Source organism: Gracilibacillus boraciitolerans JCM 21714 (assembly GCF_000521485.1).
In the GTDB taxonomy this organism is placed as follows: domain Bacteria; phylum Bacillota; class Bacilli; order Bacillales; family Amphibacillaceae; genus Gracilibacillus; species Gracilibacillus boraciitolerans.
Genome location: NZ_BAVS01000003.1, coordinates 1 through 57671, shown reverse-complemented (window position 1 = coordinate 57671; position 57671 = coordinate 1). Strand labels below are relative to the sequence as shown.

At 36.8% G+C, this 57671-nt stretch carries 44 protein-coding genes, 18 pseudogenes and 1 riboswitch (1 of these 63 running past the window's edge); of the genes and pseudogenes, 24 read left to right on the top strand and 38 right to left on the bottom strand.

Annotated elements, in window-relative coordinates:
• From JCM21714_RS23695 to JCM21714_RS04135, 12 genes and pseudogenes are all read right to left on the bottom strand, one after another.
• On the bottom strand, positions 1–223 hold the 5' portion of the coding sequence (locus JCM21714_RS23695) for a hypothetical protein (RefSeq protein WP_369403453.1). Its footprint begins 155 nt before the window's first position; only the first 223 of its 378 coding nucleotides appear in the window; it begins with the start codon at positions 221–223; the stop codon falls past the left edge of the window.
• A 60-nt stretch (positions 224–283) separates the two neighbouring features.
• Positions 284–1008, bottom strand: a pseudogene (locus JCM21714_RS04175) (amino acid ABC transporter ATP-binding protein).
• Positions 1005–1663, bottom strand: a pseudogene (locus JCM21714_RS04170) (amino acid ABC transporter permease). Before JCM21714_RS04170 ends, JCM21714_RS04175 begins: the two co-directional pseudogenes overlap by 4 nt.
• 100 nt (positions 1664–1763) lie before the next feature.
• Positions 1764–2575, bottom strand: a pseudogene (locus JCM21714_RS04165) (basic amino acid ABC transporter substrate-binding protein).
• A gap of 188 nt (positions 2576–2763) precedes the next feature.
• The gene (locus JCM21714_RS04160) at positions 2764–3420 is read right to left on the bottom strand and encodes an AEC family transporter (protein WP_369403452.1); all 657 of its coding nucleotides are present in this window, start codon (positions 3418–3420) and stop codon (positions 2764–2766) included.
• Complete coding sequence (locus JCM21714_RS23690) at positions 3371–3673, bottom strand: AEC family transporter (RefSeq protein ID WP_369403451.1); 303 nt, start codon at positions 3671–3673, stop codon at positions 3371–3373. The genes JCM21714_RS04160 and JCM21714_RS23690 overlap by 50 nt, the downstream gene beginning before the upstream one ends.
• Positions 3674–3695: 22 nt before the next feature.
• On the bottom strand, positions 3696–4850 hold the full coding sequence (locus JCM21714_RS04155) for an MFS transporter (protein ID WP_035722073.1): 1155 nt from the start codon (positions 4848–4850) through the stop codon (positions 3696–3698).
• 301 nt (positions 4851–5151) lie between these two features.
• Positions 5152–5522, bottom strand: a pseudogene (locus tag JCM21714_RS19055) (CAP domain-containing protein); the annotation flags it as partial.
• Between the two features lie 142 nt (positions 5523–5664).
• Positions 5665–5877 carry a hypothetical protein gene (locus JCM21714_RS04145; protein ID WP_035722070.1) on the bottom strand — a complete coding sequence of 71 codons (213 nt, stop codon included), beginning with the start codon at positions 5875–5877 and terminating at the stop codon, positions 5665–5667.
• A 61-nt stretch (positions 5878–5938) separates the two neighbouring features.
• Positions 5939–6181, bottom strand: coding sequence for a hypothetical protein (locus tag JCM21714_RS18040; protein ID WP_235182600.1), 243 nt, complete (start codon positions 6179–6181; stop codon positions 5939–5941).
• Positions 6182–6216: 35 nt separating this feature from the next.
• On the bottom strand, positions 6217–6927 hold the full coding sequence (locus tag JCM21714_RS04140; RefSeq protein ID WP_052000378.1) for a Gfo/Idh/MocA family protein: 711 nt from the start codon (positions 6925–6927) through the stop codon (positions 6217–6219).
• A gap of 25 nt (positions 6928–6952) precedes the next feature.
• Entirely contained in the window at positions 6953–7150 is a 198-nt protein-coding gene (locus JCM21714_RS04135; protein ID WP_200868431.1) for an MATE family efflux transporter, read from the bottom strand.
• A 389-nt stretch (positions 7151–7539) separates the two neighbouring features.
• Here JCM21714_RS04135 and fbpA point away from each other — a divergent pair, with 389 nt between their 5' ends.
• Positions 7540–7764, top strand: a complete 225-nt coding sequence (gene fbpA / locus JCM21714_RS04130; protein ID WP_035722064.1) for a Fur-regulated basic protein FbpA — start codon at positions 7540–7542, stop codon at positions 7762–7764.
• Between the two features lie 25 nt (positions 7765–7789).
• Here the strand turns inward: fbpA and JCM21714_RS04125 are convergent, their stop codons facing one another.
• The 4 genes and pseudogenes from JCM21714_RS04125 to JCM21714_RS04110 all read right to left on the bottom strand — a co-directional run bounded on the left by JCM21714_RS04125 (position 7790) and on the right by JCM21714_RS04110 (position 11394).
• The gene (locus JCM21714_RS04125; protein WP_035722062.1) at positions 7790–8116 is read right to left on the bottom strand and encodes a MerR family transcriptional regulator; all 327 of its coding nucleotides are present in this window, start codon (positions 8114–8116) and stop codon (positions 7790–7792) included.
• A gap of 218 nt (positions 8117–8334) precedes the next feature.
• Positions 8335–9501, bottom strand: coding sequence for a family 43 glycosylhydrolase (locus JCM21714_RS04120; protein WP_035722060.1), 1167 nt, complete (start codon positions 9499–9501; stop codon positions 8335–8337).
• A gap of 233 nt (positions 9502–9734) precedes the next feature.
• Positions 9735–10900 (bottom strand): annotated as a pseudogene (locus tag JCM21714_RS04115) (aminotransferase).
• Positions 10897–11394: an Lrp/AsnC family transcriptional regulator gene (locus JCM21714_RS04110; protein WP_035722058.1), complete on the bottom strand. Its 498-nt coding sequence runs from the start codon at positions 11392–11394 to the stop codon at positions 10897–10899. The pseudogene JCM21714_RS04115 and the gene JCM21714_RS04110 overlap by 4 nt, the downstream one beginning before the upstream one ends.
• Positions 11395–11542: 148 nt before the next feature.
• On the opposite strand from JCM21714_RS04110, the gene JCM21714_RS04105 reads away from it, so the two are divergent.
• From JCM21714_RS04105 to JCM21714_RS04095, 3 genes are all read left to right on the top strand, one after another.
• On the top strand, positions 11543–12241 hold the full coding sequence (locus tag JCM21714_RS04105) for a class I SAM-dependent methyltransferase (protein ID WP_035722055.1): 699 nt from the start codon (positions 11543–11545) through the stop codon (positions 12239–12241).
• On the top strand, positions 12241–13086 hold the full coding sequence (locus JCM21714_RS04100) for a DUF2268 domain-containing putative Zn-dependent protease (RefSeq protein ID WP_035722053.1): 846 nt from the start codon (positions 12241–12243) through the stop codon (positions 13084–13086). Before JCM21714_RS04105 ends, JCM21714_RS04100 begins: the two co-directional genes overlap by 1 nt.
• A gap of 99 nt (positions 13087–13185) precedes the next feature.
• The gene (locus JCM21714_RS04095; protein ID WP_035722050.1) at positions 13186–13449 is read left to right on the top strand and encodes a hypothetical protein; all 264 of its coding nucleotides are present in this window, start codon (positions 13186–13188) and stop codon (positions 13447–13449) included.
• A 52-nt stretch (positions 13450–13501) separates the two neighbouring features.
• On the opposite strand, the gene JCM21714_RS04090 is transcribed toward JCM21714_RS04095, so the two are convergent.
• Both JCM21714_RS04090 and JCM21714_RS20870 read right to left on the bottom strand, forming a co-directional pair.
• Positions 13502–14161 (bottom strand): ABC transporter substrate-binding protein, encoded by a 660-nt coding sequence (locus tag JCM21714_RS04090; protein WP_235182599.1) that lies wholly within the window; start codon positions 14159–14161, stop codon positions 13502–13504.
• A 5-nt stretch (positions 14162–14166) separates the two neighbouring features.
• Entirely contained in the window at positions 14167–14478 is a 312-nt protein-coding gene (locus JCM21714_RS20870) for a hypothetical protein (RefSeq protein ID WP_235182598.1), read from the bottom strand.
• Positions 14479–14677: 199 nt separating this feature from the next.
• Here JCM21714_RS20870 and JCM21714_RS24655 point away from each other — a divergent pair.
• Together JCM21714_RS24655 and JCM21714_RS04080 are read left to right on the top strand one after the other, a co-directional pair.
• Positions 14678–15648 (top strand): annotated as a pseudogene (locus JCM21714_RS24655) (FecCD family ABC transporter permease).
• Positions 15645–16652: a FecCD family ABC transporter permease gene (locus tag JCM21714_RS04080; RefSeq protein ID WP_035722047.1), complete on the top strand. Its 1008-nt coding sequence runs from the start codon at positions 15645–15647 to the stop codon at positions 16650–16652. Before JCM21714_RS24655 ends, JCM21714_RS04080 begins: the two are co-directional and overlap by 4 nt.
• Positions 16653–16990: 338 nt before the next feature.
• On the opposite strand, the pseudogene treR reads toward JCM21714_RS04080, so the two are convergent.
• From treR to JCM21714_RS04055, 5 genes and pseudogenes are all read right to left on the bottom strand, one after another.
• A pseudogene (gene treR, locus JCM21714_RS04075) lies at positions 16991–17703 on the bottom strand (trehalose operon repressor).
• Positions 17704–17721: 18 nt separating this feature from the next.
• Positions 17722–19408, bottom strand: a pseudogene (treC, locus tag JCM21714_RS04070) (alpha,alpha-phosphotrehalase).
• A gap of 58 nt (positions 19409–19466) precedes the next feature.
• Positions 19467–20925, bottom strand: a pseudogene (gene treP / locus JCM21714_RS04065) (PTS system trehalose-specific EIIBC component).
• Between the two features lie 187 nt (positions 20926–21112).
• Positions 21113–22104 (bottom strand): annotated as a pseudogene (locus JCM21714_RS04060) (AI-2E family transporter).
• A 236-nt stretch (positions 22105–22340) separates the two neighbouring features.
• Positions 22341–22694 (bottom strand): hypothetical protein, encoded by a 354-nt coding sequence (locus JCM21714_RS04055; RefSeq protein ID WP_035722045.1) that lies wholly within the window; start codon positions 22692–22694, stop codon positions 22341–22343.
• A 140-nt stretch (positions 22695–22834) separates the two neighbouring features.
• Between JCM21714_RS04055 and JCM21714_RS04050 the strand changes: the two are divergent.
• Positions 22835–24122 (top strand): annotated as a pseudogene (locus JCM21714_RS04050) (MFS transporter).
• Positions 24123–24294: 172 nt separating this feature from the next.
• Positions 24295–25656 (top strand): NADP-specific glutamate dehydrogenase, encoded by a 1362-nt coding sequence (gene gdhA / locus JCM21714_RS04045; protein WP_035722043.1) that lies wholly within the window; start codon positions 24295–24297, stop codon positions 25654–25656.
• A gap of 371 nt (positions 25657–26027) precedes the next feature.
• Here the strand turns inward: gdhA and JCM21714_RS04040 are convergent, their stop codons facing one another.
• The gene (locus tag JCM21714_RS04040; protein ID WP_235182597.1) at positions 26028–26975 is read right to left on the bottom strand and encodes an EAL domain-containing protein; all 948 of its coding nucleotides are present in this window, start codon (positions 26973–26975) and stop codon (positions 26028–26030) included.
• 155 nt (positions 26976–27130) lie between these two features.
• Between JCM21714_RS04040 and JCM21714_RS04035 the strand changes: the two genes are divergently transcribed.
• From JCM21714_RS04035 to JCM21714_RS04015, 5 genes and pseudogenes are all read left to right on the top strand, one after another.
• Entirely contained in the window at positions 27131–27928 is a 798-nt protein-coding gene (locus JCM21714_RS04035) for an alpha/beta fold hydrolase (RefSeq protein ID WP_035722041.1), read from the top strand.
• Between the two features lie 12 nt (positions 27929–27940).
• Complete coding sequence (locus JCM21714_RS04030) at positions 27941–28930, top strand: diguanylate cyclase (protein ID WP_035722038.1); 990 nt, start codon at positions 27941–27943, stop codon at positions 28928–28930.
• Between the two features lie 64 nt (positions 28931–28994).
• Positions 28995–30434 (top strand): cryptochrome/photolyase family protein, encoded by a 1440-nt coding sequence (locus tag JCM21714_RS04025; protein WP_035722036.1) that lies wholly within the window; start codon positions 28995–28997, stop codon positions 30432–30434.
• A complete protein-coding gene (locus JCM21714_RS04020) occupies positions 30431–31177 on the top strand; it encodes a TspO/MBR family protein (RefSeq protein ID WP_035722033.1) in 747 nt (248 codons plus the stop codon). The genes JCM21714_RS04025 and JCM21714_RS04020 overlap by 4 nt, the downstream gene beginning before the upstream one ends.
• Positions 31178–31407: 230 nt before the next feature.
• Positions 31408–32061: pseudogene (locus JCM21714_RS04015) on the top strand (aldo/keto reductase); the annotation flags it as partial.
• A gap of 97 nt (positions 32062–32158) precedes the next feature.
• Here the strand turns inward: JCM21714_RS04015 and JCM21714_RS04010 are convergent.
• Positions 32159–32467, bottom strand: coding sequence for a winged helix-turn-helix transcriptional regulator (locus JCM21714_RS04010; RefSeq protein ID WP_035722189.1), 309 nt, complete (start codon positions 32465–32467; stop codon positions 32159–32161).
• 134 nt (positions 32468–32601) lie between these two features.
• Here JCM21714_RS04010 and JCM21714_RS04005 point away from each other — a divergent pair, with 134 nt between their 5' ends.
• The 6 genes and pseudogenes from JCM21714_RS04005 to cysC all read left to right on the top strand — a co-directional run bounded on the left by JCM21714_RS04005 (position 32602) and on the right by cysC (position 39865).
• Positions 32602–33426, top strand: a complete 825-nt coding sequence (locus JCM21714_RS04005; protein ID WP_035722031.1) for an STAS domain-containing protein — start codon at positions 32602–32604, stop codon at positions 33424–33426.
• 82 nt (positions 33427–33508) lie between these two features.
• Positions 33509–33627: riboswitch (SAM riboswitch) on the top strand.
• 83 nt (positions 33628–33710) lie between these two features.
• On the top strand, positions 33711–34433 hold the full coding sequence (locus JCM21714_RS04000; RefSeq protein WP_035722029.1) for a phosphoadenylyl-sulfate reductase: 723 nt from the start codon (positions 33711–33713) through the stop codon (positions 34431–34433).
• A gap of 119 nt (positions 34434–34552) precedes the next feature.
• Positions 34553–36346, top strand: a pseudogene (locus JCM21714_RS03995) (assimilatory sulfite reductase (NADPH) flavoprotein subunit).
• Positions 36347–36363: 17 nt separating this feature from the next.
• Positions 36364–38063: pseudogene (gene cysI, locus JCM21714_RS03990) on the top strand (assimilatory sulfite reductase (NADPH) hemoprotein subunit).
• A 17-nt stretch (positions 38064–38080) separates the two neighbouring features.
• Positions 38081–39269 (top strand): annotated as a pseudogene (gene sat, locus JCM21714_RS03985) (sulfate adenylyltransferase).
• Positions 39266–39865: an adenylyl-sulfate kinase gene (gene cysC, locus JCM21714_RS03980; RefSeq protein ID WP_035722028.1), complete on the top strand. Its 600-nt coding sequence runs from the start codon at positions 39266–39268 to the stop codon at positions 39863–39865. The pseudogene sat and the gene cysC overlap by 4 nt, the downstream one beginning before the upstream one ends.
• A gap of 195 nt (positions 39866–40060) precedes the next feature.
• On the opposite strand, the gene JCM21714_RS03975 is transcribed toward cysC, so the two are convergent.
• From JCM21714_RS03975 to JCM21714_RS03940, 8 genes and pseudogenes are all read right to left on the bottom strand, one after another.
• Positions 40061–41203, bottom strand: coding sequence for a mannitol-1-phosphate 5-dehydrogenase (locus JCM21714_RS03975; protein WP_035722026.1), 1143 nt, complete (start codon positions 41201–41203; stop codon positions 40061–40063).
• Positions 41204–41644: a PTS mannitol transporter subunit IIA gene (locus JCM21714_RS03970; RefSeq protein WP_035722024.1), complete on the bottom strand. Its 441-nt coding sequence runs from the start codon at positions 41642–41644 to the stop codon at positions 41204–41206.
• Positions 41645–41658: 14 nt separating this feature from the next.
• The gene (locus JCM21714_RS03965; RefSeq protein WP_035722023.1) at positions 41659–43785 is read right to left on the bottom strand and encodes a BglG family transcription antiterminator; all 2127 of its coding nucleotides are present in this window, start codon (positions 43783–43785) and stop codon (positions 41659–41661) included.
• 248 nt (positions 43786–44033) lie between these two features.
• Positions 44034–45442: pseudogene (locus JCM21714_RS03960) on the bottom strand (PTS mannitol transporter subunit IIBC).
• Positions 45443–45593: 151 nt separating this feature from the next.
• A complete protein-coding gene (locus JCM21714_RS03955) occupies positions 45594–46001 on the bottom strand; it encodes a YkvA family protein (RefSeq protein WP_035722021.1) in 408 nt (135 codons plus the stop codon).
• 134 nt (positions 46002–46135) lie between these two features.
• Positions 46136–48017: pseudogene (locus JCM21714_RS03950) on the bottom strand (PTS fructose transporter subunit IIABC).
• Positions 48018–48065: 48 nt separating this feature from the next.
• Positions 48066–48982, bottom strand: a pseudogene (gene pfkB / locus JCM21714_RS03945) (1-phosphofructokinase).
• Complete coding sequence (locus tag JCM21714_RS03940) at positions 48979–49740, bottom strand: DeoR/GlpR family DNA-binding transcription regulator (protein WP_035722019.1); 762 nt, start codon at positions 49738–49740, stop codon at positions 48979–48981. The pseudogene pfkB and the gene JCM21714_RS03940 overlap by 4 nt, the downstream one beginning before the upstream one ends.
• 318 nt (positions 49741–50058) lie before the next feature.
• Between JCM21714_RS03940 and JCM21714_RS20865 the strand changes: the two genes are divergently transcribed.
• Together JCM21714_RS20865 and JCM21714_RS20860 are read left to right on the top strand one after the other, a co-directional pair.
• Positions 50059–50445: a hypothetical protein gene (locus JCM21714_RS20865; RefSeq protein WP_235182596.1), complete on the top strand. Its 387-nt coding sequence runs from the start codon at positions 50059–50061 to the stop codon at positions 50443–50445.
• Between the two features lie 24 nt (positions 50446–50469).
• Positions 50470–51303 carry a hypothetical protein gene (locus tag JCM21714_RS20860; RefSeq protein WP_235182595.1) on the top strand — a complete coding sequence of 278 codons (834 nt, stop codon included), beginning with the start codon at positions 50470–50472 and terminating at the stop codon, positions 51301–51303.
• A gap of 43 nt (positions 51304–51346) precedes the next feature.
• On the opposite strand, the gene JCM21714_RS03930 is transcribed toward JCM21714_RS20860, so the two are convergent.
• The 3 genes from JCM21714_RS03930 to JCM21714_RS24975 form a co-directional block, all read right to left on the bottom strand.
• The gene (locus JCM21714_RS03930) at positions 51347–52294 is read right to left on the bottom strand and encodes an extracellular solute-binding protein (protein WP_369403447.1); all 948 of its coding nucleotides are present in this window, start codon (positions 52292–52294) and stop codon (positions 51347–51349) included.
• Positions 52287–52712, bottom strand: a complete 426-nt coding sequence (locus tag JCM21714_RS23670) for a type 2 periplasmic-binding domain-containing protein (protein WP_369403446.1) — start codon at positions 52710–52712, stop codon at positions 52287–52289. The genes JCM21714_RS03930 and JCM21714_RS23670 overlap by 8 nt, the downstream gene beginning before the upstream one ends.
• 229 nt (positions 52713–52941) lie before the next feature.
• Entirely contained in the window at positions 52942–53022 is an 81-nt protein-coding gene (locus JCM21714_RS24975; protein WP_464382146.1) for a hypothetical protein, read from the bottom strand.
• A 38-nt stretch (positions 53023–53060) separates the two neighbouring features.
• Here JCM21714_RS24975 and JCM21714_RS03925 point away from each other — a divergent pair, with 38 nt between their 5' ends.
• Positions 53061–53738 carry a FadR/GntR family transcriptional regulator gene (locus tag JCM21714_RS03925; protein WP_035722016.1) on the top strand — a complete coding sequence of 226 codons (678 nt, stop codon included), beginning with the start codon at positions 53061–53063 and terminating at the stop codon, positions 53736–53738.
• Positions 53739–53761: 23 nt separating this feature from the next.
• Here the strand turns inward: JCM21714_RS03925 and JCM21714_RS03920 are convergent, their stop codons facing one another.
• The gene (locus JCM21714_RS03920; RefSeq protein WP_035722015.1) at positions 53762–54682 is read right to left on the bottom strand and encodes a LysR substrate-binding domain-containing protein; all 921 of its coding nucleotides are present in this window, start codon (positions 54680–54682) and stop codon (positions 53762–53764) included.
• 164 nt (positions 54683–54846) lie between these two features.
• Between JCM21714_RS03920 and JCM21714_RS03915 the strand changes: the two genes are divergently transcribed.
• Complete coding sequence (locus JCM21714_RS03915; RefSeq protein ID WP_035722014.1) at positions 54847–55875, top strand: extracellular solute-binding protein; 1029 nt, start codon at positions 54847–54849, stop codon at positions 55873–55875.
• Between the two features lie 93 nt (positions 55876–55968).
• Here the strand turns inward: JCM21714_RS03915 and JCM21714_RS20855 are convergent, their stop codons facing one another.
• Positions 55969–56163 (bottom strand): hypothetical protein, encoded by a 195-nt coding sequence (locus tag JCM21714_RS20855; RefSeq protein WP_235182594.1) that lies wholly within the window; start codon positions 56161–56163, stop codon positions 55969–55971.
• Positions 56164–56165: 2 nt separating this feature from the next.
• Between JCM21714_RS20855 and JCM21714_RS03910 the strand changes: the two genes are divergently transcribed.
• Positions 56166–57671: ABC transporter permease (locus tag JCM21714_RS03910; RefSeq protein WP_235182593.1), on the top strand; the 1506-nt coding region annotated here is incomplete at its 3' end.

Sequence of the window (57671 nt, the reverse complement as noted above, 5' to 3'; positions counted from 1 at the left end):
CATCACTTAATTGTCGCATCAATGTTTCAGCTATTTCAATATAAGTTTTGGCGTTTTGATAAAAGTCGTTCGGATTTGCTGGTATGGTAATAGACCTGTATTTTTTTTCTTTTTGCAGTATTTCCGTATGGGCCATATGTAAGTCAATGATTTTATCACCTTGCACTGCTCCCATGCGATTTCGTGCAAAGGGAGACTGCAACCGGTAATTTACTAATTTCATAATGCTTCCCTCCTCGTTAAGATTAGTTTACCATATTATACGTTTTCTTGAGGAGAAATTTTATAGCACTTTACTTAAAAATGCCTTTGTTCGTTCGTGTTGTGGATGATCGAATAATTGCTTTGGTTCATTTTCTTCGACGACATAACCATCGTCCATAAAAATTACACGATCACCAACTTCCTTTGCAAAGCCCATTTCATGTGTGACAACAACCATGGTCATTCCCTCTTCTGCTAATTGTTTCATTACCTCTAAGACTTCCCCAACCATTTCGGGGGGGTCCAATGCAGATGTAGCTCATCAAACAACATGACTTTTGGTTCCATTCCTAGTGCTCTTGCAATCGCCACACGTTGCTTTTGACCACCTGATAATGATTCAGGGTATGCATTCGCCTTTTCTAATAATCCAACTTTGTTCAATAAATCTTTTGCCTTTTTTTCAGCATCCGCTTTATTCCATTTTTTCACTGTCACAATTGGCAAAGTGATATTTTCTAATACGGTTTTGTGAGGAAAAAGATTAAACTGTTGAAACACCATACCGACTTCTGCACGTAATTTATTGATATCGACTTTCTTATCAGTCAATTCAACGCCTTCAATGGTTACCGTTCCCTCTGTTACCGGCTCTATAAGATTTAAACAACGAAGAAAAGTAGACTTACCTGACCCTGAAGGTCCGATCACAACGACAACTTCCTTTTGCTTAATATCTACATTTATATCCTTCAAAACTTCTAAATCCCCAAACGATTTTTTCAAATGTTTAACTGATATCATTTTACATCAAGCCTTCTCTCCATATAGTTTAATAAATACGTTAAGCTTAGCGTAAGTATTAAATACACAAGGGCAACCATTAAATATGGTTCCCATACTCGTAAGTATTGTCCCGATGCAGCTCTCCCCCAATAAAGCAGCTCTTGAGCAGCAATCATAGCACCTAATGATGAATCCTTTAACAACACAATAAATTCATTGCCTAATGGAGGGATGGAACGTTTAAATGCTTGTGGCAAAAGTACATGTCGCATGACTTGTATCTTATTCATTCCCAACGAATGTGCTGCTTCCGCTTGACCCTTATCAATCGATTGCAGACCAGCACGGAATATTTCTGCTACATATGCGGAAGAATTCAGTGATAAAGTAACCATTACAGAGATAACCGGAGTCGTTGAGCCAAGAACAGCCGGAAGAACAGCATAATGAAATAAAAATAATTGCACTAATAGTGGTGTTCCTCTCAGGAAATTAATGTACCAGATAAATGGTAAACGGACAAATACTTTAGGAGACATCTTCCCTAATGCAATAAAAAAACCGAGGATACACCCCCCATTAAAACACCAACAACTGACATTAAAATTGTTAGTCCCATACCCTCCATAAAAAATGGAAAGTATTCCACGATGATATCAAAGCGAAAGTCCATATAATTGACTCCTTTCTTACTAATACTTTGCTCTTTTTTGTTCCCTTATTTATTCCTTATGAAACGAAAAGCGTAACGAAGTCGCTACGCTTTGTTCAAATTATTGAGTTAATGCTTCTAAATCAGGTTCTGCTCCAAACCATTCCTGATAAATTTCTGTGTATGTTCCATTTTCAATGACAGTTTGTAATGCTGCATCAATATCTGCCTTTACTTCACTACCTTTAGGAAACATAATTCCATAGAACTCAGATTCAAATGTTTCAGGATCAGTAATCATTTCGACATTAGCTTCAGGATTATTTGCAACATATTCATCAGCTACAACATTATCTGTCACTACTGCATCGACATCTCCAGATTGCAAGGACATTAATGCTAAGGTATTAGAATCATATTTAGAAATATATTCGTGATTTTTTCCTAATATTTTCTCTACTGCTTCTGCACCTGTTGTACCAGCTTGCACCCCTACTTTAAGATCTTTAATATCTTGACCACTGGTAATATTTTCACCTTCGCGAAATACTACTTTGTGAGTGGATTCAAAATATGGCGAGGAAAAATCATACGATTCTTTCCGGTCTTCATTGACAGTAATCCCTGCTATAGCAAGATCAGCCTTTCCATCTTCACAGAGAGTAGCATCGCATCCCAGCCAACATTCTCCAGTTTATAATCATACCCTGCTTCTTCCATTACTGCTGCCAATAAATCAATATCAAAGCCTACTAATTCACCTTTATCTAAATAAGTAAATGGCATGAAGCCTGCTTCTGTTACGACAGACAGGGTCTGTTTTTCATCAGTTCCATTAGTACCCTCCGACTGTTCCTCATTATTACTTGTGCCACATGCTGCTAAGACTACTAACAGGAAAAGAACGATACCTTTAAACGATAGTTTATTCATAAATATTCACTCCAATATATATTTATACAATTCATAAGAAATATAATATATTAAAAAGCCATTCTGATCAATAGTTTTTATCGAATTCTTTAAATTTTAATTATTCTGAATAATTGTATAATGAATACTTTTTACAATCCGATATCTAAAAGAGAGGAATACATTTAATATCTCTCTCTTTTTCACCATCATACTAATAGTATTAATAATATCGGTAAGGTAACGATACTTAAAATTGTTGTGATTAATGTAACGCTTGATACATAGCCAGGTCTTGAACCGAATTGCAAAGCATACATCGTTGTGTTGGCAGCGGTTGGCATTGCTGCAGTAAGAATTAAGATATCTTTCACCATTTCATCAAGTGGTAATGGTAATGTTAAAAAGTAAGCGATAATTGGAGCTAACAGAAGTCGAAAAACTACTGCCAATGACACCCGACCAAATTCTAAATCACTTAATTTAATTTTAGCCAGCTGCATCCCAAGAACAATCATAATGGTGGGAATCGTTGCATCTGACACCATATCAACCGCAGTCATCATTTGTCCGCCTATTTTAATTCCAAGTAAATTAAGAATAATCCCTAATACAGCTCCATAAACAATCGGAACTCTAATGACATCTTTAAGCGGAGAAATACGAACCTGCTGGCCAGATGAACCCCCCCCTTTTGCCGCAAAATAGATACCTATTGTACACATAATTAATGTTTGTAACACCATAAGTATAATGGCATAGTGAAAGCCCTCCTCACCAAATACCAATAATACAAGCGGCGCTCCATAATTACCATTATTCATAAAAACAGAGGCAAGAATAAAAACTACTTTTAGCCGACTCATCCCATTTTCGAAAATAGCCAACAATATATGCAAACAATAAACTAATAATACATAATACTAATAGGAAGCCACCAAGATATACATAATCCATATTTAAATTATTTTGGTAAAAAGTTCGAAATGCTAAAAACGGTGACATTAAGTACAATGTGACCGTCGAAATAGGCTTTATATCTATTCGTAAAAACTTAATTCCTATATAACCAATTGCAAAAATACTAAAGATCGGAATGAGGACTCCGATAAATTCCATTTCCCATCACCTTTTGTCTACATTATGATTTTCCAAATGGAAGCAAATGATATAGTAACATCATAATGGTCCCAAATGTAGTTAATATTCCCATGAATAAATATAAAGATGAACCTCCCAGGCTATCCATAATCACTCCACCAACGAGAGATCCAATAATTCCAGATAAACCAAAAAACGTCGAAAGAAATACTAAGTGTCCTGTTGATTGTAACATTTTTGGAATTATTCGTGTAACGTATTGGAATGCCGTTAAATAAAAGACGCCAAATGTTAAGCCATGTAGAAACTGTAGTGCTATAATTCCCATTGGATCATCAATAATGGCATAGAGATACCATCTAATCGAATAAATGAAAGCAGCACCCACAATAAAAATGAGCGGATGGAACTTTCGAAACCATAGACCGGCCGTGGCAAAAGCAATTGCTTCACTCGCTACTCCTGCAAACCATGCAAAGCCGATTAAATCCTCTGATCCTCCAAGAGAGGTGATATAAATCCCAATAAAACTATCATTTGCACGATGGGAAATCGTAATAAATGTGATCAAAACCAGGAAAATAATAAACGGTTTTTTCTTAACAAGTAAGTTAATATCTTTAAATTGAATTGGAGGTGCCTCCACCTTCACATCTATTAATCGGGTACTGACAATAAAAGCAGCGCCAGCTAATAATAGATATGGCCAGACCATATATACAATGCCGAAGTGCGATAAGAACGCACCTATTATCAAGGATGATGTTGCAAACCCTATGGATCCCCAAGTCCTGATCGAACCAAAAGATATTCCTAACTGATCTGCCCGCCTTTGAGATAAACTGTCTCCCAATGCCCCAATAGGTGCCGCAAAGAAGAAGAAGGTAGCTCCAAAAGTGAGCAGTAACGGTAACGTTTCCATTTGCAAAAAAACCGAACTACTAATAATCAAGGCTATTAAACATAACATTAGTATCTTTTTAACCGTTTGATACTTATCACTCATATATCCCCCCCAAAACGGTTGCGATAACATAGCAACGAATGGCCCTATTGCCAGCACCCAACCTATTTCTGTTCCAGTGAGCCCTTTAAATTGTAAGTACAAGGGTAAGAAACTTACAATGATGGTATTTGCTCCATGGAAGCAAAATAAGAGCATTTTTAATGGTACAGTTGATTCTCCACGCTTCACTTAAACGGCTCCCTTCTCTAGTTGTACTAATAAGTTATCATTATAAAACTTATTATACCGAAAAGAAAGCTGTTTGTTTAGTTAACGTTATCGAATCAAGCATAGGATTGTACCCCCCCCTTCACTGGAAAAGTATTGTTGGTGACAGGAATTATTGCTGGCTTCACGGGAAGCCAAAATTCTTTTGAAATGTTATCTCTCTAAAGATTAATTATAGGAACTTTTTTAAAAATAACCTGTGCTTTCCAGGATAAATCAAAAAGGGGGGGTTAACCTGTTAACTGGTTAATCCCTTTCCTGATTATTTCTTTATAAATAACTGTGTCCAGTAATTTCCGTCTGAGCTGTACCCAACACCTATATGGGTAACTTCGGCATCAAGCATATTTCTGCGATGGCCTTCACTATTCAGCCAGCCCTGCACAACCGAATCTGGTGTCTGTTGTCCGGCAGCGATATTTTCAGATGCCTTAGTATAGTCCATTCCAAACTGCTTTAACATATCAAATGGAGAACCATAGGTCGGAGATGTATGGGAAAAATAATTTTTTTCTGCCATATCATCCGATTTTATCTGAGCCACATCTGCTAACTCGTTATCTAGCTTAAAGCCTTTGCACCATTCTCACTTCGTGCCTCGTTTGTCAGTTCAATCACTTTTTGTCTAAAGTCATCTAAAGCTTCTCCATCAAAAGATGGTGTCTGTTTATTTTGCTCAGAACTTTCTTGATTTTGTTGCTCTTGCTGTCGTTGATTCGGCTGTTCTGTTTGTTGATCGGCCTGCTCATTGCGGTCACGAAAACCAAACCACTGATTAGGGGGTAGCATCTTCAAAAATGTTTTGTTCACGGCCCGGGTTTACCGGTACTTGTAATCTTTCTTCCCTAACCACTGGATCTTCACTGTTATTCTCGTCGTTAAAGCTTACATTTTCAGGTTGTAGATTTTCGTCCTTTGGTTCTAACGATGATTGATTACAGCCTATTAACAAACCAAATATAACGAATAAAATAAGATATTTGTACATTTGTATCACCTCTAGGATTGTATTGTTCCTGTAGGCTTACTATGTACGAAACGATCTGATCTTATTCGGAAATTTCATTCATATCGACTAATCTTTTTTCGGAAATAGATTTCTCGGCAGCTAATGCTACTTTAAACGAATGCCAGGCCTCTTCATAATCTGATAAAATTTTTGAGCGATCGCCTGTTTCAACCGCATGAAAAAAGGCCTCTGCTTCTTTTTTATAAGGATTATGCTTTGCTAAAAATCGTTCCACTTTATTTGGAGTTTTCATTTCCAATTGTCCGGGCTGCCATTCCGTCATCCCCTTTTCCGTATACACTTTTATACCAACTTCACCTATTCCCCCCCCGGCAGAACAGCTGTATTACTCACTTGAACCAGTAATCCACTTTCTAACGTCAACATAAACAAACCAACATCTGCTACTGTTACAGAGGAATCTTTTTTTGATGTAATGGCATTTACTTCTTGCGCATAGACAGATTTCACTTCCCCAAACAGATATCGGATTAAATCTATAATATGGGTAGTCTGCTCGTTAAACTGCCCGCCAGACTGCTTTTGATTTCTCCACCAATACACCCCCCCAGGCATGGATCCCATCCATTTCCCTAATACTATCCCTGTTTCCTGATTCTTTAAATGATCTTTAAATATATCGATAATGTCTGCATATCGAAAATGATAGCCCACAGAGGTTAGATGATTCGTTTCTTTTACCTTATGCTTAATATGGCGGACCTTAGCTTCTTCTATCCCTAAAGGTTTCTCGACAAGAAATGGAATGTTGTGCTCAATTAATAGCTCTTCATAATTCTCGTGACCCATCGGCGGTACACAAATATAAACAGCATCTAATTGTTCGTTAGCTATCATGTTCTCTAAGCTGCTATAACCAGAGGTGCCTGGATAACCTTGTGCAAAGGTTTCTGCCTTTTCGTGACTTGAACCAACAAACCCAACTACTTCTATATTTTCCAATTCATTAAGAATATTCACATGATGACAAGTGAATCCACCTGTCCCAATAAAACCAACACGAATCATCTTTCCCCCCCAACTCCCTTATCATTTAATTTTTCAGAAAAAAAGCGTTTTCTCTCCATTTACCATAGCAATAATATAAAAGCGCTATCACACTACTTATCATAAAGCTTACACCAATTCCATAGGCAATGCCATCTTCACCTATTATCTCAGAAAATATATATGCTAACAGATAACGCAAAATCCAAAACGAAATCAAATTCAACGCTAAAACTTGATACATTGCTCCCGAAGCTGAAACGATTGCATTGAACATTGACACTTGTGAATTGGAGATTTGTAAACACCTCACTGAGATTGATTAAATTATATGTAAAGTTTATTGACATACGCCATGACGAATATAAAATATTAGCATATAGTAAAGGCATAATCATTTTTTTATTATATTACCTCTTTGCATTTTCTCTACAGTATATATTAAGCCGTTTATTCTCAGAAAGCATTCCACCCACATTCCTATTATTACAAAGTCAGAACAGTTCAGCCACACTTTAGCTACAAACACATGATTTTGTTTGTATAACATATAACAAAGATGGGAATACTTTTCATGAATAGAAAAAAAGAGACGCATGTTTTGATTTATGATAAAAACAGGAGGCGAATCATATGGCTTTTTTACGGGAAGCAGTCGAAAAGCAGAAGGTTTATTTGATTGAACAGTTGGTGGCAAACGGAATCGTGGACGAAAATGATCAAGACCTCTATAACAAACCTATTAGTGAAATTGTACATGATTATGAAACATTTTGCCTGGAATTTGAAAAGCAAAATCCTCTTAAATTTACACGTTATAATCCGGAAACAAAAGAAGAGAAGCTTGATTTTCATTAGGCTTCTCTTCTTTTATTTAGTGGTGCTATCGTTCCTTCTGAATACCAAATCTTGCATTAATCTCACCACGCAACAGGTGTTGGCGCATTTTCTTTTCCTTTCTTTTCTCGGCCCGAATCATATCTTGTCTTATTTCATAAGTTTGTACGCCCTCTTCACGCTTGTTAGCAATATCGATTAAAAGTTCAACATCGGTAAAAGAATATTTGCGGTTTCCCTTCTGGGATCGTTCAGGAAAAACAAGCTTTCTCTCTTCATAATAGCGAATTTGGCGTTCGGACAAACCGGTTAGTTCACTTACAACACCTATTGTAATAACCTTTCTATCCTTGTATGAAGGACTTTCTGACATATGAGACACCACCTAATATATTTACCGTTGTAATACGACCTTGCTAGAATTATACCTATAAAATTCCATTTTGAACAACCCTTTGTAAGATAATCTAACATAAAAAATAAAATGGGCAGATGGCCTAGCTTCACTCATTTATTTTAAATTATAAAAAGGTCTGTGCAATATAATTTTACAAATTGCACAGACCTTTTTACTAATGATTCTATTCTGATTTAATGTTGCTTAAGCGTAATTTTTGCTTTAGCCTTATGGTTAGTGAAATCTAATTGATAACCTGGTTCTCCAAAGTATGGAAAACCGTCACTCGTCCAGAATAAGCGTTGAATACGTGCGTGTCGATTATGATCATATAAAGGATTTTCCGTATTAAAACCTTTATAAGGACGTGCATGATAAACCAATAATTCATAGCCTTCCTCATCCACACTAAAACTATTATGTCCTGGTCCATATTCATTTGTGTTTTCACTCGATACAAGTACTGGTTCTTTTTCTTTTATCCAAGATTCTGGATCTAATAGGTTACTATCAATATCTGCATGAAGCAACCCTACCGCATAATTTTCATCTGTCGCACTGGCAGAAAATGCGATAAAGATCTTTTTATCATTTTTGATCATCGCAGGGCCTTCGTTTACATCGAAACCAATTACTTCCCAGTCCAACTCTGGTGTTGAAAGAAATACCTGTTTCTTAATGGTCCAGGGATTTTTCATTTCTGCGATATATAAGTTAGATATAGTATCTTCCTCTACTTTTTGAGCCCAGACAAGATAACGTTTCCCATGATGTTCAAAAGTTGTCGCATCCAGTGAAAAACTCTGAAATTCTGTGTTGATCTGACCCTTTTCTTTCCATTCTCCTTCGAGTGGATTTTCCGCATCACATTCTAATACATATGGACGAATAGCCCAAACATCATCTATATCACCTGCGGCCACATAAATATACCATTTACCATCAATATAATGTATTTCAGGTGCCCAGATATGTTCTGACATAATGCCGGATTCATGCTTCCACCAAATCACTCTTTCCTCTGCTTGTGGAAGTTCATCAATTGTTTTGGCTCGTCTTAGCACAACACGGTCATACAATGGATACGAACCAGTAAAGTAATAATAACCATCTGAATGCTTATATAAAAAGGGATCTGCGCGTTGTTCGATAAAAGGCTTTGAATAATCCTTATGCACCACTTCACCCTCTATTTCTATGCTTCCGTTCTTTTCTAACTTTTCTTGGTTTACTTCTTCCCAATTCACATTAAACTTGGCGGTAATATTGTCGTTTAAGTCTACATCTACATGCTTTGGCAAATTTATTGATTTTTCGTTTGTTACTGTCATTTCAACATTATGTATACGCTTTACTTCCATTTGAGACACTCCTTCTATCTTCTATATCCCTATTATATACGAGGTAACTTGTACTTACAACTAGAGTATTATACTATAATAATACCAACTTATTCTAATAACTAAAATCAAAGTAGGAATAGAAATAACTTTTCAGTTAATGTACTTTTTCTTCTTATTATTCATTAATGATCAGTTTTTAGCTTTCCTACGCGTAACAAAAGCCAACAGCTTGTTTAAGCTGTTGGCTTTTGTTATTTACAGTGTTTTTGGACAAATCGGTTCATTCTTTTCATTGCTTCATCTAGTTGCTTAATCGAAGTAGCATAGGAACAGCGAATATATCCTTCTCCGCTTTCACCAAAAACATGCCCAGGTACAACTGCCACTCTTTCTTCTTCAAGTAACATTTGGGCAAACTCTTCAGAGCTATATCCAGTTGCTTTAACAGATGGGAAAACATAGAACGCACCACCAGGTAAATGACATGCTAAGCCCATTTCATTAAGAGCCTTCACTACAAAATTTCGCCGCTGCTTATAACTTGTTCTCATTTCTTTTACACTTTCGTTGCCATTACGTAACGCCTCTATGGCACCATGTTGAGCCATAGTTGGCGCACACATCATGGTATATTGATGAATTTTCGTCATCGCTTTTATAATTTCCACAGGACCTGCTGCATAGCCCAATCGCCATCCTGTCATCGCAAATGACTTAGAAAATCCTGAGATAACAATAGTATGATCCATCATCCATTCACAGCTGCAATGCTCGTTGCCATTTCACCATAGGACAATTCAGCATAAATTTCATCAGACAGCACAATCAGATCATGTTTTTTTACTACTTCCGCTATCGCAGCCAATTCTTTTTCACTTAATACCGTCCCGGTCGGATTGTTTGGACTGCACAGAACAATTGCTTTTGTTTTTGATGTAATCGCTGCTTCCACTTGCTCCGGCATCACTTTAAATTCATTTTCTGGAGTTGCACTCACAGTAACCGGAACACCACCTGCTAAAGACACGGCTGGACTATAGGAGACAAAACAAGGTTCTACAACAATTACTTCATCTCCCTGATCAATAATCGCTCTTAACGCAAGATCAATTGCCTGACTGGCGCCAACAGTAACTAAAATTTGATTTTCAGGATTATATCTTAAAGAAAAAGAATTACTTAAATAATCACTAATTTCTTCTCTTAATACCAACAAACCTGCATTTGCAGTATATGCGGTATAACCCTGCTCCATTGCATGATAACTTGCCTCGATAACATTCCAGGGTGTAACAAAATCCGGTTCTCCTACCCCAAGTGAGATGACATTTTCCATTTTCGATGCTAAATCAAAGAATTTACGAATTCCAGACGGCTTTAATTCTTCTACATGTTTAGCTAAGTAGGAAGTACTCATGGTGTCACCATGATCCGTTTGTCATCGTCGTCCTCTTCATCGAAAATGATGCCATCATGTTTATACTTTTTCAAAATAAAGTGGGTTGTTGTAGAAAGGACTGTATCTAATGTTGATAATTTATCTGAAACAAATCGGCTAACTTCCATCATTGTTTTCCCTTCAACAGAAACACTTAAATCATATGCACCCGACATTAAATATACCGCCTTCACTTCCGGGAAACGATAAATTCGTGATGCAATTTTATCAAAGCCAACTCCTCGGACGGGTGTGACTTTAACATCTATAAGTGCTGCCACTCCTTCATAATCATAGACATTCGACCAATCTACTAAAGTGGAATAGCCAAGGATGGCATGTTCCTTTTCTAATTTTTTTAACATTTCCTCTACCGTATCTGCAGGCAAATCCAACATTTTACTTATTGTATCGGTTTCAATTCGTCCATTTTTCTCTAATAATTTTAATAATTCAATTTCTTTTTCTTCCAATCCATTCACCTTCTTTAGATGTTGTGTATACACTATCTACAACTGTTATTATTTATTCTTACTAGTACTTAATCATACTACAATTTCAACCAAATATAAACCATCACTAACGTAAAAGCTTGAAAGACTAAAAGAAAGGAAGGAAGCTATGAATGCTTATCAACATCTTTTAAACCAGTTACAAATAGCCTATGCCCATCCGGGAGGGAAGGATACCACTGAAATATGGATGGATAAATTAGATCTATCAAAAATGGAGCAGATTCTGGAAGTTGGCTGTGGTGCTGGTCATACCATTCGACAACTCCGCTCTAAAACTCCTGCCACTATTTACGGAATAGACGTCTCCCCCCCAGAAATGATTGCTGTTGCCAAGAAACAAACAGATGATTTACGAGATATCAAGATTAATCAGGCAGATATCAGATCACTACCATATAAGCCTGAGTCATTTGACCTGATCATCGCAGAATCTGTTCTTACATTCACTCCTGTTAACGAAAGCCTTCAAGAAATAACTAGACTATTAAAACCGAATGGGTATCTGGTTTTGCTCGAAATGACTAGAATAGAGATTCTTTTAAGCAAAGATCAACAGCAGATTAAAGACTTTTATCTGTTGCCAAATCTATATTCCTTAACAGAGTGGAAAAATATTTTGCTTGCTCATCAATATAATTATGTAGAATTTCAGCAAGTAGGTAAACAAAGCAATTCAATTCAAATGGAACATCCTATAGATGAAGTAATGCTTGCCACATTATACGAACATTATTATTTAAATGAATTGTATCAGGATCAACTGCTGGCATATTTATTCATTGCAAAAAAGGTGGGGGATGAATAGTGACAATTCATGATACAGAGTCGGGGTTAAAAAAGCTGATAAAACAATTAAATCAAACCACAAAACAAAGTGTTCAAGAAAAATACCAGCTGCATCAGACCTATATTTGCAAACCGCTTGCCCCCCCTTTCTTTCCAGATGTTGAACTTCCAGATATTCAGAATCATCTTTTAAGACACGGACTTTTTTCTCCTCAAACATCACCTGACGTACTCACTGACTGGCTTAAAAATGACTATAATTCAAAAATTGAGAGATTGTATCAGAAATGTAAAGCCACTTGGGATGGGCCGGCTACTAATATCTTTGTATTGCCATCTAATGAAGAGATTCGGGAATTAAAGGAATGGTTTGATAGTAACGCAGGATTAAGCTACCCTAATAAATTATTTTTATTTTTATCTACATCAGCTTCCTCAAAAGAGCTGACAGCATTATTTTTACATGAATATAGTCATACATGCAGGCTGGACAACTTCCCAAAGGAGGAATCCAGCTATACATTATTAGATGCCGTAATATTAGAAGGAATTGCCGAATGGATTGTACGAAAATTACTGGGCAAATCATATGGAAACAAGCGCGTCAAATGGGTACCCGATCAAACATTTCTTAACATGTGGAAAAAATGGGTAGAACCAAATAGTGATATCCCACGTACTCACTTAAAACACGACATGGTGATGTATGGTGGGAGTGGCATATCCAAAAATGCTGGATATCTTATTGGTTATAATCTTATTCATCGTTATATGGCAAAAAATAATCAAGGTTCTAAGGCTTTGTTAAAGTTATCAAACGAAAAAATTCTTGCTTCCATCGACCTCTTTAGCGATAAAAATTAGTGTAAATGTCCGTTACCATATGACCATACCAAAATATCAGGATTGCATATCGTAAAAGTAGTAATGCTATATTGCATTCGTATGGAAAGGAGCCTGTAAATGTCACATTATGATTTTTGTTGCCAACATGTTGGTCGTCCTGTGAAGATCGTCACAAGTAATGGTGAAGTTCATAAAGGTATTATTCGACGTGTCAATCCCTCTAAAGTATTTATAGCTCCATTAGGGCAAAATAGAGGTTTGGGTGGCTATGGATATGGTTACTATGGATATCGTCGAGGTTATCCTTGGGGATTAGGACTTGGCATTGCCTTAGGAGCCATTGCAACTATTGCTTTCCTCCCCCCCTTTTTCTTCTGGTAAAAAAATTTAATACCATCGAAAAAGCTCAGGGAATCCCTGAGCTTTTTCCATATTAATTATTAAATGCTTCGGTAACATCTTCAATCGTTTTTTCGTATGCGATAATTCCCTTATTTGTCCAATTACTTGGATCCGTATAATGATATACGTGATCGTTTTGTACCGCTTTTAAATTTTGGTAAACGGAACTGTTTTCTAAGGCATCCACACCGGTTACCCCTTCTTCAGCTAACAAAAAGAGATGATCCGCTTCAAGTTCCGCTAATTTTTCCAATGAAATAGGATTCCAGTTAGCTTCTGCTGCTCCTAATTCAACCGTTAATGCAGATGGAGTTAATCCTAATTCTTCATATAAAACCTTCGCAGCATGACGATCCTGTTCAAACATAAAATATTGATCACCTGCCACCCAGATAATCGCCACTGTCTCATCACCAACTGTATTTACTAATTGTTCCTTGGCTTCCGTCACCTTGCTGTCATATTCGTTTAAACGAGCTTCCGCTTCATCACTTTTCCCTACAATTTCACCAATGATTTTAATTTGTTGGCGAATATCATTATGGTCCTCTGGTTTGAATACATATGTAGGTGCAATCTCCTCATAATCAGTTAGCTGACCTGTCATTGAATCAACCGTACTTAAAATTAATAAGTCTGGCTGATAGCTTAATACTTGCTCCAGAGGCATGTCCCACTCTATTGTCTCCACACCCTCTAATTGATCTTGTAAATAGGTTTGAACTGATTCTCCGATTGCCCATTGTGCTGCCGGTGTGACACCCAGGCTAATAAAGAGTCTTCCATATATGGTGCAATAATTTTATCCAAATTCGCTGGTATGGTTACATCTCCATTTTGTCCCTCTACTACAATTGGTTCATTTGTTTCTTCTGTTTCTTTTGTTTCCTCTGTTGCCGAATCTTCTTCCGTTGTTTGAGATTCCTCTTGATTCTGGCCACCACAAGCAACTAAAAGTAATAACATTAATAGGAAAAATACTAGTAAATACTGTTGTATACGTTTCATTTCAATCCCCCCCTTTTCTAAATATATCTATTGATTATGATATTCATTTTCAATTAAAAAGTCAATTAGTTTTTGCTATAATTTCTATGCACTAGTATACTTATTGATATCGTAAAACAAAGAAGGGAATCCAAATGGGAGCAATAGACATAAACGAAAAAAACATAAAAGAGGTAGTTTTTTACTGATAATCATTGGAATGATCGTGTTAATTATTTCTATTTTGATGTCGGTTATTTATGGGGCAACTGATATACATATAGTAACGGTTTGGAATAGTATCTTTCAATTCGATCCGGCAAACACAAGCCACCTTGTGATCCGTGATATTCGTTTACCTCGTGGAATTGGTTCTGCTTTTGTTGGTGCGTTTCTGGCAGTTGCTGGTGCGATCATGCAGGGAATGACACGCAATCCACTTGCATCACCATCTATTATGGGAGTAACAAACGGTGCCGCTTTAGGACTTGTTATTATGCTGGCTTTTTATCCACTTGCTTCCTCACTAAATCAAACATTTGCTGCCTTTATTGGAGCCGGTGTTACTGTTATTGTCGTTTTTTGATTGGTAATCTATCAAAAACAGGTTTAACCCCCCCTGTCAAACTGGCATTAGCAGGGGGGGTAGCAATTGGAACCTTTGTGCAATCTATTTCCTCCATTATTGCGCTACACTTCCAATTAGAAAAACAACTAAGCTTCTGGATTGCAGGCGGTTTAGCGAATACTACCTGGCCGGCTGTACAGATTCTCATGCTAACTGGAAGTATTGGTCTTATTATTGCTTTTTTCATCGCTCGATCCTTAACATTACTCAGTTTGGGAGATGATGTGGCAACAGGTCTTGGTCAGAACAATATTATTACAAAATCCGCAGCGATAATTGCTGTTTTTATGTTGACTGGAGCTGCCGTAACTACAGCTGGTGCAGTAGGATTCATTGGATTAATTATTCCACACATTGTACGATTTTTAGTTGGAACAGATTATAAATGGATTATACCTGCTTCCGCTATTTTTGGTGCCGTATTATTAGTTGTCGCTGATATATTAGCACGTATGGTGAATGCCCCCTTTGAAACTCCAGTAGGGGGGGCGATTACATCGATCATCGGGGGGGTACCATTCTTCCTTTATTTAGCAAGAGGCAGAGGAGGTGCGAAGCTATGAGAAAGAAAAAATTTGTACTTATCAGTATAATCTTAATCATTGCTATTATAGTTAGCAGTTTAATCAGTTTAAACTTAGGTGTTATTTCTATTTCCCCATCTGATGTATGGAAAACCATCATTGGAGATGGCACGGATCAACAAGAATTAGTGTTATTCCAATTTAGGTTACCTGGGATTATTTTAGCTTTATTGATTGGAATGGGATTAGCCGTGTCTGGTGCTGTCTTACAATCAATTACCCAAAATGAATTAGCTGAACCCGGGATTATTGGAATTAATGCTGGCGCAGGGTTATCGATTGTTTTATTTATTTACTTTTTTCAACAGAATATAACGGCAGATTCACCAATTTCTATCTTTATTATGCCCGTTTTTGCATTAGCAGGAGCATTTATCGCTGCTCTCCTTATTTACTTATTGTCATGGCGTAATGGCATTAGTCCGATCCGTCTTATTTTAGTCGGAATCGGGGTGAATGCCGGATTTCATGCTGGGTTAATTATTTTTCAACTGAAGATGGATCCCCCCCAGGATTTTCGCCAGGTAACCGTATGGCTAACTGGCGACATCTGGAGTGCTAACTGGACGTTTGTTTATGCCTTATTGCCGTGGATCATCTTGCTCATACCACTCGTAATCTGGAAAGCAAACACACTAAATGTCATGAATCTAACGGATTCTGTTGCTTCAAGTCTTGGAACAAAGGTTGAAAGGGAAAGGCTTTTATTACTTTTATTAGCTGTAGCATTAGCAGGGGGGGCTTCGGTTGCTGCTGGTGGTGGAATTGCATTCTTAGGCTTAATTGCTCCACATATTGCTCGAAGAATTATTGGTCCAATGCATCAATTGATGATTCCTATTTCAGCTCTGATCGGAGCTTTCATCGTTATATCCGCCGACATTGTAGCCGAGAATTTATTCTCGCCAACTACCTTGCCTGTCGGTGTCATAATCGCCTTAATGAGCGCACCATATTTTATATATTTGTTATTAAAGACTTAGTGGACGCCTGCGCTGTATAACATCTACAATGGATGTAAGTGGTAGAATTTCGGCCCTTCTATCTCGATTTATAGTTATTATTCTTTTAGAAAGTTCAAAAAGATACTAATCATAATCGTTGTAGAGCAAATCAAGAGCGTAGGCGTCCACTTTCACTCCTGCGGGATGTTTTTCCACTTTGGCTTGCCAAAGTTAACTGAGAAGAAAAACCCGTGGAAAGGGAAGCGGACAAGCCGGAGCGGCTTGTTAAGCAGTAGAGTCAAATCATAATTACCTCATTAGTTAGTGCGCATAATCTTCCTAATACGTATAAAATTCTTATGACGCAGCCTCATTTTTTAATGATTTCTTCGTGCAAAGTCGACAAAACGAAATTTATCTGGCGATGTCTTGATTCTGTATATTGGAACAGAGTAGCATCATCTAAATAGACATAATTCTTAATTACGACGATGTTATGAAACCTTCTAAATCGAGCAAGTCTCGATCCTCTTCGGTTGGTTCTTCCACAATAATTTCTTTCTTAGCAAAACTAATCACTAAACCTAACTCATTTTCTATATAAGAATATATAGACTGTTCAGCTATATCCCGAGATATAAAGGATATATACTTTTTGGCTAAATAGTCTTTATCCAATATAATATATTTTCCGGCGAATGATCGTGCCCGAATAACCTCCCATACCTGATCAGAATCACTCATTTTTAATTGCTCTTGGATATAATGACTCGGATTAATTAAATGACAAGTATGTACAAATGTTTTCGGTTTTTCCCCCCATTTTATCTGCTAACTCTTTAAAACTAACAAGCCCAGAGACGGGAAAATCAAATTTATTACGATCTATCACCATGGAACCCTTTCCACGGATTTTTTGAATATATCCATTTTGAGCCAATAAATTGAGGGCCTTCCTAATTGTTTCTCTGGAGGTTTCAAATTTATCTGTTAAGTCATGCTCCGATGGTAAGAACTGATTTGGATGAAAGTTTCCTTGCTCGATCTGTTTTACCATTTCCTGATAAATAACTAAATATTTATTTTTCATCGATGTTTTCCCCCCCATTTATTTCTGTATAAAGTAGACAAAGGATTCATATGGACGAAGTGTTACGTTTTGAATAGAAGCTGGGGCTTGTAAATAATTGGATATAATTATTTTTCCATTAACAAGCAGCTTTTCTACATCTTCTGGCAATTCCAACGTCACTTCCTCCGCATAGAAGTTATTGACTACTAACATTCGTTGGCTTTTATTTTCTCGCAAATATGCAAAAATAGCAAGATGATCGGATAATAGCAGCTGATAATCTCCATCTGTAATCACTTGATATTGTTTTCTCAATGCAATTAACTTTTGATAATGATGAAAAATAGAATTTGGATTTTCAATGGCCTGTTCCGCGTTAATCGATCTATAGTTATCAGGAATCTCAATCCATGGAGTAGCATTTGAAAAACCAGCATTTTCTTTGTTGTTCCATTGGACTGGTGTTCTGGAGTTATCTCGAGACTTTTCCTTCAAAATTGCTATAATATCCTCCTCAGCCATACCCTCTCTTTTTTCATCTCATACATATTAAGGGACTCCACATCACGATATTGCTCAATAGTTTCAAATTTGGGATTTGTCATACCAAATTCCTCACCTTGATAGATATATGGTGTTCCTTGCATTAAATGAATGGTTGTTGCTAGCATTTTCGCTGATTCAAGATGATAGTGTTGATCATCACCAAATCGTGAGACAATTCTAGGTTGATCATGATTGCACCAAAAAAGTGCATTCCACCCATTCCCTTTTTGCATACCTGTTTGCCACTTAGATAAAATCTGCTTTAAGGCCAGAAAATCAAATGGGGCTTTCGTCCATTTTTCGCCATTTGGATAATCTACTTTTAAATGATGAAAGTTAAAAGTCATGTCTAATTCCTTACTTTCAGGATTAGAGTATTGAATACAATCTTCCAAAGTAGTGGAAGACATTTCTCCTACCGTCAGTGTTTTACGTCCCCCCCGAAATACTTGTTGATTCATTTCTTGTAAATATTCATGAACACGTGGTCCATCCGTATAAAATTTCCGACCGTCGCCTGGTGAAATACTGCCATCATCGTTCGGAAAATCTTGATCTTTGGAAATTAAGTTGATTACATCCAATCGAAAGCCGTCTACCCCCCCTTATCTAACCAATAGTTCATCATTTGATAAACTGCTTGACGCAAATCCTCATTCTCCCAATTAAGATCTGCTTGTGTTTTATCAAATAAATGCAAATAGTATTGTTTTGTTGATGCATCATATTGCCATGCAGAGCCACCAAATTTTGATTGCCAATTTGTTGGAGGGGTGCTGGAATCACCATCTTTCCAAATATAATAATTTCGATATGAATTAACTTTTGACGCTTGAGCTTCCTTGAACCATTTATGTTCTGTAGAGGTATGGTTAACTACTATATCCATAATGAGTTTTATACCACGTTGATGTACTTCTGTTAGTAATTTTTCAAAGTCTGCCATTATTCCATACTCTGGGTGGATTTTATAATAATCAGAGATATCATAGCCATTATCCTTTTGCGGAGAGGCATAAATGGGAGTGAGCCAAATAACATCAATTCCCAGATTTTTTAAATAATCTAATTTATCGATAATACCTTGGATATCACCGGCACCATTTCCTGTTGTATCATTAAAACTTTTTGGATATATTTGATAAACTACTGATTTCTGCCACCATTTTTCGTCCATGACAAATCAACCTCCTATTAAATCTAAAAAAGAGGAGTTCCCTCCTCTTTTTTGATTTTTATCTTGTTTTTCCTAAGCGTTCATATGCATCTTTCCCCCCCATTTTTGTCCGTGATAAAATCACAGTCAAAATAAAAGGTACAACAATGGCAATGAGCATTGCAACAGTAAACATCAACATATGCGGAACCTGAATAGATAAAATTCCAGGAATACCCCCCAACACCTATCGAGTTTGCCATTACACCTGAACTAACTGAAACAACAGCTGCGATAGCTGAACCAGTCATACCTGCTATAAATGGAAAGAGGTATCTTAAATTTATACCGAACAATGCCGGCTCTGTTACCCCTAAATAACAGGAAATAGCTGCTGGTACAGAAACCTGTTGTTCTTTTTTATCTTTTCGATTTAAATAAATCATCGCTACTACAGCTGAACCTTGCGCAATATTTGACAGCGCAATCATCGGCCATAGATTCGTGCCATCAAATTCACTCATGAGCTGCAAGTCTATTGCATTCGTCATATGATGTAAGCCAGTAATGACAAGTGGGGGGGCATAAGCGAATCCAAATACTGCCGCAAATAACCAGCCAATTCCTGATGTTAAACCATCGTACACAACATTAGAAATCCATGAACCAATTTCCCAGCCGATTGGTCCCAAAACAATATGAGCAACTAAAACGGCAGGAATTAAAGCAAAAAATGGTACAAAAATCATTGAAACTACCTGTGGAATAACTTTACGTAACCATATTTCTAAATAAGCTAACACAAATCCAGCCAAAATTGCCGGAATAACTTGTGCTTGATAGCCAATCATTTCAATTTGAGCAAATCCAAAATCCCACACTGGAATTTCTTCTGCCCCTGCTACACCATACGCATTTAACAATTGTGGGGGGGAAACCAAAGTAATACCTAAAATAATACCCAATACTTGTGTGGTACCCATCTTTCTCGAAATTGACCATGTGATTGCTACGGGCAAGAAATGAAAGATAGCTTCTCCAATTAACCATAAGAAATTATATAATCCTGTCCAAAACTGAGAAGAATCAGCTAATGACTGTAATCCATCAACGTTTGTATCAAAATCAATGTCACCGATAACATTTCGAAAACCTAAAATAAGACCACCAACAACTAAAGCTGGAATAATCGGTGTGAAGATATCAGCTAAGTGTGCAACTAAACGTTGGACAATATTCATATTTTGTTTGGCAGCATCCTTAGCTTCCTCTTTAGAAGTATCTCCTACCCCCCCGGCAATCTTGGTGAATTCATTGTAAAAAGAAGCAACTTCATTTCCGATAATTACTTGAAATTGACCTGCCTGTGTAAAGGTTCCTTTCACAATATCAATATTTTCGATTGCATCCACATCCGCTTTGCTTGGATCTGCTAAAACAAAACGCATTCTAGTAGCACAGTGTGTGACAACGGAAATATTTTCACTGCCACCTACTTTTTCTAACAATTCTTTTGCGGAATCTGTATATTTGCTCAATACGCTTCCTCCTCCGTTTTCCTTGTATATACAAGTGATTACGTTTTCATATTAACTTGTATATACAAGATTGTCAATGAGAAATATTTTAAGATTTGTTTTGAATTAACTAAAGTACCAGAATTGAAGTGTACCCAAACTTAATTTACATGTATTCCACACCTAGTATATTTAATAATTTTTATGACTATTCAATCGTTTCCCGGTATAATTTAATATACCTTACTAAATTTATTGCCAGTACTTTTCCTACTGCATACACAGGGACCACAATTACCATACCAATAAAGCCAGCCAGTGGCATCGCAATGATCAGTAATAATATAATCGTGAGTGGATGGATTTTCAGGCGAGAGCCTAAAACTGTTGGTGCCACTAAACTTCCTTCCAGTTGTTGCACTACAATTAAAATAATTAAGACATAAATCGCCATCACAGGGTCTTGCATTATCGCAACAATCAAAGCTGGAATCACTCCAATAATTGGTCCGAAAAAAGGAACAACCGCAGTCACTATGACAAAGATCCCTAACAGGATGGCGTATGGTAAACCAATAATGACATATCCAATGTACATGAGCACACCATCAACAAATGCCACCGTAACTTGTCCAATAATGTAAGCAGCAATCGTTTTGTCCACATTCGACAGCAGCGATTTTGCTTCCCGTCTCTTCTCCCCTTTTAAAAACTTAGTGGCAAATGGCATAAACTTTTTCCATCCTTTAAAAAGAAGAAAACCAAAATAGGAACAATAATCATAAGAGTCGCAGCTCCAATTACCGTCGTAAAAACCTGGGTGAAGTGCTCTCCCATGCGCTGCGTTAAATTACTAAAATATTGAGTGATTTCATGCTCAATGGAGTTAGTTGATAAGAGACCCATATCTTTTTTCTCCACTTCCATTTTTGCCTTATCGGCCATTTCTTGCAGTTTACTCGGTAAATGGGAGAAGTCCTCTACTTCCTTTCGTATTGTTGATGCCAAAAAATATCCTGCGCCATATATCATTCCTGTTACGGAGATGAAAGTAATTAGAATCGCCATCACGTTAGCTATATGCATTTTTTTAGATATGAGTTCTACAACTGGACGTAATATATAGAACAAAAATCCAGCGATTAAAACTGGATAAAATAATGTTTTAAATATCGTCAGAAAGGGATCAAATAGATGCATTAATTTCATAAAAAAGATTGCAATTAATAATAGAATAAAAGCGGTAATATATTTAAAATAGGAATTCTTCCACCACATACGTTGTTTCACTCCTTTCTTGTATTCATTCACTTATTGTGCCCTTTTTAAACTATACTTTTCACTGAATAGCCAAGTATTTTCCCGTGCAAGTCATTTTAAATAAACTTTCTTTCATATTAAAAAAGCAAGGGCAGCTGCCCTTGCTTTTTTTGTGTTTATTTTTCTAGCATCTTTTTATCCATATGACCGTCATTTTCCATGATGATTTTTAAAGCTTCCTGGTAATCATCTTCGGCAACTTCACATTCTATTGTATAATCTCGCGACTTATTATCACCAGTAACGCCTTTTCCTTCATTATTCTTAGTGAAGGCCGCTACAATACCTCCTCCAGCTCCCATACCCGAAGTATTATTTCCGGAATATGCAAGTGGAGTTAATAATAATGTTCGATCAGATTCTGGCAAGTGGTCTACACGTATATTATTTGCCTTAATTTTATTTAAGTCTGCCTTCGCTGTCTCTGCATCGTTTTCTGATTTAAAGAATGCCTGAATTGCTTTATACATTATCATCATCCTTTTCAATAATATTTTTTACTAATGTTAATGTACCCGTTTCCATCATTATTAAACTTATATTAATTTCTTATATTAATATGGGATTTTTAGCCTTACTAAAGTAAAATAAACAAAAGGACGGTGTTGATATGAAAAAGTTTACTAAAGAAGAAAATAGTTGGATGTTTTATGATTGGGGGAAGCTCTGCATTCTCTGTCATTATTACTACTGCAATTTTCCCCCCCATATATTATAAAGCGCAAGCTACAGAGGCAGGAATTACTGGAGCGAATTCAACGGCTTATTTAGGTTACACCATAGCCATTTTTACATTTATATTAGCAATGATTGGTCCCATATTAGGCACCATTGCAGATTATGAAGGACTCAAAAAGAGATTTTTCATTAGTTTTATGGGACTTGGAATCTTTTCGACGTTTGCTTTAGTATTTGTACCAGAAGGTCAATGGCTCTTATTACTTATTTTCTATACGTTAGCCTCACTCGGGTCCACTGGTGCTAATGTGTTTTATGACGCTTTTTTAGTAGATGTAACAAACGATAAAAAAATGAATAGTGTGTCTGCACGTGGGTTCGGACTTGGTTATATTGGTAGCGCCATCCCCCCCTTTGTTATAAGTATTGCCATTATATTGTTAGCCCAACAAGACATTTTACCCATTAGCAGCATCACTGCAAGTAAAATTGCATTTCTAATAACATGTTCGTGGTGGGTTGCCTTTTCCATTCCTATTTTAAAAAATGTAAAGCAGAAACATTTTATACAAAGAGAACCCCATCCAATCGCACAAAGCTTCAAACGACTTTTTTATACAATAAGACATATTCGGGAATACAAATATCTATCTATTTTCTTACTTGCCTATTTTTTCTACATTGACGGAGTTGGAACAATCATCTCTATGTCTACTGCATATGGAACTGATATAGGATTAAGCGCAACTGTTCTTCTGGTAGTTTTATTGGTTACCCAAGTAGTAGCAGCTCCCTTTGCCATAATTTATGGGAAACTGGCCAATCGCTTCTCTGCAAAATCCATGCTATATGTTGGTATTTTTATTTATATGATCGTTTGTATTTATGGTTATTTTCTGGAATCAGCTTTAGACTTTTGGATTCTTGCAATGCTTGTTGCTTCTTCACAAGGGGGGGGTATTCAGGCCCTAAGCAGATCATACTTTGCAAAACTTATTCCGAAACAAAATGCAAATGAATTTTTTGGATTTTACAACATATTCGGCAAATTCGCATCCATTACTGGTCCGATTTTGTTAGGTGCTACCACACAAATTACCGGCAAGTCAAACCTAGGCATACTAAGCTTACTTCTTTTATTTTTAATCGGAATGATCATACTTTATTTTGTTCCATCTGATAAAAAGATAGAGGGAATAACAAAACCTATCTTAAATTGATATCATTTATATCTCGCATGAGCATTGTTTAGATCAATTTGATATAATAGACTTAATAACAAGGAAATAATTTTTGCAATAGTTAGACAAAATAGAAAATGTCGATCAACTTTGGTGTCACGCTTATGCTTAATTATATAAATAAAAAATGTAAGGAGAGAACAAATAAGATATGACAAATGCAAATCAAGTAGCTCAAAACTACGTAAATGACGTGTTCGAAACTGTCAAAAAACGCAATCCAAACGAAACTGAATTTCATCAAGCTGTAAAAGAAATTTTTGATTCATTAGTTCCTGTATTCGAAAAACAACCTGTTTATATGGAACACAACATTTTGGCAAGAATGGTAGAGCCTGAAAGATTTATTTCCTTCCGTGTACCATGGGTTGATGATGAAGGGAAAGTACAAGTAAACCGTGGTTTCCGTGTTCAATTCAATAGTGCAATCGGACCGTACAAAGGTGGACTGCGTTTCCATCCATCTGTTAATGCAAGCATAATTAAATTCTTAGGATTTGAACAAATCTTCAAAAACTCTTTAACCGGACAACCAATCGGTGGCGGTAAAGGTGGAGCTGACTTTGATCCTAAAGGTAAATCTGATGGTGAAATCATGCGTTTTTGCCAAAGCTTTATGAGCGAACTATCCAAACATATCGGTCCAGATACAGACGTACCTGCTGGTGATATCGGTGTTGGTGCTCGCGAAATTGGCTATCTGTTTGGTCAATATAAGAAAATGCGTGGTGGAAATCAAGCCGGTGTTCTAACAGGAAAAGGATTAAACTTCGGCGGCAGCTTAGCACGTACAGAAGCTACAGGCTTTGGTACTGTATATTTTGTACAAGAAATGCTACAAGCTAAAGGTGACAGCTTCAAAGGAAAAACTGTGGTTGTTTCCGGTTCTGGAAATGTTTCAACATATGCGATTCAAAAAGCTACGGAATTAGGCGCAAAAGTAGTAGCATGTAGTGACTCTAGTGGTTATGTATATGACAAAAATGGTATCAACCTTGATACAGTTAAACGTCTAAAAGAAGTAGAAAGAAAACGTATTAAAGAATATGTAAATGAACATCCTGAAGCAGAGTATACTGCTGGATTTGAAGGCATTTGGACTATTCCTTGTGATATCGCACTTCCGTGTGCAACACAGAATGAATTAAATGAAGATGCTGCAAAAACACTAGTAGAGAATGGTGTGAAAGCAGTTGGTGAAGGTGCAAATATGCCTTCTACACTAGAAGCAATTGATATATTCCAAGAAAACAATGTATTATTTGGCCCAGCAAAGGCTGCTAACGCTGGTGGTGTTGCAGTATCTGCCTTAGAAATGGCTCAAAATAGTGCAAGACTTTCATGGAAGTTTGAAGAAGTGGACGAAAAGCTTCAAGATATAATGACAAATATTTATAAAAACAGTGTAGAAGCAGCGAAAGAATATGGTCATCCTGGAAACTTAGTAGTTGGCGCTAACATTGCTGGTTTCGTTAAAGTAGCCGATGCCATGATCGCTCAAGGAGTCATTTAATATATTTAAAAAGGATCCCAACTTATGGGATCCTTTTTTTATGAGATTATAATAAAAGAAATCTGGTATAAATAATAGGCCACATACTACTACTTGCATTCATTGTAGAATCTTATGTAGCGCAGGCGTCCACTTCGACTCCTGGGGGGATCAGCGTGATCTGAAGATCCACTTTGTAAAGTGGTCTTCTTTGCAAAGTTAGCTGAAGAGCACGCCCCCCCGGAAAGCGAAGTGGGCAAGCCGAAGCGGTTGCTACGCACATACTTCCTTTCAAAATCCATCACTTTGTATCATCCATTAATGTACCATTTCCGGATCTGGTGCGGGCTTTCCAAAAAGGTAGCCTTGAAACAATTGATACCCACGCTCTTTTAGCCACTCAAAATCATCTTCGTTTCGACGCCTTCCGCTAACGGAATAGAACCTAAATCATTAGCAACTTCCAACAGCCGAGAAGCTATTTGTTGTTTTTCATCAGATTTCGACACCCCCCCTCGGACATATTTCATATCTAACTTCATATAACGGGGGGGCGTTAACTCTTTAAGCAAAGATTCTGTGTTAAATCCCTCACCAACATCATCCAATGCATATGAGAAACCCTTGCTTTTATAGTAATTTAATATAGTTTTTAAATGCTCGACATCATCAACTTTATCTGTTTCTACTACCTCAAATACTAACATCTCCTGTTTCAAATTCAGTTGCTGTGCCAGCATTATTGTTGATTTCAAACAATGCTCAGGTGAATAAATGGAAGTTGGAATAAAATTAATAAACGCTTTTACATTCTGAAGGCGAACAGCATGTTTTACAGCGGTCATTCTACATAAACGATCAAGTGCATATAATCTTCCTCTAGTTCGGGCAGCTGAAAAGATCTCATTTGGAAAGATTAACTGGCCATTTTTGCCAATAAAACGAGCTAATAATTCATAAGCATATACCTGTTTATCACTTGATATAATCGGTTGATAATAAGAAATCACCTGTTTATTTTTAATCACATCATCAATCCAATGCGCATTCATTATTTCAACACTTTCAAGTATCGGCTTCCATGTTTGACTTCCGATTCGAAAAAACACTTCATTAACATCCATATGATCTTTACAAAAATCATGTAAATCTCTTAATGCATCTTCTGATACGACTAAAATATTCTCTATTCTTTTTACTTGATAATGAAATGTTAAATAATGATAAACCTGTTCGATCCAAGTCTGTTGGTCATTATTTGTAAATTTTACTTCAATCTCTAACTCACCCATTGCACAATTATGGCAGCGCATCTTCTTAGAATCATCCTCTTCTATCATGTTGTAATTAATATTTTATCACTATAATACCACTTTTTCTATGACAAGAGTCCTACTTAAGTCGAAAATATGACGAACAATATCATTTCAATTCCTTATCCTTTATAGTACTATTGTTTTAATAACATTCGACATAATCAGATAGGAGAGATGAATTGACTTACAAACTAATGAAACGCAACAATATTCGCATAATCGGAAACGATGACCGTGCTATTTTATTCGCACATGGTTTTGCTTCTGATCAAACCACATGGAAATGGATTACTCCAGCTTTCAAAGACAATTACAAAATTATTTTGCTCGATTATGTAGGGTCTGGCCATTCTGATAAAAACGCCTACCACAAACAAAAATACCAAACTTTAGATGGCTATGTAGAAGATATTATAGAAATATGTGATGCATTAGAATGGAAAGATCTTTATTTTGTTGGCCATTCAGTCGGAGGCATGATCGGATTATTACTCTCTATAAAGCGGCCAGATATCGTTCATAAATTAATAATGATTGGTGCTTCACCTCGTTATTTGAATGATGAACCCGATTATATTGGTGGATTTGAACGTAATGAAATCGATGATATACTGGAAATGATGGAGATGAATTTTTCCGGATGGGCAAGCTATTTAGCTCCTGTCGCTCTACCTGTAAGTGAAGGTGCAGATAAAACAAAACTAGTGGAATCACATTTTCAAAGTAATGATCCTAATCTTACTTACGACTTCTTGCAATCAACATTACTTTCAGATTATCGAGATAAACTTTCACAGGTCACTGTGCCAACCGTTATTTTACAATGTTCAAATGATAGTTTTGTCCCAATAGAGGCGGCAAAGTATATGAACCGACACATACCAAAGAGTCAATTACATGTGCTTAGCGCAAAAGGTCATTATCCTCACATCAGTCATCCTGAGGAAACCATTAGAGCACTTGAAAGGCATCTATAGGAGGAATAATTAATGCATAAAAGATTAGACGATGCTGCCTGTGGAATAGTAACAATAGATATACAGGGACATATTGTAACCGTTAATACTACTTTTTCTAATCTTATTGGATATACAAAGGAAGAACTAAAAAATAATCATATAGAATCACTACTTAACAATGCAAATAAATTATTCTTTCATTCGATACTATATCCTGAAATTCGTAATTCTAGATCCATTCAGGAAATATATTTATCCCTAAGACATAAAGATCATTCCATATTGAACGTTATATTTAATGCTAAAATGTTTGAAACAGACTCACAACCAGTTATTGATTGTATTGTGATACCCATTCAAAATCGTATTAAATATGAAAAGGAAATTCGTGAGGTAAATAAGAAGTTAACGCAAGCCTTGCAGGAAAAGACAGAATTACATGATAAATTACAACAAAATCAAATACAATTGGTAGAATTAAATAAACAATTGGAATACCTTGCGTCACGCGATCCGCTTACCAATTTGTATAATCGAAGAGTATTTGTTGAACACTTAGATCAATATGTGACATCATTTTATGATAATCATACTCCATTTTCTCTATGCATAGTAGACATCGATCATTTCAAACAGGTCAATGATAATTGGGGGGGACACAGCGTTGGGGGGGATGAGATCATTCAAAACATAGCAAATTCAATGGTTGCTCATTTCTCCGATGAATTTACAGTCGCCCGATTTGGCGGCGAAGAATTTGTTATTCTAATGCCTGACATAAGAGCAAAAATGGCTATTACTTTTGCAGAACAGTTACAGAAGGTGGTCAAAGAGGCTGATTGGAATACAATTGAATTGACGATCAGCTTAGGCATTGCTACTTTTTCTCATGTGGATAATATCGATTCCATTCTTGCAAAGGCAGACTATGCTTTATATGAATCGAAACGAAATGGCAGAGACCAAGTAACACATGCTGATACATTAGATCGGACGTTCTCTTCGGAATCGCATCATTAAAAAAGACGAGAAGGAAACAAACCGCCAATAACGGGTATACTACTTCTATAATGAGGTGTCATTCATGACTAAAAAAATTATCGTGTGGTTCAAGAGGGACTTTCGATTTATTGATAATCCTGCTCTTTATTATGCAGCACAGGATGGTGTTGTTATACCGGTTTATATACACTTTCCCACTTCTATAAAAGGTAAGCTTACGAATAGTGAAATTTTTCATGATCAGGCTTTATTGTCCTTTCAAAAAACAATTAATCAAAGTGGTGGAAGATTGCTCATACGGGAAGAAGATCCGGCAACTATCTTACCCAAATTAATACAGGAAGCAGGCGCGAATGCCCTCTATTTTAACCTGTCTTATGAGCCTGAACAAGTTCAGCTGGACCAATACATTTATGACAACACCCTAGTTCCGGTACAGCGATTTCATGCTGGCCTGTTAACTGAGCCTGGAACCATTTTAAATAAACAAGGTAAACCGTATAAAGTGTTTACTTCTTTTTGGAAAAGTTTGAGCTCCTTTCCGATTCAAAAGCCATTACCACAACCAAAAGAGATTACCTGGGAACAATCAGAAGTTAATGAGAAAGAACCCATTTTTGAGAATACTACAATAAGTAGCCATTGGAAAGCCGGGGGGGAAAAAGAAGCATTAAACAAGTTGCAACTTTTTTTAGAAAATCAATTAGAAGATTATAAAACCTATCGCGATTACCCAGGAATGGATGCTACATCGAGATTATCCCCTCATCTGGCTCAAGGAGAAATATCACCGAGACTAATATGGCATGAAACACAGGAACAACTTGAATTAACAGGAATGGAAAAAGAATTATCACATACATATGAAGAGAGTGCGGAAGCATTTCTAAAACAATTGGTTTGGCGTGATTTTGCATATCACCAATTAGCGGTGTTTCCTCATATCGTAAATCAACCCCCCCTACAACCTTCTTATCGGAACTTTCCATGGATAGCAAAGGAACAGGAAATCTTCGCAAAATGGAAAGACGGTTTAACCGGTTATCCGATTGTGGATGCCGGTATGCGTGAACTTAATGAAACAGGTTATATGCATAACCGAGTTCGGATGATTACCGCTTCTTTTTTAGTGAAGCATTTATTAATTCATTGGGGTGAAGGACAAGCATGGTTCGAAAAGCAATTAGTCGATCATGATCTCGCCAACAACACTATGGGATGGCAATGGGTAGCAGGTACAGGCTTTGATGCATCGCCATTCTTTCGTATTTTTAATCCGATCAAACAAGCGGAGAAATTTGACCCCCCCGATGGCATCTATATTCGCAAATGGGTACCAGAATTAAAAACACTACCTACTAAATACATTTATCATCCAGCCGAGGCACCTAAAGACATCTTAAATCAAGCAAGTGTTACAATCGGACAAGATTATCCCGCTCCAATAGTAGAGCATAGATTTGCTCGCGAAAGAGCCCTTGAAGCCTTTCAAAACATGAAAAGGGAGGGAAAAGATACGTGAAGAACTTTTGGGTAAACCTGACTGCTTTAGCCTTAGTGATTGTCGTCAACTCTTTAGCAAACATCATTCCTATTAATGGAATGACAACAGGCGAAATTTCCAATCAGTTAGAAGTACTTTTCACACCTGCAGGCTATGTTTTTAGTATTTGGGGCTTAATCTATCTCTTGTTAGCAATTTGGGTGTTTGCTCAATTGCCAAAGGATCGTCAGCATGCACCTGTTTATCGAGCGTGCAGTGAATTATTTTGGTTAAGTTCTGTGTTAAATGTTGCATGGATACTAAGCTGGCATTATCAATTATTTTTCATCAGTAATATGATTATGATTGGTTTATTAGTAACACTTATTACTCTTTATTTGAGAGGCAAAAAAGTTCAAGCTTCGAAATTAGAACTACTTCCTTTTTCAATTTATCTGGGATGGATTAGTGTTGCGACAATTGCCAATATCAGTTATTATCTCGTTTACCTTGGTTTTGGTGAAAAGGAAAGTATAAGTATTTTTTGGACAATTGTTATGATTATCATTGCAACGGGATTAGCCTTGTTATTTTTATGGCGAGAAAAGGATATTTTTTATGTGCTGGTATTTATCTGGGCATTTATCGGAATTGGTATCAAAAATAACGCGGAGTTTAACGAGGTAGCATGGACAGCCTATGCATGCGCCCTGTTCCTTTTTATAGTAGTAACGATATTAACGATCTCCCATCAAAAAAATAGGGAGGATACTGAAGGCTGAAAATAACGGGCCGCAGCGGTATCCTCCCCCCCACTTTCCTTATGTCATTCCGCTGCCACTTTATATCAGGATACAAAATAAGTCGATCCCAGCTTCCCCTTTGCTTTTCTTCCGTTATGATAGCTCCTAACCAAGTTACCACACATAAATAACATTAACCAAAGCAGATGATTCTCTTCTATCTGCCGTATAATAATATAAACGCTTAATAAAAGGAGGAGAGTAGACATATGGAATATCGGAATTTAGGAAAAACTGGTCTTAAAGTAAGTGAAACAAGCTTAGGTAGCTGACTCACATATGGTGGTTATGTGGAGGAGAAAAAGCTGAAGCGTCCATTGATAAGGCATATGATTTAGGAATCAATTTCTTTGATACAGCCAATGTCTACATGCGAGGAGAAGCTGAAAAAGTCGTTGGAAAAGCTTTACGCAAATATTCTAGAAGTTCTTACGTATTAGCTACAAAGGTTTTTGGCAAAATGGGTGATGGTCCAAACGATCAAGGCTTATCACGCAAACAAATTATGGAGCAATGCAATGCCAGCTTACAAAGATTAAACTAGATTACGTTGACATTTATTATTGTCACTGTTTCCACGCAGATACTCCTATCAAGAAACACTCCGTGCCTTAGATGATTTAGTACGTCAAGGAAAAGTGTTATATATTGGTGTAAGCGAATGGACAGCTGAACAAATGACAGAGGCTGTTCGCCTTGCGGATCAAGAATTATTAGATCGAATTGTTGTCAATCAACCGAATGACTGTATGTTACATCGTAATATCGAGAAAGGGATTATTCCAGTTAGTGAAAAGCATGGCATTGGACAAGCCGTAGCGATGGTTCCCCCTATTATCCGTTTCAAAATTACTACTAAGCATATTGAAGTTATGTCGTAGTTTCTTCCTTTTCTTCATCATCTAAGTTCTATTACTTATATGTTTAAAAGTATGTATGTCATACATACTTATGTTTACACTATGAAGGGGGGGTTTTATCTTTATCCAAGTGCATCTCTCCCCATTCAACCATTTGATTTAATAATGGCTGAATCTCCTTTCCATAATCCGTTAAAGAATATTCAACCCAGGGCGGCACAACCGGATACGACTTTTTAGTAATAAGGCCATCTTCCTCTAATTCCCTTAATTGCTTGATGAGCGTTTGATGATTAATCAACGGAATACTTTTCTTTATTTCCCCCCCAAATCTAAGTGTGCCATTATTTAGTTTTAGTAAAATCATGGCCTTCCATTTCCCACACACAACATCTAACGTTATTTTCATAGATTCTAAGTCTTTATCCAATCTTGTCAGCTCCTCCTTAGTATAAATAAATATACTACTTTTATTCTTTTTCAAAACCTATAAACTAGAAGAAAGATTAATTTCTTATAATTTAAGGGGGGGGAATTATTAGAATGCTAGACAATCAATTTATAAAACTTGCTGTCCAAATAATTACAACACACTATTATACCATTTCACAATCGCTTTTACAATCAAATGATCACTCAAACCTATCAGGTTTTATTAATAATTTAATCTTATATATCAGCGATAAATTAGAAAGTAACGATCGAGATATTACCTTTCGTGACATGCGAACAATAGGTGAGAAATGTGGAAATACAGTGATAGATCAGAATTTCTTTATGAATGCCGCGGATTTACTTCCCTTAATTAGTCAGCATATAACAAACTATATGAAGAAAAATTTAGAGACTCACGCATTGACTTCCGCCGAATACACTGTACTAAATGGAAAAATAGATAAAATGATTCTACACTTTAACACAGGATTCATAAATGGTTTTTTTCAAAGAAACGATATGAATACTTGCACACAGCAGCAAGTATTAGAGCAATCTCTGCCTATTATTAAAATTGATCATCAAATTGGTGTATGTCCTTTAATTGGCAAAATCGATGTTCAAAAATCAACTATCTTAATAAATAAAACAGTTCATAGCGTTGTGAATGAGAAAATTAAGTATTTAATTTTGGATTTGACTGGTACAGGACAAGTAGAAGATTTCGGGTTAAAACAATTATTTAAAGCGATCAGAATGATTGAATTAGTAGGAACTACGGTAATTTTCACAGGAATTAACAGCAAATTAGCTACATCCTCTACACTATTAAATGTAAAATTAAACGAAGATCATGTATACCAGACGGTAAGAGATGCTCTTATCTCTATTGATCAAAAGCATCAAGTCCAATCATCCAGTTTTATCAATTAGTAAAGATCCCATTAATTGCAGTTTTCGTATTGACAACTCTCCTTAACTTGTGTACGATAGAATTAATTGAAAATTAATGGAATTCTTATCCAGAGAGGTGGAGGGGGGGCAGGCCCTTAGAAACCTCGGCAACAGGTTTTGAATCGTAAACACTGTGCCAAATCCTGCGGGAAATATCTATAGGAACCCGAAAGATAAGAAGGAATGTCACTAAATTGCTTACCTTCTTATATAAAATGATAAGAAGGCTTTTTCATAATTATTTCTTTTGAAGGGAGAAATATATGCTTACCTATAATAATTATAAAGAAAGCCCATTAAATGAAGAAATTACCGAGTCCTATGATACTACAAAAGGGGGGGCTTTATCCATTATTGAATGGGCTTATCAGCAGTATGATGAATCGTTAGTATATGCCTGCAGTTTTGGAGCAGAAAGTATGGTAATTATTGATTTAATCGCAAAGGTAAAACCAAATGCCACTTTAGTGTTTTTAGACACAGAGCTTCACTTTCAAGAAACATACGACTTGATTGAGGAAGTAAAACAAAGGTATCCATCACTGCATATTATCATGAAAAAACCCGCAATATCAGTTGACGAGCAACGTGAACAATATGGATCTGCCTTATGGAAAAGAAATCCTGATCAATGTTGTTATATTAGAAAAGTAAAACCGCTTGAAGAAGCACTTGGTGGGGGGGCTACCGCATGGATTTCCGGATTGCGAAGAGAACAATCACCAACAAGAGCTAAAACAAATTTTGTAAACAAAGACGATCGATTTCATTCGATCAAAATTTGTCCGTTAATATATTGGACACATGAAGATGTATGGAACTATATCGAGACAAACCAACTACCCTATAATAAATTACACGATGAAAATTATCCAAGTATTGGTTGCATTCCTTGTACATCAAAAGTGTTGGATAATAGTGATGAACGTACAGGAAGATGGTCAGGTTTTAATAAAACAGAATGTGGGCTGCATGTAAATCCATAATCTGATACGAGATAAATCTTTTTTTTATCTCTATAACTAAGTAAATCTATCGGAATAAATAAGATTAATCGTATTCGAAGGAATAGAATGTTGTGACATACCAAAAAGAGGTGAAAGAGTTGACTTTACAAGTGGTGAACAGTCCGTTTGACGAAAAACAGACGGATATATTAAATCAAGTATTACCAACATTAACCGATGCACAAAAAAATTGGCTGGCAGGTTATCTTGCGGCATCACAAACTGCTACACAAAGCGCACCATCAACAGAAGCTTCACCAAAAAAATTAAAAACAAGAACGGCCACGATTTTATATGGATCAGAAACAGGTAACTGCCAGGCAATAGCAGAAAGGATATCGAAGCAAATAGAGGACTTGGATCGTACTGTTACGATTTCCAGTATGGATGATTACAAGCCGAAAAAATTAAAAGAAGCGGAAGACGTATTTATTATTACTGCTACACATGGTGAAGGAGATCCACCAGATAACGCGATTCAATTTCATGAATTTTTACACAGCAGGAAGGCTCCGAAATTAGATCAAGTGCAATTTTCGGTACTTTCATTAGGTGATGAATCCTATGAGCATTTTTGTCAAACTGGAAAAGATTTCGATAAACGGTTAGAAGAGCTCGGTGCAAAGAGAATATATCCAAGGGTCGATTGTGATGTTGATTATGAGGAACTAACGGAAGAATGGACAACTGGAATACTTGATTATTTGAAAAAAGAATCTCGAATAAGCGAAAAGGAAGAAAATATAAAATCAACACCTGCGGAACAATCCATCTATTCCAAAAGCAACCCTTTTACCGCTGAAGTTCTTGATAATATTCTGCTTAGTGGCAAAGGGTCTAATAAGGAAACACGCCATATTGAAATCTCGTTAGATGGTTCTCATTTACAATATGAACCCGGCGATTGCCTGGCGATCTGTCCGAAGAATGATCCTAGCCTGGTACAGGAAATAATGGAGAAGCTTGATTGGAATCCAGAGCAAACGATCCCAATCAATAAACAAGGGGGAAATTCGTTCGATCCAGGAAGCACTCACCTCAATTTTTGAAATTTCCAGACTTACAAAAGGTTTATTGGAAAAAGCAGCTGATCATTTTAACAACGATAGTCTCACAGAATTTATTAAGGATCCAGAAAAGGTAAAGCAATATTTAGATGGTCGCGATTTATTAGACTTACTCACTGATTTTCCACCTGAGAGTTTTGATCCATCGTCAATTATGCACACGTTACGTAAATTACCGGCGAGACAATATTCGATATCAAGCAGCTACAAAGCTAATCCAGACGAAGTTCATTTAACGGTTGCCACAGTAAGATATCACACCTATGGCCGGGATCGATGCGGAGTTTGCACGGGAGAGATTGCTGATAGGGTTAAACCAGGTGACATCGTAAATGTGTACGTGCATAAAAATCCTAATTTCAAATTTCCTTTAGATGATCAGACCCCTGTAATTATGATTGGTCCAGGTACAGGATCGCGCCATTCAGAGGTTATATCGAAGAAAGAGAAGAGTTAGAACTGAAAGGGAAAACATGGCTATTTTTCGGTGACCAGCATTTTCGTTCAGACTTTTTATATCAGGTTGATTGGCAAAATTGGCTGAAGAACGGCTACCTTAACAGAATGGATGTTGCCTTTTCCCGTGACAGTGAACAGAAGGTATATGTGCAACACCGTATGCTTGAAAAAGCACAGGAGCTCTACGAGTGGATCGAAGAAGGAGCACATATTTATGTCTGTGGTGATGAAAAACATATGGCTAAAGATGTCCACGAAACCTTACAGACAATTATTTCTCAACAGGGAGAACTAAGCACAGAAGCAGCAAAAGATTATTTAAATACACTAAAACTAGAAAAGAGATATCAACGAGATGTCTACTAAAGGGGGGCACAATAAGGATGACTGATCACTCCAATAAATTAGATCCAATTGAAAAATTAAAAGAAGATAGTCATTTTTTGCGCGGAACAATAAAAGAAGGTTTAGCAGACCGTATTACTGCCGCAATATCTGATGATGACACGAAACTGCTGAAGTTCCACGGCAGTTACCAACAGGATGACCGTGATATTCGTGATGAAAGACGCAAGCAAAAATTAGAACCAGCCTACCAATTTATGCTAAGGGTAGCTATTCCCGGCGGAGTCGCCACCCCCCCAAACCAGTGGCTAGCAGTAGATGAGCTAGCCCAAAACTATGGAGATAACACGATTAAATTAACAACACGCCAGGCCTTTCAATTACATGGTATTTTAAAATGGAATTTAAAAGAAACGATAAGAACAATTAATGATGAATTGATGACAACGTTAGCAGCCTGTGGCGATGTCAACCGTAATGTCATGTGTAATCCGAACCCATATCAATCCGAGATTCATCAGGAAATCCAGGATTGGGCGCAAAAAATTAGCGACCACCTTTCACCGAAGACAGGAGCTTATCATGAAATCTGGCTAGACCAAGAAAAAATAGCAGATTCAAAACAGGAATCAGAACCTATCTATGGTAAAACATACTTACCGAGGAAGTTTAAGATTGGCATCGCTGCTCCTCCTTCTAATGACGTCGATGTGTTTTCCCAGGATCTAGGACTAATCGCTATCATTGATAATAACGAAGTAAAGGGCTTTAATATTTTAGTTGGAGGCGGCATGGGCACCACTCATGGAGATACCAACACTTACCCACAATTGGGAAGAATCGCTGGATATTGCGATAAAGAAGCTATCATTGATGTCGCAGAAAAAGTAGTTACCATTCAACGTGATTATGGTAACCGTTCCAATCGTAAAAATGCTCGCTTTAAATATACGATTGATCGTTACGGACTGGATTGGTTCAAAGAAGAATTAGCAAACCGTTTGGGCTGGGAGTTAACAGAAGCAAAAGCCTATCATTTTAACCACAATGGTGACAGATATGGCTGGATCAAAGGTAAAACGAGATGGCATCTTACTCTTTTCATCGAAAATGGCAGAGTAAAAGATAAGGAAGACTATAAATTAAGCACCGCCCTGAGAGAAGTTGCCAAAATTCATACTGGTGATTTTCGTTTAACACCTAATCAAAATTTAGTAATCGCCAATGTTACGACACAAAAAAAGAAAAAAATTCAGGAAATTATCGATTCTTATGGAATAATGGAAGGTAGCCATTATTCTGGACTAAGAAGAAATTCGATTGCATGTGTAGCATTCCCAACATGCGGACTAGCAATGGCCGAGTCAGAGCGATATTTGCCCACGCTTATCGATAAAATTGAAGGACTGTTAATAGTGGAAGGTATACAGGATCAGGAGATAGTTATTCGGATGTCAGGCTGTCCAAACGGCTGCTCACGACCGGCATTAGCTGAGATTGCTTCATTGGTAAAGCACCAGGCAAATACAACTTTTATTTAGGCGGAAGCTTTACTGGGGATAGATTAAACCAGCTGTATCGCGAAAATATTGGTGAAGAAGAGATTCTAATATTATTAAAAGATATATTTCATGACTATGCAACGAAGCGATTCGAGAAGGAATACTTCGGAGATTTCGTCGTTCGTCAGGGTTATGTACAAGAAGTTTATGATGGCAGACAGTTTCATCGACAATAGAAAGGGGGGGTTTTACAATGGCAGCAATTAAGGAAAAGGCAACAGAAACAATTCAGGCACATGGCGGTGCTCTCATTAACCGTGAAGTAAAAGGAGAAGAAAGAGAAAGCCTTTTAGCAGAAGCAGAAAAATTACAGTCAATTACCATCGATGCATGGAGCGTCTCAGATCTTGAATTGATAGGGATTGGTGGCTTTAGCCCGCTAACTGGGTTCCTAGGTGAAAAAGATTATCTGGAAGTGGTCGATCATTTACATTTAAGCGATGGAACGGTTTGGAGTATTCCGATTAATCTGGCAGTAACTGAAGAAGAGTCAACTAACTTAACAGTTGGAGAAACGGTTGCCCTTTATGGCGAAGATGGCTTTCTTTATGGCACACTTGATCTCAGGGAAAAATATACGTATGACAAAACCAAAGAGGCAAAAGCAGTATACGGGACAACTGATGATGCACATCCAGGTGTAAAAAAATTATATGGAAAAGGAAATGTCTATCTAGCAGGCCCAATTACCTTACTGAATCGTCCTGATCATAAGCAATTTTCAGAGTTTCACCTTGATCCAGCAGAAACAAGACAACTCTTTCAAGACTTAGGCTGGAAGACAGTAGTTGGATTTCAAACGAGGAATCCTGTCCATCGCGCCCATGAGTACATTCAAAAATGTGCATTAGAATCTGTTGATGGCTTATTGCTAAATCCTTTAGTCGGCGAGACAAAGTCCGATGATATTCCTGCCGATATTCGCATGGAAAGCTATCAGGTTATCTTAGAGCATTATTATCCAAAAAATCGCACAAGACTAGTCATCTATCCTGCTGCAATGCGATATGCTGGTCCTCGCGAAGCAATTTTACATGCCTTGTTCGCAAAAATTATGGCTGTACCCATTTTATTGTCGGTCGGGATCATGCAGGGGGGGTAGGCGACTATTATGGAACGTATGAAGCACAGGAGTTAATCTCAAAATACGAGGATGAATTAGGAATCCAGATCTTTAAGTTTGAGCACGCCTTTTATTGCAATAATGCGAAAATATGGCGACTCAAAAAACATGCCCACATGATCCAGCAGAACATGTCCACTTAAGTGGGACAAAAGTTAGAGAAAAACTTCGGAACGGCGAGTCTTTACCTCGTCAATTCTCAAGACCTGAGGTAGCGGAAGTATTAATTAAAGGCTTGCAAAGGGGATCGAACAAATGACGGAAGCAAACAATATTGTCTGGCATGCTTCTGAGATAACGAAGCAGGATCGCACCAGCCAAAACAAACATCAAAGTCCTGTTCTATGGTTTACTGGTTTATCTGGTTCAGGCAAATCAACCATTACAGTTGCCTTGGAAAAGACCTTATTCGAAAGAGGCATACGTTCTTATCGTCTAGACGGAGATAACATTCGTCATGGCTTAAACAATAATTTAGGATTTAGTCCTGATGACCGCAAAGAAAATATTAGACGGATTGGAGAGGTTGCCAAGTTATTGAATGATGCAGGACTTATTACTTTAACCGCTTTTATTTCTCCTTACCGAGAAGATCGTGATAAAGTTAGACAGCTTTTACCAGAGGGAGATTTTATCGAAGTCTATGTAAAATGCAGCTTAGAAGGCTGTGAAGCCCGTGATCCAAAAGGGCTTTATCAAAAAGCTCGTTCAGGTGAAATTAAAGGCTTCACTGGCATTGATGCACCATATGAAGAACCAGTCGCGCCTGAGTTAGTGATTGATACAGAAAACAATTCAGTCGAAGCTGCCGTATCTGAAGTGTTGACATTTTTAGAAGAACGAAAATATATTTAAAAAGAGTCTGTGACAAAAGTAAAATCCGAACGATATACGAATTCATTGAATTTGTTATCGTTCGGATTTTTTAATTGCATATAAGATAGATTATGCGCAGTAACTGATAAGATAATTATGATATGGTATAACTGCGTAACAAGCCGCTCCAGCTTGTCCGCCTCCCTTTCCACGGGTTTTTCTATTAATCGGCTATTACAGATGTTTTAATACAGTGGTGATGACAGGGTGGTCTGCTGCCAAGCCTGTTATTTCTTCCAATGTTCGCTGATACCCTTTTTCTTTTATCATTTCCTGTAATGTCACCGCTTCTGGATCTTCCCTATTTTCATATTTAAGAGCAGCAGCTATCACCTTTGATAAATTTTCCGGAGCATGTTGGAATTGTTCCACATATTGTCGAGCAGGACCAATCAATCGATCATTTGCTCCCAGCTTTCGAATCGGACCTCTCCCCCCCACTCTCGTTACTTCATCTGATAAATAAGGATTGGTGAAGCGGCCAATAATTTTATTGCGATAATGATCATGCTCTGTTTTATCAAAATGATACAAGGTAATTAATACATCGCCTGTTTCCTTCAATGCACGATTAATAATAGTCTGCACTCTATCGTCCTGTACCGCTTCTTCAATTTTTTGATACCCATACATGTTACCGAGATAAGCTGCCGCAGCATGACCAGCATTTACCGTATAAAGTTTACGTTCAATATATGGCTTTAAATCTTCAACATAAGTCACCCCCCCGTTAATTTTAGGGACTTCGCCTTTGAATGCAGGTTTTTCAACTGCCCACTCATAATATGGCTCCACCGCCACAGTTAATAGCTGCTCATTAGTTTGATTTGGTACAATACGATCTACTGCAGAATTTGGAAAACCAGCGATCTCATCAATCAATACCCGCTTTTCCTCTGGCAATAACTCTAGTATTTTCTCTCTCAATAAGCTACTGCCACCGACCATGTTTTCACATGCAATAATATTAATTGGCTTTGTGGTAGTTTCTACTCTTTTTAATAACCCTTCGGCAATATTTTTCGCAATAATTGGTAAGACAGTCGGTCCAACTGCAGCTGTAACAATATCAGCACGCGCAATAGTATCCGCAACCTGCTGAGGTTCTTCGATACTATTAATACCTGAAATATTATCTACAACAATTTCTTCTTGATTTTGATCCGCCAGAATAACACGGTATTGCTTCTTTTCATTGATTTCATCGATAATTTCTTTATTCACATCAATAAAAGTAGTATGATATCCCGCATCACAAAGTAATGCTCCGATAAATCCTCGCCCAATATTACCTGCTCCAAAATGAACTGCTAACATTTAATTTACGCCTCCTAAAAGATTGATTATTTCATCCTTTGTTTCTGCCTGAATCAGCTTAGTAATATTCTCTTCTTCAGAACATACTATTGCGATTTTCGATAAGATTTCTAAGTGCTCATCACCTTTTCCAGCAATACCTATTAAAATCTTAACGGTGTTTCCATCAAAATCAACACCTTCCGGGACAATGACCACTGATATTCCAGTTTCTAATACAGCTTTCTTTGCATCCTCCGTACCATGGGGGGGAATTGCAACATTATTTCCAATATAAGTAGTGGTCACTTGTTCACGTTCTAACATCTTTTCTACATAAGTTGCTTCTACATAACCATGATCCCTCAGGATATTTCCAGTAAAACGGATTGCTTCTTCCTTATTGTTGGGGGGGTGTGCCCCTAATACAATAGTATCTTTTGTTAAAATTTCCTTCGTCATGATGATGCACTCCTTTAATTCTTAAGATCTATTTTTTCTGTAATAAACTCATTAAATTGATAAGCTAAGTATTCCCTGATTCTTTTTTCATTTGCAGATTGAAATACGGCTTTACTTTCTTCACTTTTTATTAATAACCCACTGATATAACTTAAAACCTCTAACCCTGTTTCATTATAATCAGCAGGGGGGGATAGCATTAGCAGTAGATTTTTCATGTAAACTGGATTTCCATCCATTCCTTCTATTAAAATTTCCTCTGCTAAAGGATGGATGGTAAAAGATAGCTTACACACCTCTTCACTTCTTGTATGCAATAATGCTAGTGAGGTACCCGGCAGACCAAGTCCTCCTATCTCTGAACGTTTAATTAAATTATTTACTACTTTTTCGCTATTTTTAAGAATGTTCTTATGCTTTAAATTATTGCAAATATCCTGCAATACATGTTGTAAAGCAGTCTGTTTGTTAAACCGATCTACATAAAAGTCTTCTAAAATTGGTAATATCTCATTTGTATATTGCTGCATCATTTGTAAGCGAAGCAGTGTGTTGAGTGGATACTCTCTTTTCGTATTTAGCTTATTGGAATGCCCTGAAGTGAGAATACTTTTTTTCATCTTGATTTTTCTAATCCTACTTTTAATCTGATGAATTTCACTCTTCGATAAAATTGGTGATGCCAAAATATAATCCCTTTCGATATGCTTGATCGGTATCGTCGAAACAATAAGATCATAATTATCTAAGTTTAATTTATCTAATTCAAACAAGGAATAGTTATCAACTGTTGCAATTTCTGCAATTTGCTGGTTAATTTTTGTTGCTAACATTTTAGATGTGCCGATTCCACTAGAGCAGATAACCAACGCTCTCAGTGATAATTTTTCCTCCATTTTCAATAAAGCAGATGCAAAATGTAAAACTAAATAAGCTGTTTCTTCCTTCGGGAAAATTAATTCTGGAAAAATATTTTTGACTGCTTCCTCTATGACCGAGAATATTTCTTGATAGTCGTCTTCTATTTCCTGCGCTAATGGGTTTTTTATATTCATTCCTTGTTTCAATCGATAAATAGCCGGTTTTAAATGGGCAACTAAATCATTTAGAATATGATCTTGTTCAAATAATTGCCTGTCGATTCTTTTACCAACATATTCAATAAGCTCTTTTGCCTTAAAGGCAATATCTAAAGAGGATTCTTCTAATAAATATTCATGATCATATCGTAATTTAGCTCCTAATAAATGCATGGTAATATACCCGATTTCATCATTAGGTATGCTAATTTGAAATACTTGTTCTAATTCGAGAATAATATCCTTTGCAATTCTATATTCCTCAGATATCGATAATTCATTTAAATAGTTTTTATCAAATTGAATGTTTTCCCCCCCTTTTTGCAGTCTTTCCATCGCTAACGCTAAATGTACGACTAAACCTACATAGGAGCTATCTGCCAATTCATAAGGTAATTTATTTCGAACGCGGTTAATCGTTTGTTCAATAATGGATAATTTAGTTCGATCCACTAACCCAAGTAGTCTGTTCGATATGGTATCTGTTTGTTCCTGAGACTGTTTTTCTATATTTTTGCGTAGAAGCGTGATGACATCTGACTCGTCAACATGTTTCGATATTAGATAACTGATGACGGAACGTTTATTTCCTTCCTCCCCCCCTTCTACCTTAACACCATAACCTCGCTTACGAATTAGTTTCAGTCCATATTTTTCAAGTATACCATCAAGCATATCTAAATCATTACTAACCGTGGCAACAGTGACTTGTAATTCAGTTGCTAAGGTGTAAAGCTTAATCGGTTCTTTTGTTTCAAGTAGTGTTGTTAGAATCATTGCTTGTCGTTCTTCTGGAGTGTAATCGGTATGCTCTAAATGAAAGGTCGCTAACTTCAGTCGGCTTTTATTATCTTCCTGACCGACAATCGATATACCCACCCCCCCGGATTTTTTACTGACTTCAAGTCCATACTGTTGTAAAATTTCTTCAGTATTTTTTAAGTCGCGATGAACTGTTCGTTCGCTAACATTAAGTTCTCCGGCTAGCTTGCGAATTGTAATTGGCTCTTGGTAAGATAACAATAGTTCTATCAGCTTTCGTTCTCTTCCTGATATATACAATTTATACACCCCCCCATTTCGAATTGGATGTTGCCATAATTGAATAACTATTTATCTTACACTTTTATTGTACCTAGTATCTATATCATTATTCAATCTTATCTTGATAGTAATTCGGCAGGAAAGTTGTTGACATAATTAAAATAACTGGATAAACCTACACATAAGACACAACCTGCGAATATCTCACATTCGCATTTTTTAATTCAAAAAGGTTTCCTTATTATCTAAGGAAACCTTTTTTACCTTTATTTACTTTTTAATTCTTCCACTAATTCTTCATATTTTGGACTATTCAGGAAGTTGTCAACAGAGATATGTTGCGCTGTTGGAACTTTAGCTTGGGCACGATCTGTTAAATCTTTATGGGTGATAATAATATCAGCATCATTTTCTAAATCATTAATTGCCTTATTGGTTACCTCGATGCCTTCAATACCCGCTTTTTTGAATTTATCCTTTAATAACGATGCACCCATTGCGCTCGAGCCCATACCTGCATCACATGCAAATACTACTTTATTCACATTACCAGCAACTTTCGTTGTCTCCTCCTTAGTTAAGGAATCAGACACAGAGCTTTTCTTCCCTTTTAACTCTTCCATTTGCATTGCCGCTGTAGAAAGATCACCAGTTTCCTCTTTCGTCGTTTTCAAAATAATTGATGCTATTACAAAGGAAACAGCAGTTGCAACAAAAATACCCAGTAATACAGCTAGATGATCTCCTCTTGGTGTCATTGCCATATAGGCAAAGATACTTCCTGGAGAAGGTGTTGCTGATAAACCTGCGTTAAAGATGGAGAATGTGAAAACTCCACTTATACCACCTGCTATTGCTGCTAAAATTAGTACTGGTTTCATTAGAATATAAGGGAAATAAATTTCATGAATACCACCTAAAAAGTGAATTACGGTTGCACCTGAGGCTGAACTTTTCGCCATCCCTTTTCCAAAGATCATAAATGCTAATAAGATACCTAAACCAGGTCCTGGGTTAGTTTCTAACATAAACAGAATCGATTTACCTGTTTCTGCAGCTTGCTCCACCCCAATAGCTCAGAATACCATGATTAATTGCATTATTTAAGAATAATACTTTGGCAGGTTCGATTAAAATATTGGCTAATGGTAGCAAACCAGCATTAATCATAAATTCTACGCCTGCTGCAAGAGCTTGATTTAATCCATAAACAACCGGTCCAATAATTTTAAGGGCAAACCCTGCTAAAATTGCGCCTAATATACCCGCTGAGAAGTTATTATATAACATTTCAAAGCCTGATCGAATTTTGTCTTGAAAGAGATCATCAATTTTCTTTATTAGGTAACCACCAAGTGGTCCCATTAACATTGCACCTAAAAACATTGGAATATCTGAACCAACAATCACACCCATTGTAGCTGTTGCACCAACAACTCCACCACGAAGGCCATAAACAATTCGCCCACCGGTAAAACCTATTAATAGCGGAAGTAAATAGGTAATCATTGGGCCAACTAATGCTGCTAAACTTTCATTAGGCCACCATCCCGTTGGTATAAATAGGGCCGTAATTAACCCCCCACGCAATAAACGCAGCGATATTCGGCATGATCATCCCGCTTAAATAACTACCAAACTTTTGAACTTTCGCTCGAAATCCTTTTTGTTCCATTTCTTTCCCCCCTGCCTTTCGCTATTTTTTAGTAAAGTAATAATTGCTTACTTTTAGAATATAGCGTTTACAGAGTAGATTCAATCTATTCTAAAAGTCCTTTTGGCAAGGGGGGGAATGTTGACATCACTTTAATACAGCATAAAAACAACTATTCTTCAGATTCCTGTTCCGCATTTTTCCATGCTTTGAATTTATCCAGATCACTTGAAACTTGCCTAATAGCAAAGCCTATCACTGCTGCATCATCAAAGAATCCTAATCCAACTAAAAAGTCAGGAACTAAATCAATTGGTGACACAAAGTAAAGAATTGTAGCAATGATCATGATAATAGAACCTTTGGGAATTTCCTTATACTCACCCTTTATCCATGCGCGAAAGACTTCCAATAATAATTGAAGTTTTTCCCATACTTCTGCTAATCTGCCTTTTTTATTGTTTGCTTTATCCACTGCTTCATTTAACAGATTTTCGGATTTTCTTCTATCTCGGAAGTATTCTTTTGCTTTTGATGTATATTTCTTGTATCCGTGCTCGTAGTTTTTGGCCTTAGACATATTCTCACGCCTCCTTTTTGAGTAGCATTCTTACTATTAATTTAGCACAGCATTGGTAGGAATGTATATAGTTGAATTGTTAAGCATATGAAAAAGGACTATCCCATAATACTGGACAGCCCTTTTTTCTAATATTATTTTTGTAACGGTTTCTTCCAAAAACCTATCATCAATGCTGAAATAATTGCACCAATTAATATGGCAACAATATACAGCAACCAGCTTCCTTCTACAGTAGGAATAACGAAAATTCCTCCATGTGGTGCTGGTAAACCGACACCAAACCATAATGATAATGCACCTGCAATAGCTGAACCAACAATAATCGAAGGAATAACACGTCCTGGATCTGCTGCTGCGAATGGAATGGCACCTTCTGTAATAAAGAAGGAACCTAGTGCATAATTCGTCTTACCTGCATCCTTTTCTTCTTTCGTAAACTTATTACGGAAAAGTGTCGTTGCTAACGCCAATGCTAACGGCGGTACCATTCCACCTGCCATAACCGCTGCATGTGGTCCTAAGTTCCCCGCTTCAATCATCGCAATACCAAATGTGAATGCTGTTTTATTGATCGGTCCGCCCATGTCAACTGCCATCATTCCACCTAGTATAAGTCCTAATAATAATACATTGGCACCAGTTAAGCCCCCCTAGCCAATTTTCCAAACCTGCCATGATGTTTGCCATCGGTTCAATAAGAACGTACATGATAAGACCAGTAACAAAAATATTTATAACCGGATAAAATAAAATCGTTTTAATACCATCAAAAGTTTGTGGCATACCTGCTAATAGCTTTTTAACACCTAGTGCTACATAACCACCTAAGAAACCTGCGATTAAACCACCAAGGAAACCTGCTCCACCTGTCGCTGCCATAAAACCACCAATCATTGCTGGAGCGAAACCAGGTCGATCAGCAATACTCATACCAATGAAACCGGCTAATACTGCTACCATCAGTCCAAAGGCATGATCACCACCAATATTCATTAAAGCAGCTGCAAATTGATTAAATTCAGAGCTCTCAGGGTCTGCTGAGTTAATTCCAAAGAAGAAGGAAATCGCAATTAACACTCCACCACCAACAACAAATGGCAGCATGTTCGAAACGCCGTTCATTAAGTGTTTATAAAAGCCTGTTCTTCCACCACTTGAACCAGAGCTCGCACTGCTTCCGTTGCTTTTGAAAATTGGCGCTTCGCCACTTAAAGCTGTGTTGATTAATTCATCTGGTTTTCGAATACCATCAGTGACTCCTCGACGCAATACTTGTTTCCCATCAAAACGATCCATTTCTACTTTCGTGTCAGATGCCACGATAATCGCCTTCGCATTAGCAATTTCGGAATCAGTTAATCTATTCTTTACACCACCAGATCCGTTTGTCTCTACCTTAATAGAAACACCCAACTCTTTTGCTTTATCTTTTAAAGCATCTGCTGCCATATATGTGTGAGCGATCCCTGTAGGACAGCCTGTTACTGCAAGAATTTCAGGACCTGAAGTTTGGTTAGATTGGTTGGAATTATCTGACTCTTCCTGGCCCAATTTTATTTTTTCTTTTTCATCTATAATTGTCAAAATTTCTGCTTCCGTACTTGCTTTCATTAATTGGTTGCGGAAATCCTCATCAATTAATAACGTTGATAATCGAGAAAGTGTTTGCAAATGATCATTATTTGCCCCTTCACTTGCCGCAATCATGAAAAACAAATGTGCTGGCTTACCATCTAATGAATCATAATCAATACCTGGTTTCGACCTTGCAAAGGCAATTGCAGGAGTGGCTACTGCGTTTGTTTTCGCATGGGGGGGAATTGCTACACTATCTCCTACTCCTGTACTGCTTTGATTCTCCCGATCCCAAATAGCCTTCACAAACTTTTGTTTATCCTGCAAATAATTTCTTTTTGCTAATTGATTGGCCATCTCTTCAATAATGTCATCTTTTGTCTGCGCTTCGACATCTAATAACATTATGTCCCTTTTTAAAAGTTCTGTAATTTTCATGGTTTTCATCCTCTCCTTCATTTTATGGAGCTGGAAAGATTCAGCACCTTAAAGTTTGGTTATTTTAACTTGGGAAAGTAATGCTTCTACTTCCTCTTTTGTACACAATGTCTTTGAAAATGCCGTGGCACTTCCTGCAGCAACGGCAAATCTTGCTGCTTCCTTTGCATCTTTAGTTGCTTGCCATTTGTATAGGAATCCAGCGACAGTTGAATCTCCTGCTCCTACAGAGTTGACCGCTTCGCCAGTGGGAGCACTTACTTTAAATATGCCACCTTTTCCTACATAAATCGCACCCTCTTTTGCCATTGAGACTAATACATGGTCAATTTCAAAGTCTTGATGAAGCGATTTGCCAAAGTAACTATGTCTTGTTCCGTTTCTATTTTCTCATTAAATAATTCAGCTAATTCATGATTATTTGGTTTCACAAAGGCCGGTTTAGCTTTAATCGCCTCTGAAAAAGGAATCCCGCTGCTATCCAGTATTGCTGTGACACCTTGTTGGCGAAGCGTTGCTACAATGTCGCGATAAGTATCAGTAGGTAAGGAATCAGGTAGACTTCCAGCCAATACCACGATATCTCCAGCTGTTAAATTTCTGATTTTAGAATTAAAAGTCTTATAGTCGCTTTCTTTAATTTCAGGGGACACACCATTCAATTCTGTTTCTTCTGATTCCGATTTCATCTTGACGTTTATACGAGTATCCTGTTGTAATGATACAAAGTCATGAGAAATGTTAAGACTTGTTAAATAGTCTGTAATGAATTCACCTGTGAAGCCTCCCACAAAACCCAATGCAGTGCTAATTGTCCCAAAGTGATTCAATACTCTTGAAACATTAATTCCTTTTCCGCCTGCTTCTTTATAATCAAATTTACTCCGGTTAATCTCTCCTACCTGGAATTGATCGACATTCACTACATAGTCAATGGCAGGATTTAATGTCACCGTATAAATCATAAAGCTATCACCTCAATATTTGTTAGTTTACTTAATTCCGTTACATGCTCTTCAGCTATTCCTACAGTAGTAATAATGTCCACATCGGACACTTCTGAAACGTTGGCGAAGGAAACTTCTCCAAACTTTGAAGGATCTGCTAACACATACGTTATTTGTGATTGCAACATGGCTGTACGCTTTACACTTGCCTCTTCTGGGTCAGGTGTAGTCAGGCCTAATTCTGCATGAATACCATTTATCCCCCCCAAAAAACATTTATCAAAGCGAAACTCCTTAATGGACTCCACTGCTTTTGTGCCGATTAGAGCTGCTGTTCCTCTTTTTACCTTACCGGCAATCACATATGTTTCGATATCATATTCAATTAATAATTGCACATGTGGAATACCATTGGTGACAACAACAACAGATTTATCTTTTAAAAATGGAATAATTTCCATTGTGGATGAACCGGCATCTAAATAAAGGGAATCTCCTTCTTCGATAAACGAAGCAGCCTTTTCTGCGATTTTGTTCTTTTCTCGTTGATTCTTAGTTGTCTTCTCGATCAGTGTTGGCTCTTCCCGCTTCTTTTTCAAAAGCGAGGCTCCCCCCCCATGAACTCGTTTAATGATTTGCTTGTTCTCAAGATCTGTTAAGTCTCTGCGAATAGTAGATTCTGACGCTTTTGTCTCTTCGCATATACGCTTTACAGTTACAACATCCTTCTCTTTTAATAAGGATAAGATCAAATCTCGCCGTTCCATCGTTATCATCAAAATCATTCCTCAACGGTATTTTTTCATTATTAATCGCTTACAAGCATTATATAACCATTTTCAGTCAAAGTCAATCATATTCAGTCAATAATGACCAAAAGTGCTTGTTTAATATATGATATGATAAAGTGAGACCTTTCAGTAAGTTACTGTCCGTAATAAAGTGTCACTTTCAAAAGAATTTAACAGGTGAAAGAAGGAGACTAGATTAAACACATTTATATATTTTTTACCTTCGTATTTTTATTACACATCTTCTCTGTATTTTTTCCAAATACCTTTCTTTCATACTTACTAGGGATCTTTTCATTAATTATGCTTGGTGTAAGCTTTCAAAGTGCATCTCGGTTATTTAAAATACTGGGATCGGGTTTCTTACTAGTTGGAGTTTTTTTATATATCACAACAGATTTTGGACTCTCTGAATCCCTGCCAATTTTAGCTGATAATTTGTCATTATTAGCTTTACTTGCGGTTTTACCTTGGATGAATAGCGTAGTAGCTGCAGGTCGTTTTGATAAACTTATGCAACATTTACTGAAAGGCAATGTAAAGGATTTAGGACAGTTATATCAACGGAGTACAACTGCTATGATGTCTCTGACTGCTTTTTTGAATGTCTCTTCAGCCACAATCGACCAGGATGTTCTGGTTGATAACCTTAAACCTTTCAGAAAAAACTTGCTAACAAATTTATTATGATGACAACGTTAAGGGGGTTATTCATTGGCCTTACCACGGAGTCCTTTAGAAGTGCTATTAGCAATGGGTATTGTTATCACAGGTGTTAACTATGGCGAGCTTTTACCATGGATGATATTGATCACCATTATCATGTATCTCATTGATAACATATGGGGAAGGCTTTACTTCAAAAAGTTCACATATCCGTCACAACAAAGCCAAGAAAGGAATAGACAAAACAGTCAAAAACGATCAAAACTTCTTCATTTAGTATTAGCTCTAACTACTTTTTTATTATTGGTTATAATTTTTGGTAATATATTTGATTTAGATTTTATTCTGATCGTGACTTTAATTGTTTTTCCGTTTGCCTGTATATGGGCTTTAGTAATGAGAAGGTGGAAAAGCTTTTGGATTATTGGATGGAATCGCTGGCGTAACAGCGTAAATAATATGCATAATTTTATCGTATTATTTATCACCCTTGCGCTTTTCACAAATTCATTGAATGCTTCACTAGCATTAAGCATTATAGAGGAACCGATTCATTATGTATCCGATTATCCGCTTCTGATTCTAATAATGATTCAATCGATGTTTGTGATCTTAAGTATGTTTGGTGTCCATCCAATTGCAACAGCAGGGATATTAAGTGGGATTAGTTCGATGTTGATGGAGGTACTCAGTCCGATGAGCCTTGCAATAAGTATCATTATTGGAGGGGTTTCTACCGTTCCAATTGGCACGTATGGACTTGTTGTCACGATTACATCAATGAGCTTGAAACAAAGTCCTTATTATATAACTTATTATAATTTAATCTACTCGTTTATTTTTAGCTGGATAGGCATCATAATTGCCTATTTATTAATATAAAAGAGTTTGATATCGTTAAACGATATCAAACTCTTTAAATTTTTTACTGAATTACTTCTGCTGCCTGATCTAATGCTTCTTGTGGTGTCTGTGATTGTTGGCGTAATACGCTGTTATAAGTGTTTGTTAAAAGCTCATTTTGCATATCTGGATTTTTCTCTGTGATATTAATAGAATCAATTTCATCACGAACTTCTATCAAAGTATCGAATATATCTTCGCCAAAATATTGGTAAAATTTATTATCCTCACGTATCGCTTCACTTTCCCATACAGTCCACATCGGTGGATCAAAACCTAATATCTTCCATATAGCTATATTACCTTCTTCTGATAGCTTAGCGAAAGCTAAGAAATCCTTTGCTAATTCTTCGTGTTCTGTTTGATTTGTTACTACAGTACCTGTCCCGCCTGCACCAGCTGATCGGTTGCCATCTTCTGACCATTTAGGCATAGGACGAATTTCTATTTTACCTTTTAAATCTTCCATATAATCGGTGAAACGGCCCATATACCACATTGGCATCATAAGAGCTGCTTGCCCACCATCATTCATAAAGCCATAAAATTCTTCTGAATGAAAGTCACCACCTGGTGTAATATCAGCTATTTCCTGTTCATAGATCATATCATGCATAAATTGTAATGTCTGAACATTCGTTTCGTTATTAACAATTATCTCTCCATTTTCATCAAAATAGTCTGAACCTTGTTGCTTGATCATAGGCCAGAATGACCATATATCTGTTGTTTCAAATGTCGTCATTATAGCATCAGTATTCGCTACTACTTTTTCACCAGCCGCTATGAAATCGTCCCATGTAGCAATCGAATCAATATCTACTCCCGCTTTATCCATAATTTCTGTGTTGTAATATGCTACAGTTGCGCCTACATGGAATGGAATGCCATAATAATTCCCGTCTTTTGAATAAATATCAAATCGTGATTCGATAAAGTCATCCAATACCGGTTCAACATAATCATTCATTGGTAACAGTTGTGGTTCCCCCCTGCAGATAGTTTGGGAAACGGTTTAATTCAATATCTACTATATCAGGTGCTCCTTCACCTGACTGTAATGCTAACAAAAGATTATTATGCATATTATCATATGGATAGACTTCTGCGTTTAAGGAAATCGCTCGATCTGGATTCTCTTTATTCCAACGCTCTACTGCATCACGGAAAAATTCTAAATGAAGTTCTTGAAAAGTCCAAAATGATAATTCAGTAGCATTTTCAACATCTCCACCTATTACTTCTGAAGTCTCCGCATCTGAACTCGTTTCTGTTTCACCCGCATCTCCATTATCACTAGTGTTGTCTTCTGCACTATCATTACCACATGCCACCATTACTGTTAACATGATCCCTAAGATAAGCAACAACCAAAACTTTTTTACCATTATCTACACCCCCCCTTTTTATGATCGCGCTCTCATTTTTTTATAGAAAGCTAAACATTCTTTGAATGTCTGCTTAACTACCGATATAATTTTTACATTTCCTTATACCTAATTCTTTTTAAAAATAGATTTTCACTCAACGAAACATATAATTGAATCAATATTAATCTAAACTACTTACTAGTTCCCTTATTCATTCAATTCATTAAAAAGTTTTATCAAAATTCAGTCATTTAAAATTCATCTGATGAATTATATTATTTATTGAAATCATATGATAAATATCATAAAATGTAAATAGAAAATTCAAAACTTTCTTAAATTTATTTATTAGAAGGACGTCCTCTTATGAAAAAAAAGAAATTAATTTATGAAATTGTCTACGAAGAAATCGCTAAAAATATTCGCGAAGGAAAATGGAAAGCAGGAGAAAAAATCCCAACTGTTCAAGCTTTATCAGAACAATTAAATGTAAGTGTTTCTTCTGTTAGAGAAGCAATAAAAATTTTAAATCAACAAAGGATCTTACGGGTTGAGCAGGGACGTGGTACATTTGTTGAAACACAGCTACGCGATAACCCAAGTCAAACATTCAATTTTTTAGAAAACTCAACCATTGACCAACTTACAGAAGCGCGCCTTGTCATTGAGCCGGAATTAGCTGCTATTGTTGCTGAAAGAGGAGGTAAAGAAGAGAAGAAAAAAATATTAGCAAATGCTAGGACAATGCAAAAGAAGGTACTTGCAAATGAGGATTTTTTTAATGAAGATATTGAATTTCACTTTTTAATCGCTCAATCCACTAAAAATGATGTGTTATTAAAGATGATGACAATTATTAGTGACCTTCTCTTTGATAGTAGAAGACTATCTATGAAAATAAAATCTCAAAATGAAAAAGCAGCTAATTATCATATGCTGATTGCACATGCTATTAATGAAAACAACCCATCTCAAGCAAGAAATATAATGAAATCTCATATTCTCGACTTACTAGATGACTTAAAGAAAGAGTATAATACATAAGAGAAAAGGGGGGGACAGGCTCATTAATGTGACGCAGAGCCTGTCCCCTTGTCCTGTTGGAGGGAATGCTGTAAATAGGTATAAAATTTCTCCATTAATGGAGTGAATAATTGGTTTTTTCGGTGGATTAAATAAATATAGCGTTGATTTTGGTAATTAGGTAAAGTCCTGACTAATAATTTACCTTCTCTCTTTTCTCTTTCAACCGTTAGTTTCGGAACGATCGAAAGACCAATATCAGAGGCTATTGCTTCTTTTATCGTTTGAATGGAACCCATTTCCATCATTACCTTTAACTTTAATTTATTTTCTTGTTGCCATTGCTCTGTTAGTAATCTACTGACAGCTTTTTTTTCGTGAAGTATAAAGGAATAGAAAGACAGATCATGTAATTGAATGCTTTGCTTTTCTGCTAAAGGGTGGTTAGGGTGCATAATCAAGACTAATTCATCCTCCATTACCGGAATAATGTTTAACTCTGGATCATTCAATGGTCCATACGCCATAACCCCAATATCTAACTGATAGTTTTTGACCCTATCTAATATAGAAGGTGCTTTTTTGACCATTAGCGACACGTATACTTCCTTGTTTTTCTTTTGAAAGTTAGCTAAATGACTCGGTAAAATATAGGAAGCAGGTGTGTAACTGGCCCCCAAAAATACCTTTCCTCTCTTTAAAGACTGATACTCTTTCATCAACATTTCTGCTTCATGACTGAGCTGTATAATTTGATTAGCATAATGATAAAAGGCTGTTCCCGCATCTGTAAGAACCCATTGTTGTGATCGTGTTTTTGAAAACAATTGCACTCCTATGTTCTGTTGTAATTTATTCAAGTGGAACGTAACGGTTGGTTGTTTGAGCTCCAAATATTCTGCTACTTCCGTTAATTTTCCGTATTGGGCTGTTAATACAAAAATTTTTAACTGTTGATGATTCATGATTATCCCTCCTTTTTAAAATAGCATAAGCGAATATAGATAAAATCTATATAGTTATTAAATAAATTTAGTAATTTTTTACGGTTACTTTACATCTCCTTAATACCCCTTCAATCAGTACTTGATATGCTATGAAGGAATTACTAATTGAAGGAGGATGAAAGATGAAAAAACTATGTGGTATCTCATTCGTTTTTAGTTTACTTTTTGCTGTGGGGTGTTCTCAGGATGAAACAAACGCCAAAGGGGGGGATAATCAATCCGAACCTCTCGTTGTTTATCTAAATGATTTTGACGAGATAATCGAACCATTATTTGAAGAGGCGACGGGATATGATGTGGAATTAGTTAGTGGCAATGGCGCTGAGGTCCAATCGAGAATTGAAGCAGAGAAGGGTAATCCTAATTGGGATGTAGTCTGGATGGATGGACAAGCTGCTTTTGCAAGATGGGATGAAGAAGAGGTGTTATTAAAAGACTTAGACTTAAAGAACATCGACTCGTTAAATGAATTAGGAACATCTTTACTACCAGAATCTAATAGTTATGTAGCAACAGGAGCTCATGCCTCTAGTGTCATAGTTTACAATACTAACGAAATTTCAGAAGCGGAAGCTCCAAAAGAGTGGAGCGATTTAGCAAGTCCAAACCTTAAAGATTCTGTAGGAATGGCAGATCCTGCAGTCGCAGCCCCCCCTGCTTATCCATTTGTTACTTGGTTTTTCCAAAATCTTGGTATGGACAATGGCAAACAATTCTTTACTAATATCTTCGAAAATGGAGCAAAAGTATATCCTAAAAATCCTAATATCGTAGAAGCTCTTTTAAACGGAGATATTAAAGCTGCTGCCTTGCAGGAATCTAACGCTTACACGATGAAGGCGAATGGAGAGCCGATTGAAATCATTTGGCCAGAGGAAGGGGCACCTGCTTCCGTTCGTTATGTCGGAATTAACAAACAATCAGAAAATAAGGAAGCTGCTGAAGCATTTGTCAATTTCTTACTTGAAAAGGAAACACAAGATGAATTAGTAGCTGCTGGATCAGAAGGTTATTTTAGTCCAACCGTTTCTGACGTAGCTGATTTAGATGAAAGACCAGAAGATCCAAAACTAGTAATTGCAGAGGGAGATTGGTCAGCAGAGCACGAAGCAGAAATTAAGGAATGGTTTGCTGATCAATCGGTGGAATAATGAACATAATTGGATTAGCTCGGCTTCACCAAAAGTGATGGATTGGCCGAGCTAAACATGAAAGGAAGGAAATTTAGTGATAAAACGTTTCTATCAAACAAACTTCTCCTCTGCTAGTATGATCGGATGGATCGTAACTTTTATTCTATTTATTTTAATTTTATTACCGTTACTGGCTGTTTTGCTACAAATCATTTTCCCGGGACTTTTTTTTCGGTAATAATGCGTTTGCTGGCTGGGGGGGTCTGCTCCTTCAAATATTTGAACGTAAACTATGGTCTGTTTCACTGATGAATTCGCTCTTACTTGCATCAGGAACAGCAATTCTAGGAACAGCCTTAGGTGGGGGGGCACTTGCAATAATTCGGTCAACACGATCATTTAAAACTGCCGTCGCACTAGATTTTACAGCATGGACTCTTTTGATTTTACCGTCCTTCATTTTAGCTCAAGGATGGATTTTATTCTCAAGTGGTAAAGGGATTGCCAATCAATTATTTGGCATTACGTGGGTGACGGACTTTATTTTTCAGCCTTTCGGATTGATTATGATTATGACACTATGTAAATTTTCTTACACATATTTAGCGGTAAATGCTGCTTTGGAATGGAACGTTAAGCGATATGGAGAGGCTGCAAGGCTATGTGGTGCCACTAATTGGACTTCCTTTTGGACGATTCATGCCCCCCCTTTACTGTTGCCAGCCTTTTTATCTGGTGGAGCATTAATTTTTATGGATACCATTGGTGATTTCGGTTTGCCTGCTTCACTAGCTGCTGTTTACAATTTTCCAACACTTCCGTATTCCATTTATACTGCGCTATATACAGCGCCTATTCGATTTGATATGGCTGGAGTATTGTCTTTGTATCTGGTAGGTATCATTATTATCGCTATGGGAATACAACTATGGATTCTGAAGAAAGGGAAATTCAATTTTCTGAATGAACGTGCTGAGCGAACGATTGCAAAAAAAAGTAGATTTTCTTGGATTTTTACTGCTATAAATATAATTTTTTTAGCAGTAGCTTTAGGAATTCCTGTTGGAAGTAACTTAATCGTTTCATTTATGAAGACAATGGGAAATGGGATTTCATTTGGCAATTTTACATTGGCTAACTATCAAGAATTATTTCAACTAAATTCAACAATGCTTGAAGGATTCCTGCATTCTCTCCAAATAGCTTTAGTAGCTGGCATTTTTGGTTTAATCATTGGCTTTTTAATTGGCTATGTGCTTATATATACAGATTTCCGATTAAGTCCTTTAGTCGATTCTTTATCAATAATTTCCTTGGCTGTTCCAGGTGTGGTACTTGGAATTGGTTATATTTTCGTCTGGAATCAACCGTGGCTACAATTTTTTAATCTGCAATTATATGGAACACCTTGGATTCTCTTATTAGCAAGCATTGCTAGCGCGATACCGATCGTTACACGGCTAATGATTAGTGCGATGATAAAAATTCCTAGTAGTTTATTGTCTTCAGCAGCATTGCAAGGTGCGAGTCTTAGTAAAAGAATGATTACTATATTAGCACCTTTAATGAAAGCATCATTAATAACGGCGGGTCTAACAGCATTTGGGACAAGCATATTTGATTTAGCCATCTCCACTATCTTATACCCACCCAATTTTATTACTTTACCGGTAGCCATTAATCGTGCATTTGATGATTTGAATTATGGCTATGCTACAGCTGCAACGATAATGAGTGGCACATTCATTGTATTATTCATGATGATGATCCGGTGCAGTATCGAAAAAATGCTGAATGTACGATTCTTGAAACAG

Bases quoted from the DNA above. Each gene is read 5' to 3' on its own strand.
- JCM21714_RS04160 (WP_369403452.1), bottom strand. From the start codon at position 3,420: ATGAGTCGGCTAAAAGTAGTTTTTATTCTTGCCTCTGTTTTTATGAAT.
- JCM21714_RS23690 (WP_369403451.1), bottom strand. From the start codon at position 3,673: ATGGAATTTATCGGAGTCCTCATTCCGATCTTTAGTATTTTTGCAATT.
- JCM21714_RS04145 (WP_035722070.1), bottom strand. From the start codon at position 5,877: ATGTACAAATATCTTATTTTATTCGTTATATTTGGTTTGTTAATAGGC.
- JCM21714_RS18040 (WP_235182600.1), bottom strand. From the start codon at position 6,181: ATGACGGAATGGCAGCCCGGACAATTGGAAATGAAAACTCCAAATAAA.
- JCM21714_RS04140 (WP_052000378.1), bottom strand. From the start codon at position 6,927: ATGATTCGTGTTGGTTTTATTGGGACAGGTGGATTCACTTGTCATCAT.
- JCM21714_RS04135 (WP_200868431.1), bottom strand. From the start codon at position 7,150: ATGTATCAAGTTTTAGCGTTGAATTTGATTTCGTTTTGGATTTTGCGT.
- fbpA (WP_035722064.1), top strand. From the start codon at position 7,540: ATGGCTTTTTTACGGGAAGCAGTCGAAAAGCAGAAGGTTTATTTGATT.
- JCM21714_RS04125 (WP_035722062.1), bottom strand. From the start codon at position 8,116: ATGTCAGAAAGTCCTTCATACAAGGATAGAAAGGTTATTACAATAGGT.
- JCM21714_RS04120 (WP_035722060.1), bottom strand. From the start codon at position 9,501: ATGGAAGTAAAGCGTATACATAATGTTGAAATGACAGTAACAAACGAA.
- JCM21714_RS04105 (WP_035722055.1), top strand. From the start codon at position 11,543: ATGAATGCTTATCAACATCTTTTAAACCAGTTACAAATAGCCTATGCC.
- JCM21714_RS04095 (WP_035722050.1), top strand. From the start codon at position 13,186: ATGTCACATTATGATTTTTGTTGCCAACATGTTGGTCGTCCTGTGAAG.
- JCM21714_RS20870 (WP_235182598.1), bottom strand. From the start codon at position 14,478: ATGAAACGTATACAACAGTATTTACTAGTATTTTTCCTATTAATGTTA.
- JCM21714_RS04080 (WP_035722047.1), top strand. From the start codon at position 15,645: ATGAGAAAGAAAAAATTTGTACTTATCAGTATAATCTTAATCATTGCT.
- JCM21714_RS04055 (WP_035722045.1), bottom strand. From the start codon at position 22,694: ATGTATAAAGCAATTCAGGCATTCTTTAAATCAGAAAACGATGCAGAG.
- gdhA (WP_035722043.1), top strand. From the start codon at position 24,295: ATGACAAATGCAAATCAAGTAGCTCAAAACTACGTAAATGACGTGTTC.
- JCM21714_RS04040 (WP_235182597.1), bottom strand. From the start codon at position 26,975: ATGATAGAAGAGGATGATTCTAAGAAGATGCGCTGCCATAATTGTGCA.
- JCM21714_RS04030 (WP_035722038.1), top strand. From the start codon at position 27,941: ATGCATAAAAGATTAGACGATGCTGCCTGTGGAATAGTAACAATAGAT.
- JCM21714_RS04025 (WP_035722036.1), top strand. From the start codon at position 28,995: ATGACTAAAAAAATTATCGTGTGGTTCAAGAGGGACTTTCGATTTATT.
- JCM21714_RS04010 (WP_035722189.1), bottom strand. From the start codon at position 32,467: ATGAAAATAACGTTAGATGTTGTGTGTGGGAAATGGAAGGCCATGATT.
- JCM21714_RS04005 (WP_035722031.1), top strand. From the start codon at position 32,602: ATGCTAGACAATCAATTTATAAAACTTGCTGTCCAAATAATTACAACA.
- JCM21714_RS04000 (WP_035722029.1), top strand. From the start codon at position 33,711: ATGCTTACCTATAATAATTATAAAGAAAGCCCATTAAATGAAGAAATT.
- cysC (WP_035722028.1), top strand. From the start codon at position 39,266: ATGACGGAAGCAAACAATATTGTCTGGCATGCTTCTGAGATAACGAAG.
- JCM21714_RS03975 (WP_035722026.1), bottom strand. From the start codon at position 41,203: ATGTTAGCAGTTCATTTTGGAGCAGGTAATATTGGGCGAGGATTTATC.
- JCM21714_RS03970 (WP_035722024.1), bottom strand. From the start codon at position 41,644: ATGACGAAGGAAATTTTAACAAAAGATACTATTGTATTAGGGGCACAC.
- JCM21714_RS03955 (WP_035722021.1), bottom strand. From the start codon at position 46,001: ATGTCTAAGGCCAAAAACTACGAGCACGGATACAAGAAATATACATCA.
- JCM21714_RS03940 (WP_035722019.1), bottom strand. From the start codon at position 49,740: ATGATAACGATGGAACGGCGAGATTTGATCTTATCCTTATTAAAAGAG.
- JCM21714_RS20865 (WP_235182596.1), top strand. From the start codon at position 50,059: ATGCTTGGTGTAAGCTTTCAAAGTGCATCTCGGTTATTTAAAATACTG.
- JCM21714_RS03930 (WP_369403447.1), bottom strand. From the start codon at position 52,294: ATGAATGATTATGTTGAACCGGTATTGGATGACTTTATCGAATCACGA.
- JCM21714_RS23670 (WP_369403446.1), bottom strand. From the start codon at position 52,712: ATGGTAAAAAAGTTTTGGTTGTTGCTTATCTTAGGGATCATGTTAACA.
- JCM21714_RS03925 (WP_035722016.1), top strand. From the start codon at position 53,061: ATGAAAAAAAAGAAATTAATTTATGAAATTGTCTACGAAGAAATCGCT.
- JCM21714_RS03920 (WP_035722015.1), bottom strand. From the start codon at position 54,682: ATGAATCATCAACAGTTAAAAATTTTTGTATTAACAGCCCAATACGGA.
- JCM21714_RS03915 (WP_035722014.1), top strand. From the start codon at position 54,847: ATGAAAAAACTATGTGGTATCTCATTCGTTTTTAGTTTACTTTTTGCT.